Genomic DNA, 49204 nt, shown 5'->3' on the forward strand with positions numbered 1-49204 from the left:
GCTTATACCCGGCAGCCCAGAAAGCCTCATATTGATGTAACAGCACTGACAGAAGGTTTGCCTATGGCTTTCTGAGCATCGAACTCACGTTAAGGTACGAAGTCAGGCTCTTCACGAACAATGCCCCGGTACACCTTCACGGAATCCGCTGACAACTGATCCATTACCTCACGCCATTCCTGCTTTGGCACTGGCGGTGGCAACAGGGTTGCTTCCAGTGTGGCGCTGGCATACAGCATCAGACTCTGGACGGCTACTTGTGGGAAGCCAAACTTAAAGCGGATCATTTCCCCCTGCTCAGTCACCCTCAGGCGGTTATTGACCGACCCCGGAGGCTGGGAAAGAATCGCCGCATGGGCCGGGCCACCACCACGGCCAATGGTACCGCCACGGCCATGGAACAAGGTCAACCGGACATCGGCCTCAGCGCATACCGCCGACACCTCTTCCATGGCGCGGTACTGAGCCCAGCCAGCCGCCATCCAGCCCGCATCCTTGGCAGAATCAGAATAACCAATCATCACCATCTGACCACCGTGGCAATAACCGCGATACCAGGGTAATGACAGCAGGTGACGAATACACTCCGCCGCGTTGTCGAGGTCGTCCAGTGTCTCAAACAGTGGTGCAATGGGCATGTCGAAATCCACGCCACACTCTTTCAGCAGTAGAGCCACCGCCAATACATCCGATGGCTGCTTGGCCATGGAAATCACATAGCAGTTCAGTGCCCTGGAGCCCTCGGCGGCTATGACACGACAGGTGTTTAAAACCTCCTGCACGTCCGGTGATGGCGACCACTTCAGTGGTCCTTTGGTATTCGGCAAGAGAGGTCTTGGGTTTTGCAGCTCTTTCAGCAGGAAGCTCTGTCTTTCCAGTTCTTCCCAGTGCTCATAATCCCCCAGACCCAGGGCCTTGGTCAGCTCGCTGAGCACCTGAGTATGACGGCCAGACTCCTGACGAATATCCAGTTTAATCAGCGTCAGACCAAAGCAGTACGCTCTTCTCAGGGTGTCCCGCAGAGGACCATCGGCAATAACCCCCAGGCCACAGGCATGGAGAGAGTCGTAACACAATCTTAATGGCTTGATCAGATCTTCATTATCAAGCATAACGCCCGCCGTCGGTGTTGCCGGTGCATCCCCGGGTCTGGCCAGACCTCGCTCACACCACTGACGGGTATGTCTCAGTTTTTCCCGCAACTCTTTTAACACAGACCAGTAAGGTTCCCGAGAGTCCCCCACAAGCGCCCGCAGCTCATCACTGCAATCGCTCATGGAAAGCTCACTGATCAATGGTTTCAGATCCCTTAAAAACAGGTCTGCCGCCATCCAGCGACTGAGCAGCAATACTTCACGGGTCACTTCAGATGTTACAAACGGGTTACCATCCCGGTCGCCCCCCATCCAGGAGGAAAAGTGCACGGGTGCCGCCTCAATTGCCAAGCGGTGACCGGTGAACGCTTGCAGGCGGTCATCCATCTGACGGACAAACTGTGGCACCGCATGCCACAGGGAGTGCTCAATGGTGGCAAAGCCACCTTTTGCCTCATCAACCGGTGTTGGTCGTTTACTGCGAAACTCATAGGTATGCCAGGCCTGAGTAATCAGCTGGCGAATGCGCTGTTCAATGCGCTGCTGTTCGTTATCACTGAGCGACTGGTTTTCCAGGTCACTCAGGCACTGGAATATCTGCTCATATTTCTGAATTAATGTACGACGGGTTACTTCGGTCGGGTGTGCAGTCAGTACCACCTCAACATCCAGCTCTGATGCTTTCTCGGCAATCTGCTGATCGCTGAGACCTTTCTGCTTCAGCGCCTTGAGCAATTCACTGAAGTGATCAGGAACACAGTGGCTGGTTTCACAGTCTCTGGATACCAGGTGGAACTGCTCGGCAATATTGGTGAGATTCAGGAAATGGCTGAAAGATCGTACCACAGGTACCAGCTCATCATCAGGCAGGCTGTGCAGCAGGTCTAACAGGGCCTGCTGTTCATTCAGACCGTCATCACTCTCGGCATCACTGCGGGCCGCTTTGGACAACTGACGAATAGCCTCGATTTTATTGAAGAAGTCCTCTCCCTTGTGGTCGCGGATGACGTCACCCAGCAAGGTACCCAGCATATTGACATTTTGACGCAGCGACGATGGGTTCTCTGTTGGCTTTTCTGACATAGCTCTTTGCCTTTCGATGTTATTCCGGCCCACTTTGCCTCTGTAAGTCTTGGTAAGCCTGACTCGTATTAACCCACGACAATTTACTTGTTAAATGAGTACAACCAAGCGCAGCCTATACCAGATACACGTAAGAAAAAAGGGAAATCACCTACTCACAAAAAAAACCATACCCTCACAGTAAAACACCCTGTTCCCTTTCAATTTCTTCAATGTTCAACACAGTAAAACACCGTCGTTTTTATCAGCAAAGCGCAAGTCCACTGACATGGGAACACTGCCTCGTAAGAACCGAAACCAAAGTACGAAATACTGCGTCTAACCCTGATTCTATCTTCCACAGCAGACTTATAAGCTCTCAGGCAATGCAAGTTTTAACTCTGATTTCTACAACGCTTGTAAATATCCCAGGGGGAAACAATGAAAACTGATGACCAGGAGAAGGTCTCCATTGGAGCCTATATAACACTGGCATTTGCTGTCGTGTTCTTTTCCGGACTTCTGAAGTCAAATGAGTGGTACGGTGTCTTTGACTTCACCACCCTTAACGGCAGCTTTGGCAAGCTGATGAAAGACGCCACGGGTGGCATGGCCGCTTTCCGTGGTGTGGGTGGTAGCGGTGCGGCCGATGGTTTTTTGTTTGCCCTGGGTCTGGTACCAACGGCCATGTTCGCCCTGGGTATGATTGCAGTGCTTGAGCACTATGGCGCGCTGAAAGCTGCCCGTAAAATGCTGACACCCCTGCTTCGTCCTCTGATGGGTATTCCCGGTTCAACCGGTCTGGCCATTATCGGCAGTCTGCAGTCCACCGACGTGGGTGCGGGCCTGACCAAATCCCTGGCGGATGAAGGCGAACTGACTGACACAGAAAAAGATGTCTTTACTGCATTCCAGTTCTCCGGAGGTGCACTGATCGTCAACTTCTTCGGTTCCGGTGCGATACTGTTCACCCTGTCTGACACCACGGGCGCTGCCGTTCCCGGTTCTATTGGTCTGGCCCTGGCGGTAATGTTTATCTTTAAAATCGTCGGTGCCAACATTATGCGTTTCTACCTCAAGGCCATTGACAAGAAATCCGGCGAAAAAGCAATCACTGCGGAGGCTAACTGATCATGAGTGCTGCACCTGAAAGTAAAAAGATGATCACTGACGTCTTTGTTGAAGGCGCCCGTAAGGGTTGGGGCATTGGTATCGGGAGCATTATCCCAAATATCATGATGGCCTTCGTGATCATCAAGATTCTGTCTCTGACCGGTTTTCTGAAAGTTCTGGCCACCGTGTTTGGCCCGGTTATGGCGCTGTTTGGAGTACCCGGTGAAGGGGCTGCCGTACTGATGGCAGCGGTTATGTCCATGGGAGGTGCCGTTGGTGTTGCCGTAGGCCTGTTGAATGAAGGCGCCCTGCACGCCCGCGACATTGCCATTCTGGCACCTGCTATCTACCTGATGGGTTCCACCATTCAATACGCTGGACGTATTCTTGGTGTTATCGGGACGGAGGGTCGCCGTTACCCTGTCCTGTTTGGCATCTGTATCCTGAACTCCCTGATGGCCATGTTTGTCATGAATCTGCTGGTGTGAATCTTTATTCAACGCTATGATCCGGGTTCAACAATAAAAAAGCCGGGGACTTCCCCGGCTTTTTTTGTCTGGATGACTTTATATTTGTGAAGGTAGTTACCATGAATGAGAAAGATCCATTTGAAAGCCTTGCCTGTAACTGCGTAGAAGTTGGCACCATTATTAAAGAAGACGATACCGTATTGACGATCGATCTTTCTGGCGTCAATGCTGAATCACGATTTGATGCCCTGAAAGAAGAGGCGGCAAAAATCGGTTCCGGTAACTGCAAAATCTCTGCTGAAACCGTTGATCAACATGGCCAGACAGTGATTCACGCCATGTTTGAGTTTGACTGCACCGCTGAAAAGCTGATTTTTCAGATGAAGAACGCCTGATTCTCCAGCCAAAAAGACAGTCACCGGGCGAATGGTATAAACTGTTCGCTGGCTATCCACCTCGCACTCCTTGCCAGGCCTCCCGAAAATAAGCCAGACATTAACGCTCATGCCCAGACCCCTATGCCCTCGATGCCAACGCCCGGAAACGCAGTGTTACTGTTCAGCGCTGAAAGAAGAAATCGCCTGCATGGATATAATTATTTTGCAGCACCCCCGGGAGTCCAGGCACCCATTGAATACGGCTCGCATTCTGGAGCTGGGCATCGGTAATTGCGAGGTATGGGTGGGTGAAGATTTTAGATCAGCTATGTGTAGGCGAAACAGTTTTGCTGTCTTTAATGTACAGTATTGCTAACACCTCTGTCATGACGCTAATAAGAATGTTTGTATTATCCTAATTGCTTTAGCTATGGGATGGCGATATGCCAGTTGTTTTTGTTTAAAGATAAGTAAAGCTGAGACCCTGAACTGACTGAGGTTTATGATGCTTGAGGCTTGGCACAAGTTAACCCATACGACTATGCAGCATAATTGCAGACTTGGTTGCAGTGATTTCCTTCTACCACTCAAATAAAAAGGTTTTGATCATGGATCGTACATTAAACTTTACCAGCCCTGCGCGCTGGAGCAATCAGTTAGCAGCTGAAGAAAATGTGGAACCTGCGACTGAAACATGGAGTACCAACACCGATAGCCAACTCCATCAGGTCGGAGATGGACAAAATCCCCCTTACGGTACAGATTATGCGCAGCAGCCCCTGTCCAGTCGGCATGTTACAGAATTACCTCCGAACAATTCAGCAAATCAGACTGCATCAGATTTGGTTCCTGCAGCAACTCCCGGGCAAGCACCAGCTCGCTCTTCCGGATGGACTCTCGAATTATTCAATGATTATTTGAGTTTTCACAAATGCCCTTATGAAAAAGATATCTTCGGAGATGATTTTTACTGGCAGGCGTTCCATCCATACTTTGAAATGTTCGATATTTTTTTTGATTGGGTCGCCACCGCGTACACGAAAGATGAAAACTACAATGGTGCAGCGAGATTACGTCAATACTTGCTACCAGAAGAGAAGCGTTCTATTGAAACCTTAAATCTTATCGGTGACACGCTTGTTTACGATGATGGAATGATTGGTTATCTGGGTCGAGTTTTAGAAATGTATCCCATTGATTCTCACCATCTTCGTCAACTGGAAGAAAAGTTTGTCGGCAACGAACTGGAGCTCGATAAGTCAGCTAACTTTGCCAAGCTCTCGGATGAAAGAAGAGAGTTTTATGCAAGCCACACTGCGAAAAAGGAAAAAAGCTTTTTTGATCACATCTATAGCTACCTTAAAGATAATCCCTACCGTTTAGAAAGAAATGGTGCATTAAAAGAGCTAATCAGTGATTTTGACAGGAATGGTGTTGGCCAGCCATTTCATGAATATGTCTTAGAAGGCATTGCCCTCACAAGAAAGCAACAACCTGGTATTGACATATCTTCCTTATCAAACAGATCCATATATGAATGTCTGGGTCATTTGGCTGTTTTTTGCAAACGCTGCCATAGTGCACTCTACCGGGTCGGAGTAGCGGATCAGTTTTATGTAATTTCCAGGCGGCAAGAACAAGAAAGACGTGATCAATCCTTGATGGCTTGATGATACACTACACGTTTGTCATGAATCTGCTGGTGTGAATCTTTATTCAACGCTATGATCCAGATTCAACAATAAAAAAGCTGGGGACTTCCCGGCTTTTTTTGTCTGGACGACTGTATTTTTGTGAGTAGTAGCCATGAATGAGAAAGATCCATTTGAAAGCCTTGCCTGTAACTGCGTAGAAGTTGGCACCGTTATTAAAGAAGACGATACCGTATTGACGATCGATCTTTCTGGCGTCAATGCTGAATCACGATTTGATGCCCTGAAAGAAGAGGCGGCAAAAATCGGTTCCGGCAACTGCAAAATCTCTGCTGAAACCATTGATGAACATGGTCAGACCGTGATTCGCGCCATGTTTGAGTTTGACTGCACCGCTGAAAAACTGATTTTTCAGATGAAGAACGCCTGATTCTCCAGCCAAAAAGACAGTCACCGGGCGAATGGTATAAACTGTTCGCTGGCTATCCACCTCGCAGTCCTTGCCAGGCCTCCCGAACATAAGCCAGACATTAACACTCATGCCCAGACCCCTATGCCCTCGATGCCAACGCCCGGAAACGCAGTGTTACTGTTCAGCGCTAAAAGAAGAAACCGCCTGCATGGATATAATTATTCTGCAGCATCCCCGGGAGTCCAGGCACCCATTGAATACGGCTCGCATTCTGGAGCTGGGCATCGGTAATTGCCAGGTATGGGTGGGGGAAGATTTTTCCGATCATACACACCTCCAAACAACGCTGGCAGAAAAGGACTGCTATCTGCTATTTCCCGGGGCTAATGCCCACGCCAGCCAGGATATTCTGCGAACAGCGATGCCGGAAGCACTGATCATCCTGGATGGAACCTGGCGCAAGGCCAAAAAGATCTATTACCGCAACCCACAACTGCAACAACTCCCCAGTATTGAGCTCACCGAGCTTGCCATATCCGACTATCGCATTCGCAAAGCACCGGGAGAAGGTGCCTTATCAACGGTAGAAGCAGCGGTTACCCTGCTGCGTCAGGCCAGCCGGGATAGCCAGGCACATCAGCAGCTTCTGGACACATTCAGCCTGATGATTGACCAGCAAATCAACGCCATGGGGCAGGAGATTTTCAAGAAAAATTATCCGCAGAGAAATGGTTGAGTAACTATTTACGCCACTTGATGTTGCAACCGACACTGGGCTTTTGATCTTCACTGACTGGCAAGCCCTTTAGCAAAGCGGTCATGGCACTGCGAAGATCATCTCCTGTCACCGGTTTACCATTCCCCGGCCTTGAGCCATCAAACTGTCCGCGATAAACGCACTTCAAATCTCCATCAAAAAGAAAAAAGTCTGGCGTACATTCCGCTTGATAGGCTTTAGCCACCTGTTGAGTTTCATCATAAAGATACGGAAAGCCATAGGGCTTTTGGGCCATCAACTCAGGGCGATCCTGGGGGTAATCGGTCACGTCATTGGCGCTGATCGCGACAATGCCCAGATCCGTGCCATGAAACTCTTTACCCAATGCCACCAGCGCTTCTTCAATATGCACAACATAAGGGCAATGGTTACAGATAAACATCACCAGAAGCCCTTTACTTCGGGCCACCTCAGCCACAGTTTTTTCGGTCCCGGAAAAAACATCCGGCAAACTGAAATCCGGAGCCTGAAAACCAAGTTCAACCATAGAAGAGGGTGTGAGCGCCATGATGTATCACCTTTGTTATTTAACCTGTTTAACCATAGTGGATATGGTGGTCCGCGACGTTTCTGCAATTCAACGAAATCATGGCATAAGCCATGCCCTGGCACCACAAGGCTGTTTACAGAGGTCAAAACTCTGCTAACTTAGGGTGACAATAATCAATAGTAAGCCTATGGGAAGATCATCCTCGTTCAATCGACAACAGGTGTTAAGCGATGCCCTTGAGCTTTTCTGGTCCAGGGGGTTTTATGCCTGCTCATTGAAGCAACTGGAAGAGGTTACCGATATGCATCCGGGTAGCCTTTATTATCATTTCCAGAATAAAGAGCAATTATTTCTCTGCGCTCTTGATCACTACCTTGAATGGCAGCTGCAACCAAGAATCGATAAGTACCTGGCCTACAGTCCCACGCTATTGGATCTCCGACGCTTTTTTACCTCCGGTTATCGTCATGGTCAGGAGGCCAGCTACCGCAACTGTTGTTTCCTGGTGACCACCAGCAATGAGCTCCATCTACTGCCGTCCGATGCATCAGAACGGGTGCAGAAAGGCATCCAGATGCTGCGAACAGGCTTTATTGATTTTATTGAGAAATATACAGAACCGAAAAAAAACAGCAGCGCTACTATTAATCATGAAGTTATCGCCAGCGAGCTGCTGAACCTGTATCTGAGCATTCAGCTGATGGCCAAAGTGAACCCGAATCAGCATGCCCTGGACAAACAGGTCAGACAGAGCCTGAATAACCTCTTTACTTCCATCCCGCACCAGTAATGCCTGCCATAATGAACTTGATCCATTACCCACCTTCAGGCCGTGCCGGGAGTTTGTCGAGTAAAGCAAAACACGCAGAATCCCTGTACCATATTGAGCTATCAATTCGGACTTTCCAGCATCAAGTCATGACCATCAAACAGATTATTGTGCACAAACTGGACCTTGCCCATGGTTCAGAGCAGTTACAGCCCACTCCAGCTTCCCAGAGCCTGGTCTCCTCCCCCTCTCTGGAGCTGGTACTGGATGACTTGCTGCAAACCTATAATAAAAAACCCGACAAGTGTTATGGCCAGTTCTCCGATCTGGCAGAGGACAGTTTTCCCGAACGCCTGAAGCAATATATGGATCAAAGCTCCGATGAACAGGCCACCGGTTTTACCCAGTTCACCACAGAAACACTGACCAGCCTTGGGCAAAACCTCAGTGAGGCCGGAGCCATCAATGGTGGCTACGTAATGTTCGCAGACTATCAACAGGGCCTGACCCGTTATCTGCTGCTTTGCATGCTCAGCAGCCAGAACAGTGTCACCATTACTGATGAGCTGACCATTCAGGACACGTCCTATCTGGACACTGCTCGTATGTCCCTGGCCTGTCGCATCAACATTACCGACTGGCAGAAAAACCCGGAAGCGGGGCGCTATCTATCGTTTCTCCGGCCAAAAGGGGGCAAACGTCTCAGCACCGTATTCCAGGAGGTGATTGGCTGCAGTGAAACCAGCAGCAGCAAAGACGAAGCGGACACCCTTCTCAAGGCAGTGGAGGCGTATTGCCAGGAAGAACCGGTAGAAGAAAACCGCACGATTGTGAAACGGCAGGTTTATGATTACTGCCAGAACAAACTGGATGAAGGGGAAAGTCTGTCAATGCAGGAGCTGACAGGCCACCTCAGCGAAGCTGGCCCGGATGACTTTGCCCGCTTTGTCAACACCCGGGATTATGACATGAGTACCCCCATGTCCCCTGAACGCCGCAAGCTGACCCAGCTGGTACGCTATACCGGGCGAAGCAAGGGACTCAGCCTCTCTTTTGATGCCGAGCTGCTGGGCGGGCAGATTCGCTATGATGAAACCAACGACCAGCTGATCATCACCGGGGTTCCTGACAAACTGAAAGCACAGCTGAAGCAGAATTAAGCAGTATCCATACCAGAACAAATTTGCTACAAATAAACACAAGGGATTGATCTGACGCCCAGGGATGGGTGCCTGCATCACACTGCACACGCTTTTAAGCGCAGAGGGTCTTCAGGTCTGCTTCCTACAGCGAGCATCCCGCTTGCCGATAAACACCTGATGAAAAACAACCCGGAAGCCACTATGATTTTTCGTGCAGTTTTTCGTGCAACAACGGTCATCACCTTGTCCACAATCCTGCTGGCATTCGGTGTAAAAGCGAGCGAAAAAGAACCCCCTGCCCTATCTCCTGCCACCATTATCCAGCAGCAAATAATGCTCAACGACATACTGATCAGCATTCACCGACTGCAGCTGGATTTTCTCGATCAGGATGCCAGAAACGCGCTGCAGCTGGCACAGCAATCAGTCAACATCACCATCAATACGCTGCCAGAAAGCCTTGATGATCCTGAAGCCAATAAACTGCTGGTCACCGTCGTATCCCTTTGGCCGGTGGTCAACAAACACATTACCTGGCTGAGCACCATTCCAGCCAGTTCTGCCCCCCCCTCTGGAACCTCATTACTGCGGGTACTGGCCAAGATGGATCGCCAGCTGTTGCTGTTGAGGCAAAAGGTCACCAATATTCTGGCTGGAGACAAGGCCAATCTGCGCTTTCTGGAGCAAGCGCTATTGATGCAATACATGACCAGAGACTACCTGAACCTGCTGGTTTCAGAACAAAATACCGAGATCACCAATACCAACCAAATGCAACTGAAAGCACAGGCCAACCGGTTCCACCAGCGAATGACGGCTTTTAATGATGAGTTAGGTGATCATCCCCACGCCATGGTACCCGTCAAACAGGCAAACGCCGCCTGGTCGTTTATTCACAGCAGTTTTGAGCGGTTTCCGGAACGGAAGATACCTGATCTGATTGTGCGCTATGGCAAACGGATTGTTCGCAGGCTTTCTTCCGTCCAACGTATGCTCTAAATAAGCGCTTTTCAGCCACGGCTATCACGTACAAAAGCATCATTCTTCATTCTCTACCATACCGCTCTCCGGAACGATACAAGAATAGCTGTCTGACTCATGACTCCCCGGTGCCATAATCGTCAGCACTTCAGTTGCCGACATCCTTTCCTGCAGAAACACCTCCGCTTCACCCCACTCAAAAGGCACCGTAAACTGATCAGTCACCTTAAACGCCTGCTGATGCAGAAATGGCTGCAGCGCATAGCTGACGGTAATAATCCTGATGCCAGCGGGCAGTTCAGCCAGGCGCTCTGCCAGCCCGGTAATGACATGATCATCAAGATTTGAGCCATACAGATAGATAATTGATGCGCTTTCCAGTGGCGACGTCAGATAGTCTTCACAACGAACATCAATGCCATGCAACCGCATACGCTGGCTGGTACGCTGCAAACGCCAGCAGAACAGTGGAATCTGCTCAATAGCGGTAACCTGACACCCCTTAACCCCCTGCAACCAGATACTGGTAAAACCACTCCCGGCACCAAGCTCAAACACATGATCGTCCGAGCTCACGCCTGATCTTTCCGCAATTAACTCCAGACTGGTCAGGGGTGTTTCACCGTAGACATAAATGTTCTCTGCCTTGATACGGCGCTGGTAACGACGACTGACCGCGTACGGACTATCCAGCAGATAACTGAGCTTCAACCATAACCATGGAAAAACAAACCGTGGGTTTCTGCCATAGCGCTTCAGCTCCCTGAAACTCTGTCGCCACTGATAACGCCATTGTCGGAAAGCCAGTATTAACAACTCCCTGTTAAATGCCATGCCTTTGCCTCTGACCGAAAGTGATTTCGAAAGTGCCCTGCCCTTATATTAATACCAGCCATTGCCCGGAACGCAAAATACCCGATGCCGCCAGTCAGATTGATAAATCGGTCAAAAACCATCCCATCACCTTTCCGCCGATCTCAGAATGTACTATGTTTGGGCTGAAGAAAGGGAGTTATGACCATGAGCCAAAATACTTCAGCGCCTGTCGCCGATAAAAAGCACATTGCCAGTTCCGCCCAACAATCCAAACGGCTGTACCCCGAAGACCAGCAGCGGGTTGATCAGTATTTAAAAGAAGGGGTTAATGAGGTCGAGCGCTCGCCATTCAAGCCTCTGCGCCTGATGGCCTGGCTAACCATTGTTATTGTTGTGCTTGGTGTTTTAAGCCGGATCATCGGCTACCTGGTTTTACCTGACTGAGAGGATGACCTGCAACCAGAACGCAGGCAAAAAAATAGCCATGAACAATAAGTTCGGCTCTCCGGTGAAACAATAACAGCCCCTATAACAGCCATACATAATTAATAGAAAAAACTGGAATCAATGTGAAGAACAAACTCCATAGAATCGTGATCGTTGGTGGTGGAGCCGGGGGACTTGAACTGGCCACCGGCCTGGGCAGGAAACTCGGCAAAAAACAGCGCGCTGAAATCATCCTGATTGATGCCAATAATACCCATTTCTGGAAACCGCTCCTGCACGAAGTGGCCGCTGGCTCCCTTAATGCCTTCGAAGATGAATTAAGCTATCTGGCACAGGCCAAATGGAACCACTTCAAATTTATTCCCGGCAAGATGGCCAGCCTGAATCGCGCTGAAAAGTCCATCGGACTCAGCCCTGTTAAGGATGCCAATGGTCACGAGGTGGTGCCTGCCCGCACCCTGGCCTACGATCAGCTGGTTATTGCCGTCGGCAGTACCGCCAACGACTTCAATACACCCGGTGCCAGGGAGCACTGCCTGTTCCTGGATAACCGTCAACAGGCAGAGAAAATCCACACCACCCTGATAAACCACTACCTTCACGCCCAGGCAAGCAATAACGAAAGCACCAGGCTTCGCATTGCCATTATTGGCGCCGGTGCCACTGGCGTGGAGCTGGCCGCAGAACTCCATTTTGCCGCCATTGAACTGGCCCACTATGGACTGGATGCCATCAAGCCGGAGGATCTGGAAGTAACCATCATCGAGGGAGGCGAAAGAATACTGCCTGCACTGCCGGTTCGAATCAGCAACAGTGTTCAAAAGCAGTTAAGCAAAATGGGGATTCGGGTAATGACCCGACAGATGGTGAGCGAAATCAAGGCTGACGGGGTAACCACCCGTGATGGTGAGTTTATTGAATCTGACCTGAGAATCTGGGCAGCGGGGATCAAAGCACCTGAGTTTCTGTCCGATATAGATGGACTGGAAACCAACCGGATCAATCAACTGGTTGTCCGTTCAACCTTACAAACGACGCTGGACGATCAAATCTACGCTATGGGCGACTGTGCAAGCTGCACCCTGATCGATAGTAAAAATGAACATATTACCATCCCTCCCCGGGCACAGGCGGCCCATCAACAGGCATCCCTGCTGGCCAAAAGCCTGATAGCCCAGGCCAATGGCTCCACAGCGCTGGAATTCAATTACCAGGATTACGGCTCCCTGATCTCCCTGAGCCGTTTCAGTGCCGTGGGCAATCTGATGGGTGCCATTACCGGCGATATGATGATTGAGGGAACACTGGCCAAATGGTTTTACATCAGCCTGTACCGGATGCACCAGATGACACTCTTTGGCAAACTGAGAACCGGAACATTGATTCTGAAGGACCTGATCAGCAGGACAACCCGACCACAGCTTAAACTTCACTAACAAAAAAGCCGCTGGCAAAAAGTTCACCAACGGCTATAAAAACTGGAAAATGGTGGGTCGTGTAGGATTCGAACCTACGACCAATTGGTTAAAAGCCAACTGCTCTACCGACTGAGCTAACGACCCATTTCTGCACCAGCCACAGGCTGATAGACAGAACGCTCCTTGTTCACAACCGACTGCGAACCAGAGAGGCGACGATATTACCCATCCCCATAGAGCTTGTAAAGCCCGAGGACGAAAGTATCACTCAGTAATTCCCGCAACCCGTCCCATAATAAAGTGATCTGCCATAATTGTGGAGCAGTCCACTGCACGGTAGAAATCCTGAAATCATCCAGCGTTCTTTAACTCGCCATCAACCAGCGTCACCACATCATCAGCCTTTAAACCAACGGCACCTCGTACGACCACCCGATCACCGGGATACACATCCCCACGTATCGTTACATACAGCTCACTGCCAGACAGCACTTCAATAGCCACAGGCTGCGCTTGATAAACCTCGCTTTCCCGGATGACCTTAACAACCTTATGCCCACCACCGTCCATGACCACGGCATCCCTGGGAACCCTCAATGCTTTCAGCGGTTTTTTCAGTGGTATGGCAACCTTCACCGGAGCACCGGGAGCCCAGTTAACGTCAATCGGGCTGAGACGCACCTCCATTAACCTGGACTTTGAATCTGCCGCCCCCGCCCGGTTAATCAACTGTGACTGGTAAGTTTTTTCACCGTCGCGGATCTCCAGCAAGTTTTGCTCATCCAGATAGCCTGAAAGCTCAATGGGCACCTGAACCTTCACCTCAATCTGTCCGGTATTAATCAGTTGGACAAGGGGGTCACCAATAGAGACATATTCACCAGCAGCCGACATTCGATCATTAATCACTCCGGCGAACGGTGCTCGTATCTTGGTTCTTTGCAACTGATCAAGCGCCTTCTTATGATTCACAGTAGCCAGCTGCCAATCCAGTTTGGCAATCCGATAATCATGTTCCGCTGTATCCAACACACTTTTTGAAATACTTTTCTTCTTATGCAATGCCTGAAGACGATCAAGCTCTTTATTCAAATACTCAAACTTCTCACGGGCCCTGAGCATTGCCAGCTCTTGACTGTCCACTTCCAGTGTTAGCGCTGCATCATCCACTCTGGCCAGCAGATCACCTGCTTGCAATGGTTGTCCAAAATCCGCCAGCCAGACAATACGACCACTCACTTCTGCACTGATCCTGGCACTCTCCCGGCTGATTACAGAGCCGTTCAACCAATGAACAGGGGCTGAATAATGAGTTTCCACCACAGCCGTGGTCACGGCGGTAGAACCGAAGCTAACGGGAGCAACCAGCACCAGCAGGATCAACATACCGTTCAGACGTAATCGTTTCATGCGCTTGACTCCATTTTGGTATCAGCCACCTCTTTTTCCCCGACCCGTAACAGGCTCGGAAGCAGCACTAATGTAAAGACTGTACTGATGGTCATGCCGCCAATAATCACGGCTGCCAACCCACGATATATTTCACTGCCCGTTGCAGGACTTAATAACAGCGGCAACATGCCAAAGATACTGGTCAATGTGGTCATAAATATCGGGCGCATCCGGCTAACCAGTGCCTGCTGGACCGCCTGTTTTCTGTTCATTCCTGAACGTTCACCACTTCGAGCCTGATGAACCAATAGAATGGCATTATTCACCACCAGCCCCAGCAAAATAATAAAGCCGACCATGGTCAAAAGATCCATGGGCTGAGCGGTAATACCATTCAATAAAACCATCGCCAGCAAACCACCCACCGTGGCCAGTGGCAGCGTCAGGATGACCAGCAGCGTGTCTCTGAAGGACCTGAATAACCCCCAAAGCAGGATCATTAAAATCAACAGTGCAAAGATAAAAATATTCAGTAAGTTGTTAATCGCTTGCTTGAGGCTATCAGCATTACCGGAAATTTTTATCTGGCCACCGTCTTTAATCCCGTCTTTAATCAATTGAGACGCTTTCGGGACAATGGTCTGCTCGACAAAATCCAGTGTGTCTTCCAGGGTCATATCATCGGTTGGTGAAATTGACAGGGTCAGCGTCCGTCGCTGATCAACCCTGCGAATACTTTCCGGCCCCAGTCTGGGCTCGACCGACAACAGCTCACCAAGAGGAACAACAAACCCGGCAGGGGTCATCAACGGTGTCATTTCCAACACCTGGGGGGAGCGGATTTCATTGCTGCGCATAATAATGTCCAGGCTCTCCTGGCCATCAAAATATTCTCCCAGATGAATGCCTTCTCCCAGACTCTGTATGATCACTGGCAGACTGCCCCGGTACCAACCCACTTCAGAAAGGCGACGATCATCCGGCAAAAGCCTTAGTTCCGGTGCAGTAAAATCCAGCCCGGGAAAAGGCCGTACATCAGCACCGGGCAACTCCTCCTGTATTAGCCCAATCACCCGCTTTGCTACGGTATAAAGCCCGGGAAGGTTATCTGACTGAAGATCAAGATTGACGCCATTACCACTGCCATAATTGCCAAACAAGTTGCCCTGGCGGGCAAAAGCCGTTGCATCGGGAATATCGTTGACAATGTCCTGTCTGACCAACCTTTCCAGCACTTTCACCTGGCTCTGGTCTTTCGCTCGAATCCCCATGGTTGCGCCACCGGGCCACAGAATAAAGTAATAATTTTTCAATGCTGGCTCAGCAGTACCTTCCATATACGGTTTAAGCCGTTCAATCAGGAGTGGAACCACCTCTTCCTTAACCGATGAGACACTGGTTCCCGGAGAAAAATTAAACCAGACGTCAACAGCATCCCGTTTAACTTCCGGCAGATAATCCATTCGGGGCATAGCAACACGGGTTAATACGATTGGCAGCCCCATCAGAACAACAATAATCAGCCAGCGGCGACGGCTGGTTGAGGTCAGGCGAACAATCCAGTCACTTATTCCCTGCCAGATATGGCGGTAGTGGTCTTTAAATTCCTGTTGTGGTAACCACCGTGCGGCAGCGGTGGGCAGCACCGTCATGGCAATCAACAATGAAACAGCCACCGAAACCGCAATAGTCAGGGCAAGGTCAGCAAACAGCTGCCCCTCCACATCATTCAGAAGCATAACGGGAAGAAAGATGGCGATCGTCGTCAGCGTTGATGCCAGCAGTGCGCCCCATACCCTGGACGACGCCACTTCCACCGCTTTAACTGGTTCGATATTACTGTTCTCCCTCTGTCGTACGATGCTTTCCAGCATCACAATGGCGGCATCCAGTACCATGCCAACAGAAAATGCCAGCCCGGCCAGAGAAATAACATTTAAGGTACGGCCAGTGAAAAACAGAATACCCAACGTAATCATCAGGCACACAGGGATCGACATGGCAATAATCAACGTTGCCCGCCAGCGCCGCAAAAAACACCAGAGAACGGCGATGGCCAGCAAAATCCCAAAGAGCAGGTTGGTACTGACCATATCCAGGGCGCGCTGAATAAATACCGAAGCATCAAAGGACTGAACCATCTTCACCCCTTCAGGCTCCAACACATCGTCATTCAGTTTTTTAACTGCTGACTTGATGCCCAGTAATGCATCCAGGGCATTGGCACCAGACTCTTTGAAAATCTGCATGCCAATGGCCGGGTTGCCATTCTGAATGCGCAGCGTTCGCTCCTTACCCCGGCTTATTGAAATATCTGCCAGATCACGAAGGTACACTGGCAAACCGTCACGCCAGGACACCACCATGTCACCCAGCTGGTCAATCTCATATTTACCCGCCAGCCGTAGTTTATACTCACGACGCCCGATATTCAGGGTACCGCCGGAGACATCAAAACCGGTGGCTACACGAGCTGCCAGTTCAGGAATAGTGACCCCAAGCTCTGCGGCACGCCATGGGTCAAAAACAATATCCAGCTGCTGTTCCCCTTCGCCACGGACAGCGACACCAGCAACACCGGGAATACTTTCCAGCACCGGTTTCACCCGGGAATCAATCAGCCCCTGATAGCTTTTAATGGAACGATCATTGCCCGGTAACTGCTGAAGAAAAAACCAGGTCAGGCTGTCATTGGAGCCATTATTATTGACAAACGGTCCACGGATATTGTCTGGCAGGCCAGAAACCCGATTCAGGCGATTGATCACCTCAAGCAAGGTTTCCTGCATGTCCGTGCCCAGGGCAAATTCCATATCAATTTCAACACGTCCACTGCCGGAATCACTTTCCATCATCTTCAACCCTGGCAGACCTTTAAGCGCCTGTTCCAGTGGATCTGTGACTTCTGATTCTATCTCCTCCGGTGCCGCTGCCCTCCAGAACACCTCTACCGATAAGTGAGGACGGTCAATATCAGGAAACAACTGAATGGGCAGCTGACTTATACTCAACAGGCCAAACAGGAAAGTGAGCGCAACCGCAATAGCAATCACGGCCGGGTTGTGGATGGAGAAGCGGGTCAGGTTCATATTACTTTAGTTCTTGTTTTCATCTCAAAAAATCTACATATAAAGGTGATAGTTTTTCTGCTGTCTCCCCACATTGAGATCAACCAGCTACACGTTCAGTTCCTTCATTCGATTAACAATTCTCTAACCAGACGAGTCTCAACTAACTGCCCCGCCTCCATCTCCACACGATATGCTGCAGCACCCGGCCTTGAAGACACTACTCGACTCAATTCCCCATTGATGTAATGAAGACCAACCCCATCATCTGCTGCAATACCCGGGGAAAGGCGACCGTGTTTAATCAATTCCTGATAGGCAGGCCTTCTGTTTTTTTCACCATCATAGTGTGGACAATGGCTTCCTGGTAAAAAGCCCAGGCATGGGTATGGCTGCAAATCACCGCCAAAGGAATCAGTAACCCCTGTTTCAAACCAGCAGATTGAACCGGCACTTAACCCACACAGCACGGTTCCACTGTTCAATGCTTTTTTCAGCGCCTGATCAACACCATGAAGCTGCCAGATAGCCAGCATATTGACCGTGTTTCCGCCGCCAACATAAATCACATCCTGTGAGCAAAGAAAAGCCTCAATATCCCGGCCATCTCTTCGGAACAGCTCAAGATGACAAGGTTGACACTCCCGTTGAGCAAAACGCTGATAAAAACGAGTAATATAACTCTCACTGTCACCGGATGCTGTGCCTAGAAAACAAATCCTCGGATTATTTCCACCTTGCCGAAGGATATAATCATCCAGTACCGGTGAAGACTCCATGGAAAATCCACCGCCACCAAGAGCGATAATCTGCTGACTACTCATAAATTCACTGTCTTTTATTAATTCTTGTATTTCAGGGTAAGCATCTGATTTTGACCAATCCCGTTGGTGGCAACTTTTTATTATAATCGGGCACTTCCAGCCTCCTCAGGCTGAAAGTGCCCGATAACGTATCTGCCACTGGTTCCCTAACCTGCTCTTTGATTTCTGGCAAAAGTCATACAAGCTCAATTACCGTTTGTTAATCCTGCCCATATGGTAAACACCAACATACTCACCGTTTCGAAAAGCATAATCCGGTGACTCGCCTTCTATCTGAAAACCAAATTTTTTATAGAGCTTAATTGCAGGTTCATTATCCACAAACACCGTCAACTCCATTCTTCGCAGGTTCAGCCAGTTATCTGCCAGATCCACCATGGCTGCCATCAAGGCACTGCCAACCCCCTGCCCCTGGCTGTCATCATGAACGGCCATTCCGAGATAACCTACGTGGCGTCGTCGCGGATTGGGTGGGTTATCCAGAAACAGATAACCAACCACTTTCGAATCTATTTCTGCCACGTATTGATGGACACTTTCCCGATTGCTCTTCTCCAGGCGGTTTTCCCAGAACTGCAGAGATGGTCGTGGGAGCTGCAGTGTACCCGAATAAGCCCGCTCTCCCTCGTAGAGTTTTCTGAGATGATCCGCATCGTTCATTTCTACGGATCTGATAATAATTTCAGCCATTGAGCAAACTCCTTTTTAAATGGCCTCCTGTACCTGACAGGAGGCGAAAGCACGACTGATATTACCAGATCTTTACCCGGTCTTCTGGTTTACGGTACATACCATCACCTTCTTCCACCTCAAAGGCTTTATAGAATTCATCAATAACGTTATCAACCAACACTGACATTCTGGCTTTTGCTTCCGGTGGAAAGTACGTTTTCACGTACTTCTTACCCAACAGTTTGCCAAGTACATCATCCGCTGCGTCAACACCCCGCTTCCAGTGTGGTACAGGCTCTTCAATACCTCTTAACGTTCTGCCGTAAAAATCAAAACGTACCTGGGCAAAGGGTTCACTTAAAGACGACGCATAACTGTTTAACGTATGGAATGTCAGGTAGTTTTCCATGTCGAGATATCAGTACCGCTGATAATGGACGACAGTTTTTCAAAGTAGCCCGGCTGACGTACAATCACTTGGTCAATATCAACACCGGCCTGCCGGAGATACCGGGAAAAATCAAAATCCCCCATTAATTGATTGGCATCAGCTACTGTCATTTTGTTGTAGGCTTTTATCGGATCACGTCGCTCCACGCGAGACCACTGAACTTCAGCCAGCCTTGTTTCCAGCGCCATAATCCCCGTTGCCACTTGTTCCGGCTCTGGTTGACCCGCCAAGACCAAAAGCTCGGTCATGTAATCCTGGTATTGTTGCCGGATAGCCTTATATCGCTCCCCCTCTTCCAGGTACAGGTAGTAGTCCCGATCAGGAAGCCCCAACCCGGATTGGCTCACATAGATTGCATTCAGTTCAGATTGTCGTGCATCATAAAGTTTGCTGAAGGCACCATAGCGTGATTTGTCTTCCGGTATCTCTGTTTTATCAAGCCATTGACCATTCATAACGATAGAAATCATCCTGCGGACGCACGGATGAATCCATATTGTCGTACTCAATACCAGAAATCTCAGGGGCCTGAGCTACTTCCTCGTGCTTCTCAAGAGAATGATGGGAGCTAACTGCACAGCCTGTTATTAACACGGTACCGACAATAGCAACTGTCAGGAGTTTCAACTTCATAGGCTTAACTCTTCGTTTCCCGATCTATATGGTTTAAACAATCAGTGTATAATTTCGGTTTATTTTAAACGACGATATTTGTCTGTTTGCAAACATACGGTTGCAAAAGGCCTGGCAGACGTTAGCTGACCAGCGACAACCTGTCAGACTCCTGCACTACAACATCCTGCTGTGCCTTAAACATATCCCGATACAACCCCGGCTCTTTCAGCAGTGACTGATGAGTTCCACGCTGAACTATTTTGCCTCGCTCCATCACCAGAATCAGATCTGCGTCTTCAATAGTGTTCAATCGGTGGGCAATCGCTAACGTCGTTCTGCCCTGCCTCAGAGTAAACAACGACTGTTTGATCGCCAGCTCGGTTTCACTATCGATATTGGCAGTGGCTTCATCCATGATCAGTATCGCAGGGTCCTGGGCCAGGGTTCTGGCAAACGACAACAACTGTTTCTCACCACTTGACAGTGACTGCCCACGTTCACCCATTTTCTCTTCATAGCCATCATGAAGCTGTTCTATAAAGCCAGATGCCTGAACCCGGTTAGCCGCTTCTTTTACTCCTTGATCAGAGATGTCAGCCTTTCCCAGGTGGATGTTCTCAGCAATACTGCCCTGAAAAACAAAAGGCTCCTGAAACACCAGCCCAAGGCTGTCTCTCAAGGTCTGTTCGGAAAATAAAGCCAGGGGCTGGTCATCTATCAGCACTGAACCTTTCTGGTATTCATAAAACCGCATTAACAGGTTAACAATGGAACTTTTCCCACTGCCGGTATGGCCAACCAGTGCGACAAATTGCCCGGGCTCAACGGTAAAACTGATACCATCCAATGCCTTGTTAACCCCATCATAAGACAGCTCAACATCACGAAACGCTATACGACCACGCTGAATAACCACACCATTCTTACGCTCCGGTCTATCCTCAACCGGTTCATCCATCAACTGGAAAACCCGCTCAGCAGAAACTACTGACTGCCGCCAAACCTGCATCTGCATGGTGATATGGGTCAATGGCTCAAACATACGATCAAGATAGTTTATAAACGCATAAAGCAACCCGATCTCTACCGGCCCGCTCAATGCCTGACCAGTAAAGCCACCGACCATTAATGCAAGCGCCAACATGGCAGCAAAATGGACCATTGGCCTCAAGAGCACGCCATTAATGATCACCAGACGATTCTGAATCCGCTGATACTCTTGACACGTATCTTCAAACTGCTGACTGACCCGCTTCTGCTGACGCAATACCTGAATAACCGACATCCCCTGTATGGATTCATTAATCCGGGTGTTGATATCACTGAGCACAGCGCGGGATGCATGAAACACCGGATGGCTGTATTTCTGATAAAGATAAATACAGCCAACAATAATGGGCAGAATGCCCAGACAGAACAGTGCCAACCGAACATCCAGCAAAAACATGGCAATGATGACGCCAATAATGGTGACAACACCTTTGATGGTATCAGGCAGTGCCTGAACGAACAGGTCCCGAACAGTTTCTGTATCGTTAGTCACCCTTGACACCAGCTTGCCCACCGGCTCCCGGTCAAAAAAAGCCATCGGTAACCGGAACAGGTGATTAAACACTTGACGACGAATATCGTGTACTACCGACAGCGCCACCTTTTGAAACAGCATGGCTTCAAACCAGCTCATCACAGCGGCCATCAGGTACATTGCCATAAAACCAACCGCTAGCAGGATCAGGGCATTCTGATCCCAGTCACGGGGAACCACATGGTCATCAATAAACGTTTTCATTAATACCGGCGCATAGAGCGTGGCACCGGTACCCAGTAACATAAGCAACAGACTGAGCACCAGCTGCCGCCGGTAGGGTCTTCCATAATTCAACAGCCGTATAAACTGCTGCTTATTGTTCTTATTCCTTTCCAACACGTTTCCACCCAGTTCCCAAGGCCCGGAAGACAGAGTTAAGTAGCTAACCATATGGCCAGCTACTTAGTCACCCTGATGTTTTTATTTCCAGAGACTGACGTTTAAATATTCTGGCGTACCAGCCATTCCCGGTGATCAGCTCCCTGTGTGCCCCTGATTCGCTGACTCTGCCTTGATCAAGCACCACAATCTGATCCGCCTTGTTCAAGTTAGTCAGTCGTTGGGTAATCAGAACAATGGTTTTCTGTTGACCTGAGGTTATCAAGTTGTCGAGAATTCTCGCCTCAGTCTGCATGTCCAGAGAGCAAAAAGCATCATCAAACAACAGAACATCCGCATCCAGCAGTAATGCCCGGGCAATGGTCAGCCTTTGCTTCTGGCCACCGGACAGGTTGACTCCTTTCTCACCAAGCATGGTTTCATAACCATCTTTAAACTGGACGATGTCGTCATGGACACAGGCCAGCCTGGCAACCCGTTCAATCTCTGCACGGCTGGCCAACGGTTTTCCAAAAGCAATGTTTTGTGCAATGGTCGCAGAAAACAAAAACGGCTCCTGAGCCACCAGGGCGAAGCGGCTTCTGAGCTGATCCAGCGAGAACTGTTGATGATCAACACCATTTAACTGAACACTCACGGCAGCATCGTCGTACTGTCGTAACAGCAGCCTCAGCAAGGTGGACTTCCCACTGCCAGTTCTGCCACAAATACCGACAAACTGCCCTTTCTTCAGTTTCAGCGACAACCGCCCCAAAGCCGCCTTATCGGCACCCGGGTAGGTGAAGTTTTTAATGTCAAAGTGGATATCACCATCCAGGCTTTTAACTGTCTCGAATTCACTATCAAACACACCGGGCTTTTCACCCATCAATGACTGAAGGCGGTTGAGCGAGGCATTCCCCCTTTCCACAATATTGAACAGCCAGCCAAAGGCAAACATTGGCCAGACCAGTAACCCCAGATAGATGGTAAATGTCGTCAGTTCACCGAGCGTCATCAGGCCGCTGTCAATGCGCCATGCACCGAAACCCAGACTTCCCAGGATAGAAACACCCACACAAATGGAAATCGTCGGATCAAACATCGCATCAATCCGGGCCACTTGCATATTGGCAGCGACGGTAGTTTCTGATTGAGCTGCGAACTTCTGCATCTGTGAACGGTTCAAATCATGGGCCCTGATCGCCCGCACTCCGGAAACCGCTTCCTGAACCCGGTTATTGAGATCGGAAAACGCCTCCTGGGCCAGCTTGAATCGGGAATGCAGTAAGCCCGCATATTTGAACATCAGCCAGGCCATGACCGGGAAAGGCAGCAGCGCTGCCACGGTCATCTCCCAACCGCACACCAGAATCATGGCAATAATCACCGCAGAACCGGCAATCATGGAGTCCACCAGAGTAAGCACGCCCTCCGCCGCTGTCATTTCAATGGCTCTTACGTCATTGGTCCCGTGAGCCATCAAATCACCGGTATTGTGTCGCTGATAGAACTCCGGCGACATCCGGGTAAGGTGATGAAATAAACGCAGACGCATGACTCTGCCCAGCTCAATCGCTCCACCAAACAGCATAATCCGCCAGCCATTTCGCAGGGCGTATATGGCAAGACCGATAAAGGCAATAAGCAGCGATGACTGCATAACACTGGCAAAAGTAACGCTGCCCTGCTGCACCTCATCGACGAGATCACCAATAATCCAGGGCGGCAACAAATCTGCCAGCGACACCAGAATCAGAAAAAGTACACAACAGCTGTAACGCAGCCACTGTTGCTTAAAGAACCATCCCAGGTTCCAGAAAATAGACATATATCCCCCAATGCCTTTTAAAATTCTGCCGATAACAGGCTAAGAAATGAATACGTCAGGGTCATGTATTCACCAACCAGTCAAAACCGATGGGAACAGCAATACTGTTCGAGACAAGACAGCTGACAACAACACTTGGTTTGATTGAAAGAAAACAGCGTTAATAAGATGTGCAGCTATCCTAAGTAGTTGGCCAAATGGAATCGTATTTTCTGGCTAAGTGGGCAGTTACTATGCAAGGCACAACGTAGGGAGCATAGCCGTAGCTATGTGACCGTAGTTGTAACGCCGCAGAGTGACTGCCCACTTAGTCAGAAAATACGATTTCATTTGGTTAACTACTTATGGCAGGGGGTTCAGCAGACCACCCATACTGTCCACAGCGACAAGTCCATGGATGCACACAATGGCAAACGTCGTCATAGTGAGTTTCTGGGCGGTATTAATCATGGAATACTCCTTGACCTTTTTTATTATCAGCTTTTGGCCGTTTATTTGATTCCCTGTCGCAAAGGTTGAGGCATCAGGAATAAGTATTATTCCTGATGCCTATTTTGCTTTCAACCTGTCTCAGGCAATGTTGTCCAGTAATTCCTCAAAACGGACCACCTGTTTTTCTACAATGTCGAGGCTCGCATGCCAGAACTCCGGTTGACGGATATCCTGATCAAAATGTTTCTTTATCAAGTCCTCTGAGGTCATACGGCCTGTGTCCATCAATACGGCCCGATAAACATCGCTGAATTGATCACCATATTGGTCTTTCTTGGCATAAATACCGAGGCTAAATAAATAACCAAACAAGTATGGATAGTTGTAGAAGCTCATTCCCGATATTGAGAAGTGCATTTTTGCAGCCCAAAACATAGAGTCACAGCCTGACACACTGTTTTGATACCATTTACCCCAACTCTCACTCATCATTGCTGACAATTCACTGGCTGGCACATAGCCCTGCATTCTTGACTCCACCAGTTTTGACTCAAAATCAAACCGGGCTGGAATATTGATCAGAAACGAACCGGCACTTTTTGCATCTTCCCACGACGTTGCCAGTTTTTCCTGATCATTACTCGCCTCTCTGGCCAAAGCATCACGCACAAGCGTTTCAGCAAAGATACTTGCCGTCTCGGCCAGGGTTGATGGATAGATCGTTTCTACAAACGACAAATCTCTCATAACCCAGTTATGCCAGGCATGGCCAAGTTCATGGGCCAGAGTAATAACGTTGGTAATGGCCCCATCCCAGGTCATAAATACTCGAGGTTCCCTGGCGCCGGGAAACTTTGAACAATACGCACCATTGGCCCTGTTATTGGAAGGTCTGGCATCAATCCACCCCTTCTGATACATCATTTTGGCAAAATCACCCATTTCCGGGTCAAATTGGCTGAAGGCATCTGAAATAAGATCAATGGAATCTGAGAAAGCGTGATAACTCCCGGACAGATCATGATTTAATTTGGGACATGGCGCTAAAATATCCTGTGGCTCCAGTTGACCAATACCCAGCCCTTTTGCCATTCCCTTCAAAGCACGATGACCAATGCTCATCCGGGATTCCGTGGTATCCATCAAGGCACTTAACGTTGATCTTTCAATCTTTTGGCGATGACAACTCACATCCAGATAATGAACTGGCTCAATGTTTGACCGCAGTTGATTCTCTTCATTCCGCCAGCCATTGACCGCATTGAGAATCGCGGCAGCTGTTTCCTCACGGCTACGCCAGGCGTTCTGGATACCCTCCCATGCCTGTTTACGTTTTACCGGGTCATGTTGCAATGTCAGGTTAAATGCACCGGCAAGGCCCATTTCCTGGTCGCCGACCTGACATCGCAATGAACCTCTCAGGTCATTATAAAGACGCCACCAGCTATGCAGGCCGTCCACTGACAGGGCTGAGATCGCCACTTCCTCATCGGTAGACAACAAATGCGCGTTACGTTTTCTTTCATGCTGAAAATAAAACTGATAGCTCGCTGCAGCGCGATCAGCAAACACTTGCTGCAATACTTCATCTGACGCTTTTAGCAAATACTGTTTAAAGGGTTTAAATGCCTGGTCAATCCTGGCGCTCAGTGTGTTGGTTCTGGCATCCAGCCTGGATGCATCTTCATTTTTAGCATCGACACTATTGGCTGAACTGGCGAAGGTGGAAGCGGTCCAACACAGAATACTGGCTTTTTCATCAAGCTTAATAGCCTCAACCAGTATTTTAACCACCGTATTTTCATTGCCGGTATCGAGTGCTAAAGCTTTGTCGCTCAATGCATCGCATATTTCGGTGATAGTTTTAAGGTCTTGTTTGAGAGCCGGATCGTTAAAATCCTGATAAATGTGAGTGTTATCCCATACCGGGATTGAGTTATCCATTTTGATATTCATGATTTCCTTCACATAAAAAATCCCTCCCTCCCCGTGGATTTAACCACGATGGCAGTTAGGGAGGGAGGAATTTATTTGCCTGTCACTGGTTATTCAAGTCCTGTTGCAAAAAGCCAATCCAGGAGTTGGCCTGCCCTCTACTGCTCTGAATAGACGCCGCTTTCTCCATATAACCCAGTGATTTTCGACTATCTCCCAGCTGATAATGCGCCATTCCTGTCAGAAAAAGCATCTCTCCCTGCTGCTTCTCGGTAATCCCGCCAAAAGGATTGGCAACCAGCGTCAGTAACTCCTGATAACGCTCGGATCGAGCCAACATTCTGGCCAATTTAACCTGCAGATCAGGATCTTGCTCAAGTTCCAGCGCTCGATTAAAAGCATCAATAGCCTTGCTATTCTCCCGGGCATGGGACCAGAAATTGGCAAGTTTCTTGAGGTTTTCAAAATTACTGTCAACCAGCCCTGCTTCCATTCCCTGTGAATAAACAACACCAGCCTGATAAGGCACTTGTTGATAAGTCAGGAAGTTTGCCAGCTGTGTGTAGTCACTTTCTTTATCAAACAGGCCATTGCGATAGGCAGCACGCAGTGCGGCCAATGCCGCTGCATCCCGCTTGATGGACATATTCATGCCTGAAAGCTGCAGCCAGTACTGTTTTTTCTGCGGGGCCAGAGTGACCAGTATTTCCAGAACATCGATGGCTTTGGGAATGTCTTTCAACTCATAATGGGCGGCCAGCAACAGGGTATACCAGGACTCCGGAGGTGCTTCCGACGCTGCAATTGCCTTCTTCGCCGGATCTACCACATTTTTCCATTCCTGCATTCTGGAATAGCCGTTGGCCAGCATAATCCAGGCACTGGCCGGTATCGCAACTTTCTCATCCAGATTAGCCATCCAGACTTTCAGCTGCTCTATCCCTTCCCGGTACTGACCTTTCATCATCAACAGCTGTGCAAGGTTATAGCGAACTTGCTGAGCTGCGGGTAAATGCAGTGCATCATCAGCCAGGGCTGATCGAAAATAGCCGATGGCTTTGTCGTATTGCTCCTGGTTGGCAAATACGACGCCCAGCATCTGGTTAACCGCCGCCTTATCGAATTTGCTGTTTTTTACTTTGCCAAGCACATGCTCAAGGCTTTGACGAGCCGAGGCATAATCATCTTCAGCCATTTGTTCCTGGGCTTTGAGAATGTACTTATAGGTAATCTGCCGCAGCTCTGGCGCTTTTTTGGGAGCGGCCATGGCCAGCGGAGCACTTATGCCCGCCAGCAGCACAGAAACCATAGCCGTCTTTTTTAGACTTAACCTTATACTGTCCATGGTTTACTCCACTCGTTATTCCAAGACGAACTCATATTCCTGCTGCTGTGTACGTGCCACCGCAACACCGTCTTCCATTGCCGGTTTAAATTTCCATTTCAGAGCAGCCTTTTTAATCGCCTTGCCGAATCCTTTACCACGGGGCTTTTCTTTGACAATTTTTACGTCCGATACCCGGCCATCGGCATTAACCGTGTACTGAAAGACCACTGAACCGCCCACACCACTTTGCAGTGCTTTACGGGGATACATGGGGCTGAACTTATTCAGAGGAACCGGACCACCACCAGCAGAAACACCACCTGAGGCATACAGGCCAGCACCGTCGCCTACGGCCAGGTCCAGATCCACATCCACCTGGGGCACTTCCATCTTCACCTGCTCGATCACCGGCTTATCCACCTGCTGGGAGATTTTCATCTCTGGCGGTGGCGGTGGCCGTTTAGGCTGGGGCTTTGGGATTTCCCGCTTTTTCTCTTTGATGGTTTCCGGACGCTGCAAGCGAATAAACTCGCTGATCCGGTTATCATCGGCCTCGACCAGTTCATGGCGGTTGTTGTTGACCAGGGCATTCATCACCGCAAACAACCCCAGTGCCACCACAAAACCGAGACCGAGTGCTGCTAAATAACGCATACGCACCTCTCACTACACCGATCCAACAGCTTTATGGTTCCCGTGCAGACACGGAGATGCTGTAAACACCCGCCAGTCTCACCTGGTCCATGACTTCTACGACAATGCCAGATTCGGATTTCTTATCCGCCTGGATTACCACCGCACCTTCCGGGTTTTCTGCCTTCAGGCGTTCAACGTTGGCACGAACCGCACCCACTTCTACCCGGCGTTTGTCAATCCACACCGCACCGGTGTCGCTCACGGCGATCATGATATTGCCTTTTTTCACCACCTGGGCGGAATTGGCCGTAGGCCGGTTAACATCAATACCGGCTTCTTTAATAAACGACGTTGTTACAATGAAAAAGATGAGCATGATAAACACGATGTCCAGCATCGGTGTCATATCAATCCCCGCATCTTCCTGTGCGCCGTTGCTATAGCGTCTTCTCATTATTCTTTCCTCTCACCCGTTGCACTGCTGGGGCAGTGCAATGGCAATTCAATCAATGCTGCATGGAATCGGCGACTTTATGGCTCACCCGGTCGGCACGCTTCTCAAGCAGTGCGCTGAAATAAAGACCGGACAGTGCGGCCACCATTCCTGCCATGGTAGGAATCGTGGCCTTGGAAATACCCGAGGCCATGGCCCTTGGGCTGCCGGTACCGGTGACGGCCAGTACATCAAATACCTGAACCATGCCCACTACTGTTCCCAGCAGTCCTAATAATGGACAAAGGGCGATCAGGGTTTTGATCATGGGCAGCCCCTGCTTTGCACTCAGGGAGACCTCGGAGATCATGGCGGTACGAATATGCCGGGCCTGCCAGGACAACTTGTCCGACCGGTTCTGCCACTTCTCAATGGTTCCCTTAACCAGCTTCGGGCTTTCGAGAAAAAAGAACAGATAACGCTCAATTACCAGCACCCAGAGCATCAGGGTCAGCACAAAGAGCATCATCAGTACATCACCGCCCATGCCTAAAAAGCGGCGAATGGAGTCAATTTCTTCCAGTAACCAGAGCATGGATTACTCCTTACGCCGGTTCAGCAGCGTTGACGGACACCGTAGTACGAGCATTACGTGCGCCAGTATTCAGGTCCTGCTCCTGATGACGGGCAATAAAACCGGCGCTCTGCTCTTCAAGTACCTGAATCAGACGACGACTCTTGCTATTCACCAGGCTGTGGGTAAACAGGGTCGGAATGGCGACAACCAGGCCCAGCATGGTGGTTACCAGTGCTTCGGAAATACCGTTTGCCATCAGCTTCGGATCACCCGTACCAAACAGGGTAATGGCCTGGAAGGTAGCGATCATACCAACCACGGTTCCCAGCAGTCCCAACAGTGGTGCTACTGAAGCGATCAGTTTGATACCACCCACACCGCGTTCAATAGAAGGCGCTGCACGCATGATGATTTCATCAAGTTTCAACTCGAGGGTTTCAAGGTCGGCATCACGGTTATCCTGATAAGCCTGCATGATGTCACCCAGAGGATTACCTTTGATGACCTGATCGGTTTTCTGCTGTTTGCGAACACCCTGACCAATTCGCGTCAGGTTAATAAAGCAGGCAACAGCCAGCAGCAGACCAAAGGCACCCAGACCAAGGATGACATAGCCGACAACTCCACCCTGATCGATTCGCTCCCCAATACTTGGGCTTTGCACCAGCAGTGAGAGAATCTGGCCACGAGATGGATCTACATAGAACGGTGTATAACCGGTGGCAGAGGCTTCCAGCTCAGAAACGGCAGAGAGAATGCCGGACTGCGGCTGGCGGGACAGCTCCTGGAACTTGCCAACGGCTGGAGAGTAAGTCAGGTATTTACCATCGGCGATGGCATTAAAGCTACCGACACGAATGATGTCTTTCTGAGCCTCATCGCCTTCTCCGTAAACAACCGTGGCCGGCATGTTAACCACACGACCGGATTCCACCATTTCACGGAGTACTTCGTGCCAGAACTGCTCCAGTTTGGCGGTTGTTGGCAGTTTTTTACTTTCGGCCATTTCCGCCATAAAAGTGGTTCTTTCAGGATATTGTGCGGTGATCATGGAGGCTTCAAAGATACCTTTGTTATCACCGGCAAACTGACGCACAACACCGAACAGTTCTTTCAGCTCTCCAGAGCGAATATCCAGCGTATTCTGAGTTTCCTTAAGAACTTTCTCATTGTCGTCTGACTGTTTGAGCAACTGGTCACTCAGGTTTTCCTGGGCCTTAAGCTCCGCTTTAGCTTCTGCCAGCAAACGCTGTTGTGAGTTTTTATCACTTAAGAAGCGTGCTTCACGGGCTTTGTTTTCACGGCTTTCGGTAACGCTGTCTGCCTTGATTTTATTCAAAAGATCCTGCAGCGCAGCAGCACCTTCGCTGGCACCGGCCGAGAATGTCAGGCCAAGCCCCAGGGATACCACCAGTGGTTTTACCACTGCTTTTGTAATAGCGGTAATGTACTTCATTATGCATCCTCCGCAGCGCGTACCGGCAGTTTGATCAGGTTATGAGGTGCCTGTTTGCGGGCAATTTTAAGGCCCTGGTTAACACCGGCACGGTAGTTATCCGGAAGTACTTCCCAACTGCGGGTGTCGCTGTTCCACTGACCGGTTTCTTCGCCGTCCAGAGATTGGTAAAGCAGCGCCAGGCGACCAATACGGAGGAAGTTGTAGGTGCGGGTATCGTCACCTTCACCGAGGCTGGCTTCATAGGCCTCGATGGTACGACCGAAGTCGTTTTCAATCTGATAGGCTTCAAGAATTTTGCGGTATTTTTCCGAGGCAGTGACGTTCGGGCTATCCATGGTTTCCCGGAGACGGGCGACACGGTCAGTGCGTTCTTCCAGCTGGAAGGGCACATCCAGGGCAATAAAGTCTTCCAGACCATCCACCATTTTCAACATCAGTGGTGTGATTTCGATATTGGTCTGATCCAGTGTTTCGATCTGGGCCAGCATGGATTCAATTTCTGCTTGCTGAGCATTGACGACTTTTTGCAGCTGGCGGTTATAAACGGTTAACGCCTCAACCTGACGAATGGTGCTTTTGTACTCTGCCAGCAGCTCCTGGGTCTGGTCAGAAAGGGTATTCACCTTCGCCTGGGAGCGCTGGGATGCTTTATCGGTTTTCTGTTGTGTCGTGAGTGCACTGCTCAAAGGGTCCTGGGCAAATGCGGCTGGAATTACTATTGAAGCGGACAACGCAGTGCTGAGTACCAGCGTGCTGCACAGGCCTTTTACCTTGTGGGTGGTTTTTTTCTTATCCATGGACTGCCATTTCCCATGTGTGTTTTTGTGGTTTATCTGGAGCTGGTTCCCATGCTCTGCGTGGGAATCCATATCGGGTTTGGGTATTGATTCCCACGGGGGGCCGTGGGAACGAGGTCACAACAGGTAGGTGCTAGAAGTTATAAGCAACCTTACCATACACAAACCGCCCCCGATTGTCGTGAACAGTAATGTCATAACCATCACTGTTATAGTTGGAGAATGGAGCTTCCTCATCAGTTAAGTTATCAACACCAAAAGTCAGCTTAGTTTTATCAAAGCCGTCATACACATACTGAATATCAAATGTGTAATGACTATCTATTGAAGTGTCGGTACCACCGACTTTAGAAGGATCTCTTGGCTGCTGATAGGAGCTAGTATAATTTGTAGTAAATGTTACTCCGTGATCTTCTCTATCCCAGGTGGCAAGATACTTACTTTTCAGATGAGGCCCCGAGCCACTAAGAACGCCTGATACGCTCCTGACATCCTCCAGCTCCCCATCGCTATCAGCTCGTTCAAAAGTATGTAAATAGCTTGTTTTGTACTTAAGGCCAAATTCATTGGCACCAAAATCAAAGCTGTAAGCAATCTCGGCATCTACACCTTCTACAACTTGTTTAGCAACATTGAGATATAGGTTATTAATATAATCTATTGTCCCGTCATCCTTACGTTCTACCAGCGCTGGATTATTCGTGTCAACGATATCTTGAGATGACAGCTGATCTATAACGTTCGTATTACGAATCTTGTAGATATCCAACTTCAACTCAAGGTTATCAACAGGCTCATAAACAACGCCAAAATTGAAGCTTTCGGCTTCTTCAGCCTCAAGATCTGCATTACCTGATGAACGCTGTTTGTATTGATTAGCATTACAGAATTCAGGGTTACCAGGATTGGCATCACAGCCTGCCTCATCTATGACACGAACATAGCTTATGCTTTCTCCTAAGTACAATTCTGGCAAAGTAGGAGCTTTAAATGCCGTACTATAAGACGTTCTGAACATTAAGTTATCAAGTGGCTGCCAACGGAAAGCAATTTTTGGGTCTAATGTTGAACCAAAATCACTATATTTCTCAAAGCGTCCGGCCAATTGCATTTCTAAAGTGTCATGCAATGGAACAGAAAACTCAGAATATAAAGCTCGTGAGTTCCGATCACCTTTAGAAGATGTCCCTCCTGCCCCCATAATATTTCCTGCAGCTCCATTTGGGTCTGGTTTGTCATCAATTGACTCTTCTCTCCACTCAACACCTGCAGCCATATATACATCACCGGCAGGCAAAGAAAAAACTGGCATTGAGAAACTACCAGAAACAAAGGTCATTTCAGATAGAGCCTCTCGTTTTGTGGAAAGACGGAAAGTATCGATAACTTCCTGAGAATTCTGGGTTGGAGTCAAGGGATTGTATGAACCATTATCTACAGCTGCATAAAACCGGTCCGTATGAATATAGTTCTTACCCTGCGTTACTGTTTCATTGCGGCTATAACCAGCAGCACCTTCCCAGTCTATAAACTTATCCGCAAACTCAAGCCCACCCTTGAATCCACCAACAACACGATACGCATCATTTGTAATCTCATTCAACCGTGGACCCACATCAGCGTATCGAGCCTTTACACGAATAGCTTCACCAGTAGGATTATTTGGATTACTAGCATCCATAACTCTGTTAATAAAATCCGGTGTAGGGGCAGATCTCGTATCTGTCAGAACATGATTATATGAAAGCTCAGCAAAACCAGAAACGGAGTCATTAAAGTCATGACTAAAGATGCTAAGAAGGCCATATCTCTCTGTTGCAGGAACCAAATCCAGATAACCTGCGTAATCGTATGCACATTGATTCCCGGTTGGATCATTACATACATTCTGCTTAGGGTCTTTAGACGAGCCATCTGCATTGACAATTTCATATGATGGATAGATTGAAAGTGAACTTCTAAAGTCATACCCACCATTTTTATCTGAATGATCAGCAGAATCATTCAAGTCCCGATCAGTCATATTTATATTATTTCGATTAAAATAATCGAAGGAAACCAACACATTACTGTCGCCAAACTCTTTACCAGTTACAAGATTAATCTTTCCCTCTTGCCCATCATGCTTTGTTGTTGAGCCTGTTGTGAAGGTTACGGCTGTGCCATCATAACTATCCTTAAGAATAATATTTATAACACCAGCAATAGCATCAGAACCGTAGATTGCTGAAGCACCATCTTTAAGAACCTCAATACGTTCTACAGCTCCCAGGGGAATAGAGTTTAAATCCACCCCAGTATCATTCACATTCTGCGCAAAGCCATAGTTTGCGACACGCCGACCGTTGAGGAGTGTTAACGTTCTGCTTGAACCAAGCCCTCTCAAGGATGTGAATGCTGATCCTGGTGCAAAGCTATTCGTATAAGTTTCGTTATAACTTCCACCACCATTTTCAGTAAGAGAGCGCAAAACATCAGCTACAGAAGTTGCACCTGACCTATCCAAATCTTCTCTTGAAATAATCGTGACCGGAGCAACACCCTCAACATCCACCCGAGAAATTCGCGACCCGGTCACCTGGATTTTCTCCAGCTTTTCAACCGAATCCTCATTAGAATATGCTGCCGACGAGACAAACGAAGACCCTAAAGCAACAGCAACCGCTGTACTCAACACCGTCCTTCTAAACATTCTTTTTCCTTGCTCACTTGTTGTGTTTATTATGGCCAGCCTGAGCTTTTGGCTCCCTGCCTGTACACCGCCGTGGCGGGCTACGCTCTTACTACTTCCATCTCCGATGGAGACATCCCCTTGTAGCTCCCCTGTGCTGATCCGGTTATTAACCTTCACCACACTATTGGCTTATCACCAACTTATACTGCAATTGTCGGTTAGACATTGATGCAGTCATACCTGTCATGCTTTCACATCCATAAACGCGACCACGCAATCATCATTCCAATTTTACATCACCCGCAAACACAAGGATTAAAACAGAAACAAATTATACTTACATAGCCGTACGTATATTTCATTTTTGTGACAGGTAAGCGCACTGTAAGTTTTTTTAAAGAGAAAAATCAACCAAACAACGCAAAAAAATAGGTATTTTCACTTACAAGCCTCACAGAAAGGATATTTTACTAGACAATTGCAGATAACAAAGGCTTTTACTCTGCAATTTTTTTCAACCATCCCCTGTCAGTAATCTTTTCTATCTTGCGCCATATTGGTGCATTTTGCTTTATGGCTGCACCACTAAACGTCATAAGACGTATTATTAATTGAAAGGTGACGAGATAGGGATAAATACGTAGAATTCGTTAGCAGCTGATCAGCCAACACCCTGGCTATCTCTGGAAAATGTATGCGTTTCTGGCTCAACATCAGCCCAACGCATGGCGAACAGCAGCCCACTGGCTCTGACCACCGATAACAATAAAGAGAACAATCATGCCGCAAAGTCCCACTTCAAAGTGGGCCGCTATTCTGACTGCAACTCTAGTGCTTTCGGGATGCTCAGGCCCCTGGAATGACCCGAATCCACCAGTGGATTCAAAAGACGTTACCTACTTTGGCAGTTTCATTACCCGCCCCAAACATCTGGACCCGGTGCGTTCCTACAGTTCGGAGGAAAAGCTGTTTATTGACCAGATTTATGAGCCACCACTGCAATACCACTTCCTCAAGCGTCCTTATGAGTTGGAGCCCGCTACTGCTGCATCAATGCCGACGCTGGAGTTGCTTGACGAGAATTTAAATCCGGTATCTGAAGACAGTCAGGATGATGTTGCATTCAGCCTAATTACCATACGACTCAAGCCAGGTACCATGTATCAGCCCCACCCTGCACTTGCAGAAGACGATCAGGGCAAACCGGTTTACCTGTTTAATTCTGCGGAAGAAAGTGAACAGTACAAGCAGCTGAGCGACTTTCCCGCCACCGGTACCCGGGAACTGAAAGCAGACGATTACATCTATCAGATCAAACGGATGGCTGACCCGGTCAACAAATCACCGCTGCTTGGTTTGATGACCGATTACATTGTCGGCATGAAAGATTTTGGTGCATGGGCCAAAGAGAACCGACAGGAAGAAGCGTGGCTGGACCTTCGCGCTCACCCCATGGAAGGACTGACCAGGGTGGATGACTATACGTTCTCCATTCGCATTGAAGGCATTTATCCGCAGTTTCAATACTGGCTTGCCATGCCTTTCTTTGCGCCTGTCCCCTGGGAAGCCGACCGCTTTTACCACAACCCCGGATTTCCAGATCGTAACCTGACGCTGGACTGGAACCCTATTGGTACCGGTGCCTTTATGATGACGGTGAACTCACCCAATCGTGAAATCGTTCTGGAGAGAAACCCGAATTTCCGACAAGAACTCTACCCTTCTGATGGTTCGGTCGATGATCAGAAAAAAGGCTACCTGGCCGATGCTGGGAAGCCACTGCCGTTTATTGACAAAGCCATTTTCCGCTATGAAAAAGCGGCCACCTCCATGTGGAGTAAGTTCACTCAAGGTTACTACGACCGTTCCGGTGATGGTGACCCCAACATCAATACGGCCACTTTTGACCAGGCGTTTACTGTCGGCCCGGGTGGACTCGAGCTGACCCCGGAACTGGAAACACGCAATATTATTGTTGATGAAGAAATCCGCCCCTCGCTCTTCTACACCGGCTTTAATATGGTCGATCCTGTCGTTGGCGGATATACAGAAGATAAGCGCAAGCTTCGTCAGGCCATCAGCATCGTGTATAACGATCAGGAGTACATCGATATTTTCCGCAATGGTATAGGACAGGTAGCCCAGGGCCCCATCCCACCGGGCTTATATGGTTATGCCGAAGGAGAAGCGGCAACGAACGCCTATATCTTTGACTGGGACCCGGCAACCAAAACACCCAAAAGAAAATCCATTGAGTACGCCAGGCAATTACTGGCTGAGGCGGGATACCCCAATGGACGACACCACGAAACCGGCAAGCCGTTGATCCTCTATATGGATACCACCTCTGCGGACAGCAGCCCAAGAGCGGACTGGATCAAAAAACAGCTGGACAGGATTGGCGTACAACTTGAGTTCCGCACCACCGACTACCCGCGCTTCAAAGAAAAAATGCGCCAGGGTAATACCCAGATGTTCGGCTGGGGATGGCTGGCTGACTACCCGGACCCTGAAAACTTCCTGTTTCTTCTGGACAGTCGTCAGGGCCTGGTGAAATGTCAGTGTGCCGGCAGTAATTCTACCAACTATGACAACCCTGATTTTGATCGCTTATACGACAAAGTAAAAACACTGGCCAATGGACCGGAACGACTGGCTGCTATTAACCAGATGGTGGCCATTGTTCAGAAAGATAGCCCATGGATCTGGGGTTTTAATAACAAGGAGTATTACCTCTCTAACCAGTGGGTATACAACACCAAGCGCCATGGTATTAGCCAGGGTACGCTGAAATACGTTCGAGTCGATCCTGCGCTCAGGGAACAAAAACAGAAAGAGTGGAACCAACCCATTGTCTGGCCACTGATGGCCAGTATCGGCTTGTTATTCCTTTTGGTTGTTCCTGGTATCAGGGCTTATCGCCGCAGGCAGAAACTGACGATTGATGCTTCGTAGAGATAAAAATATGTTTTCCTACATAATTAGAAGACTGTGCTACGCCATTCCAATTTTGATTGGCGTAAATCTGCTGACGTTTGTTTTATTTTTTATCGTCAACACGCCTGAAGATATGGCAACGGCTCATCTTGGGGATAAGTACGTAACCGAAGACGCGGTGCAGGCATGGATCGCTGAAAAAGGGTATGACCAACCCCTTTTCTTAAACGGTGATGCCGATGGACTGGGAATACTCACAGACACCATCTTTTTTAACAAGTCGTTAAAACTGTTTGCTTTCGATTTTGGCACTTCCGATGCCGGCAGAAGTATTCAGTCCGACGTTCTGGATCGCATGGGACCAAGCCTGGCACTGGCTCTTCCTACCTTCTTTATTGGGATTTTTGTCAACATCTCGGTGGCTCTGATGGTATTGATGTTCCGTGGCAGCAGCCTGGACCGTTTTGCGGTGGTGGTCTTTGTTACCCTGATGTCCATCTCCTATCTGTTCTATATCATTTTCGGCCAGTACTACATGGCGAAAATGTCCCGTCTGTTCCCGGTATCCGGATTCAATGACGGTATAGACGGCTGGCGTTTCCTGATACTGCCCATTGTGATTGGTGTCATTTCCGGTATTGGTGCCAGCGCCCGGTGGTACCGCTCGCTGTTTATCGAAGTAGCCGGACAGGATTTTTCCAGAACAGCCCGAGCCAAAGGCGTCAGCGAGGCGGGCGTGCTGTTCCGGCATATTTTGCCCAATACCATGCTGCCAATTCTCACCGGGGTGGTGGTTGTGATTCCAGTGTTGTTTATGGGCAGCCTGGTGATGGAGTCATTTTTCAGTATTCCGGGCCTTGGCAGCTACCTGCTGGACGCTATTCGTGCGCAGGATTTTGCCATTGTCAGAGCGATGGTCTTTCTCGGCTCTGTTCTTTACATCATTGGTTTGATTCTGACCGATATTTCGTACACCTGGGCAGATCCCCGGGTCCGATTGAGCTAAACAGCGAGGGACGTAATTATGGATTTCGAAATCGGACCCGGCCTGTTTGGTGAAGGCTTTATGTGGACCATTTTATGGAGTGATGCGCTGATCTTTTTGCTGGTCGGTGCAATCTCCCTGTTTGTCGCCTCCTTTCGGCGCAACCCCCAAAACATGGAACGCTGGCGACAGGTGTTCGCCACCAGACTGGGCATGGCAACCTTTGTTATCATCATGTCCTATGTGATGATTGCCTTGGTGGACTCAGTCCATTTCCGTAAAGCACTGCCTGCTGCGGAGGGTCAAAGCAGCGAACAGGTGTTTTACAGCAATGATGTGCATAGCCTGCTGGATCTTGCCCTCGGTGAGATGGGTGAACGACCTGAGCGTACCTACTCCGCACCTTTTGCCCTGAAATCATGGAATAAGGAAAACCTGTTACTGCCGGATGGAGAGCGGGTTCGGGATTACCCGGAGCTGGCCTATGGCGGTGCGCATTTGGCAAGCCCGGAATCATTTGTTAAAGATATTGCTATTAAGTCACTGGTCGGAATTGGCAAAGGCCTGGCCGTTGCCCTGGCACTGATCGGCCTTCATGCCCTCTGGTTGCGTAGAAGCCAGTCTGCCGGTGTTGGTGATATAAGCCCTCTGCCCTGGAAGTCAGCCTGGATTACCTTTGCCATTATCATGGCAGTGCTTGGCTGGTTGATCACCCTGGGCAATCTATATCATGTTCTGGGTACTGATCAGGCCGGAAACGACACGCTCTTTGAAAGCCTGAAAGGCATTCGGACCGGCGTATTGATTGGCACACTGGCTACCCTGATCACCATGCCTGTGGCTATCAGCCTGGGGCTGGCAGCCGGTTACTTCAGGGGCTGGATTGATGATGTCGTGCAATATATTTACACGACGCTTATCTCTATTCCCGGTTTGCTATTGATCGCAGCCTCCGTTCTGCTGTTCCAGGTCTGGATCAATAATAATCCACAGTTCTTTGAGATTGGCCTGGAAAAAGCCGATGCCAGGTTCCTGGCTCTGTGCTTTATTCTGGGCATCACCAGCTGGACAACCCTCTGTCGTCTGCTGCGGGCAGAAACTCTGAAGATCAGTCAGCTTGACTACGTTCAGGCTGCACATGCTTTTGGTGTAAGCCATTTCCAGATTATCAAACGGCATATCCTGCCCAACCTCAGCCATATCATTATGATCTCCTTCGTACTGGACTTCAGCGGTCTTGTACTGGCGGAAGCGGTTCTTGCCTACATTGGTGTCGGTATCGATCCTGCCATGGCCAGCTGGGGCAATATGATCAATATGGCCAGTACGGAACTGTCCCGTGAACCATCTATCTGGTGGAATCTGTGCGGAGCTTTCTTCCTGATGTTTACCCTGGTGCTGTCCGTCAACCTGTTCTCTGACCTGGTGCGCGACGCGTTTGACCCAAAAACCAAACTGGAGACGGCATGATGACGGTAACAATGACTGAAGCACGATCCACTGCCTACGTTCAAACGGCCACCAGTGAACTCACTATAAAAAAGCAAACAGTCGATAAATCGCTGGCGCTTTCCGTCAGCAACCTGAACGTTCGCTTGCGTCATAAGCCATATACGACCATTTTGAAGGATGTCAGCTTTGACCTGAAAAAAGGTGAAGTGTATGCACTGGTTGGCGAATCCGGCAGTGGCAAATCCATAACGTCCCTGTCCATTCTGCGACTACTGCCGGATGCACTGACCATTACCAGGGGTAAAATCGCCTTGCCTGAAACCAGCCTGTTCGCTTTAACGGAACAGGAAATGGGCGGTATACGCGGCAAAAAGATCGCCATGATTTTTCAGGATGCACTGACTGCCTTGAACCCGGTACAGACCGTTGGGGCTCAGATTGCAGAGACCTTGAAGATTCATACCTCGCTGAATTCTTCAGAAATCCGTGAGCGGACGGTTGAACTGTTTCGGGAAGTAGGCTTGCCTGACCCGGAGAAGCGGGTTGACTGGTATCCCCACCAAATGTCCGGTGGTCAGCAACAGCGTGTGATGATTGCCATGGCTTTGGCCTGTGAACCCGATATTCTCCTGGCGGACGAGCCAACCACCGCTCTTGATGTGACGATTCAGAAACAGATTCTGGAACTGATTAAAACGCTGACCGTAAAGCGAAAACTGGCCGTTCTGCTGATCACCCACGATATGGGGGTTGTTCGCCAGACTGCTGATCGGGTCGGCGTTATGTACCAGGGAGAGATCATTGAACAGAATGTTTGTGAAGCCTTTTTTGCCGATCCAAAAGAAGCCTATAGCCGACAGCTGATTGATAGTCTTCCGGATATGGACGAGTACCGTTCACTGGAAAAAGAAGCGTCCCTGTTAACCGTGGAAGACCTGACAATCCACTTCCCGGTGCGCAAAGGATTATTTCAGCGGGTACACAGCTACACCAAAGCCGTTGATGGCATCAGTTTTGCCATTGGCAAAGGGGAGACTCTGGCCCTGGTTGGTGAATCCGGGTGTGGTAAGTCCACAACGGGGCGTGCCATTCTTAACCTTGAGAAAGCCACTGCCGGCAACATCTGGTACAACAGCCTTTGTGTCAATCAGCTAACCCGCCGGGAAATGCTGCCGCTGCGCAAGAAGATTCAGGTTATTTTCCAGAACCCGTTCTCTTCCATGAACCCACGCATGACCGTTGGGGATATTATTGAAGAGGGAATGGTCAGCCTTGGTCTTGAACTTTCTAAAGAGGAGCGGATTCAGCGCATTGAATCCCTGCTTGCCCGAGTAAGGCTTGAGCCTGAGCATCGTCACCGCTACCCACATGAGTTTTCAGGGGGTCAACGACAGCGTATTGCCATTGCCCGGGCCCTGGCCGTAGAGCCGGATCTGATTATCTGTGACGAACCCACCAGCGCCCTGGATGTTTCCATTCGGGCTGAAGTACTGGACTTGCTGTTAGAGCTTCAGAGGGAGTTACAGGTATCCTATCTGTTCATCACCCACGATCTTTCCATTATCCCTCACATCGCCCATCGCGTTGCGGTCATGCAGGGTGGCAAGATTGTTGAACAGGGTCTGACTGAACAGGTTTTGACTCAGCCACAACATGAATACACAAAAATGTTGCTGGATGCGGTTCCTTCGGCCCATTGAATTGAGAGTGAAGTTGGTGTGCGTTCCCACCGCTCCGAGTGGGAACCAGAACACCTCAGACAATTATTTCTTGCTCTCTTACCCGCGCCTTCCCGTATTTTTTTATTAATGACCTGAATTGGTCATAACTTAAACCCAACATTTCTGCTGCCGCTTTTTGATGTCGTCTTCTATCTCTCCCAACTCGTGAGAAATTCGCACTGCAAAATGATTGGCAAGTAACAGAACATCTTCCTGTCTGGCTCGCAGAGGAGGGATAGCCACCACATCAAACGCCAGTCGATCCAGAAGGTCTTCCCTGAAGCGTCCTTTTCTTGCAAGCTCAGGTAAGTTTTCATTGGTTGCGGCGCAGTTAAGCTTAACAAGATTCTGTTGCCATCGTGGTGACAGATAATGCAAACGACTTGCGACCTCTTCCTTACCAGTTCCCCGCTCTCCCATCACTAATACCGGACGCTCATGGCGAGCATAGCGGGAAATTGACTCAAGCATCTCAAGAAATGCAGGCGATGAGCCGATCAAAGTCTTCTTCCTGGAGGAAATGATGTCGGGCATTGTTTTTGTTATTCTAAAGCTTTTGCGATTTAAACCATTGTCTGGTCTATCAAACCACATAGTGGCCAAAAAAACCAAGATCAAAAATTGTCAGCTCTAAACAGAATTTAATAATTCTTTAATAAACAACAGGTTATTTTAATTTGTCAGATTGGTACAGTTTCTGAGCTGTTAAATGGAAAGTAAATAGTTGATGAAAGGAATTCTAAACATGAAAGCACTGCTTCAATCTGTTATTGTCTCACTTGGTTTGATTAGCACAGTTGCTCTTGCAGATGAGCTGCCACCGTGGGCAGAAATGATTTCTGACACTGAAATCAAAGCACTACAAACGGAAGCCATGGAGCAAATAGAACAAGAACTGATGAAAGAGCTGCCAGCAGATCTCGCCAGACATCGCCAGTTGATTAATGAGTACCTCTTTGACCAGCAACCATTAAATGAGAACGTTCAGCAAAATGACAACAACAGCCATTTAAACAAGAAAAAAGACGAAAATCGCATTATAAATTTTTGAAAATCAACCCGAATCAGGGAGCGCAGTCATGAGTATTTTTTCCCGTCTCAGTGACATCCTGAATGCAAATATCACCGCTCTGCTGGATAAGGCAGAAGATCCTGAAAAAGCCGTTTGAGAATGGTTAAAACAACAATACTGAATTGATCCAAAAAGGGAGTCACAATACCTATGGAATATGTCATCGACGGCATTGTCCCTATCAGTGCCATTCTGATTTTATTCCTGTTCCTGCCCTGGCTTGTCTTCCACTACCTGACACAATAATGATAAGGAAGCAGCACCTTGACTGTCTAAAACCTCTGTCAGTCAACTGGCCCGTAAAGTAACAAGACTGGAAAGTCGCCTGTCCCGAGTCGAAGACAGCGTAACGTCCAATCACGTGAAATTCGCTCGTGAGTTTCGAGAACTGCAATCTTCAGAAAAACCTGCCAGGCAAGAATCATAACCTCCCCCCCCCCTGCTGATCAAGACAGATTGCAATACATATTCATATCTGTTCTTATTGGCAAGTTGTTTGCTAACACAATAAAAACGACTTCGTACTTCTATATATCGCTACGTTGTTGAGCATGGATACCCTCCGGGCTTAAGTAGACTGTCGATACTTACTACATAAGAAGACCATGAAAAGAGGAAGTAGCACCCGTGAAAATCAAACAATTCAAGCAACTTAAAGCTGGCTTGCTGGCTGTTTCTATTGCGCTTTCCGGCACATTGCTAACCACTCCCGACAACGAGGCCCTTGCTGTCGGCACACTCCGTATCGGCAATATGGGAGAGCCCGCCTCTCTTGATCCACACTTCATTTCAGGCACCTGGGAAAGCGGCATTGTTGGCAATATGTTTCTTGGCCTGACCACAGAAGCAGCCGATGGCACCATCATTCCCGGAGCTGCCAAAAGCTGGACAGTGTCAGACGATGGTCTTGTATATACGTTCACACTCAGAGACCACACCTGGTCTGATGGCAAGCCAGTGACCGCACAGGATTTCAAAATGGCACTGGAACGTATCCTGAAGCCTGAAACTGCTGCTGGTTATGCCTCCCTTCTTTATACCATCAAAGGTGCTGAAGATTACAACACCGGCAAGGCAGGTCCTGAAGCGCTTGCAGTAAAAGCCATTGATGATAGTACTCTCGAAATTACACTTTCCGGCCCGGCCCCTTACTTTATTGCACAGCTGGCCCATTACACCGCCTACCCTGTTCCGAGTCACAAAATCGAAGAGCTGGGTAAAAACTGGGCAAAAGATAGCAACATGGTCAGCAATGGCGCGTTCACTCTGAGTGAGTGGACACCTAACGCTCAGATTCGCCTGGAAAAAAACCCGCAGTTTTACGACGCTGCGAATGTATCGCTGGATGAACTGGTTTACTACCCACAGGAAGACCGTTCAGCTGTACTGAAGCGAGTTCGGGCTGGCGAGGTCGACATTCAAACAGACTTTGCTTCTTCAGACCTGAAATGGCTGGAGAAAAACATGCCGGACTACGTGCGCATCGCACCGTATCTCGGCGTTTATTACTACCCTCTTAACCTTGATGATGGTGTGCTAAAAGACCTGCGTGTCCGGAGAGCGCTGGCGATGACCATTGATCGCAAAATTCTCACTGAAAAAGTGTTGAGAACGGGTGAAGTAGCGGCATACAGCTTTGTACCACCCGGTACTGGCGACTACGGCTCATCTCCTGAAGTCAGCTGGAAAGGAATGAATCAGGCCGAGCGTGTCGCCGAAGCGCAAAAACTGATGAAACAAGCGGGTTATGATAAATCTAATGCACCTACCATCCGGCTGAGTTACAACACGTCAGAGAACCATAAGAAGGTTGCGATCGCTGTTGCTGCCATGTGGAAAAAAGCACTGGGTGTGAAAACTGAACTGTTCAACACTGAAGTCAAGGTTCACTACGACAACCTGAAAACCCGGGATTTTCAGGCTGCCCGCGCTGGCTGGATCGCTGACTATAACGATCCGCAGAACTTCCTGAATCTGATGGAAAGCCGTAACACTTCTCAGAACTACGCTAACTTTAATGACGGCACCTACAACGATCTGATGAGAAAAGCGGAGCTGGAAGCTGACCCTGTCAAGCGTAATGACTATATGCGACAGGCTGAAGTTATTGCGCTGAACGAACTGCCAAATATACCTATTTACCACTATGTATCCAAAAACCTGGTAAGTCCGAAGGTTGATGGCTGGATTGATAACGCCTCCGATATCCATCGGGCCCGATACCTTTCTATTAAGTAACTGGACAGCCTCCTGCTGTTGTACAGCAGGAGTGCGCTCAAAAGTTGTCGTGCGCCACGGATGGCCATGAATAACAAAACGAAGAGGGAACTCCAGAGGAAAGAGCGAATTGTTCCATGTTCTCCTATATTCTCAAGCGGTTGCTGACGGCGATTCCGACGCTGCTCATCATCATTACCATCGCATTTTTTATGATGCGTATTGCCCCCGGTGGGCCGTTCGATCAAGAACGACAGTTACCCCCGGAAATTGAAGCCAACATTCTCAAAGCCTACGATCTGGACAAACCAGTCTATGAACAGTATTTCATTTACCTTGGTAAGCTGCTTCAGTTTGATTTTGGCCCTTCTTATAAATTCAGAGACTTTTCCGTTACTGAGCTGATTTTGTCCGGCTTACCAGCCAGCTTCCAGATTGGCGGACTTGCTATATTGCTGGCGACGTTTATTGGCATTGGTTTAGGAACACTTGCAGCACTTTATCAGAACCAGAAAACCGATTACGCCATTATGGGCGTTGCGATGACCGGTATAGCGGTTCCTAACTTTGTTGCGGCCCCAATTCTTTCCCTGGTATTTGGTGTCTACCTGGCCTGGTTACCGGTTGCAGGCTGGGGCGATGGCGCTGCCAGAAACCTGGTTTTACCCGTAATCTCTCTGGCCCTGCCCCAGATCGCTTATATTGCCCGACTGACCCGGGGTTCAATGATTGAGGTTCTGCACTCTAACTACATCAGAACGGCAAGAGCTAAAGGAATTCGTGAACGCCTGGTGGTCATTCGCCATGCCATCAAAGGTGCTTTGTTGCCTGTGGTTTCCTATTTGGGGCCAGCGGTTGCCGCTGTGACTACCGGCTCGGTAGTGATTGAGTCTATTTATGATATTCCCGGCGTTGGCCGTTACTTTGTCAATGCCGCACTGAACCGTGACTATCCATTGGTAATGGGTGTGGTGATTTTCTACGCAACCCTGATTCTCATTATGAACCTGATCGTGGATGTGGTGTACAGCTTTCTGGATCCAAAACTGAGGGTTAGCGGATGAGCAACATCATGAATGTGAACGATAAACTGGCCACGTTTAACGACAACTTTTCAGATTCAGCCGATTTAACTGAAGTTGCTGGCCGCTCTCTCTGGCAGGATGCCCGTATTCGCCTGATGCGAAACAAGGCGGCCGTGGTTTCAATGATCATTCTATCCATCATTACATTGATGGCTATTTTTGCTCCCTGGCTGTCATCTCACCCTTTTGATGAGGTCTATTGGGACTTTATTCAAGTGCCTCCCAACGCTGCTGAAGGCTTCTGGTTTGGTACCGATGAAAATGGTCGAGATCTGTTTGTCCGCACGCTCTATGGAGCAAGAGTTTCGCTCATGGTTGGGCTGGTAGCCACAACCGTGTCACTGGTCATCGGTGTCGTTTATGGCGCTGTAGCTGGCTATATGGGTGGACGTATCGATAACATCATGATGCGTTTTGTGGATATTCTTTACTCCCTGCCTTTCATGTTCTTTGTGATTATTCTGATGGTGATCTTTGGTCGCAACATTTATCTGATCTTTGTCGCATTAGGTGCTGTTGAATGGCTTACCATGGCCCGTATTGTGCGAGGCCAGACCCTGGCGGTTAAAAAGAAAGAGTTTGTTGAAGCAGCCCATGCCAGTGGCGTGTCAACGACAAAAATTATCTTCCGCCATATCATTCCCAATATTCTTGGGCCGGTGATCGTCTATATGACACTGACAATTCCCCAGGTCATTCTGACGGAAAGTTTTCTCTCATTCCTGGGCCTCGGGGTTCAGGAGCCTTTGACCAGCTGGGGCGTTTTGATTTCCGAGGGGGCAAAAGTCATGGAATCTGCACCCTGGATGCTGGCATTCCCGGCCACTTTCCTGGCCATCACACTTTTCTGTTTCAACTTCATTGGTGATGGTCTGCGCGACGCACTGGACCCAAAGGATCGATAACTATGAACGAGAACAGCATCATTCTTGAGGTCAAAAACCTCAATACCCGCTTCGATACACCGGATGGTGAAGTAGCCGCCGCCAATGAAATCAGTTTCACCCTGAAGAAAGGTGAAAGCCTGGGTGTCGTGGGCGAATCCGGTTCCGGAAAAACCCAGATATTTATGGCTTTGATGGGTTTGCTGGCAAAGAATGGCAAAACCACGGGTGAAGCTATCTTTAAAGGCCAAAACATTCTTGGACTGCCCGTTAAAGAACTGAACAAGGTGCGTGGCGTTTCTCTGTCCATGATTTTTCAGGACCCAATGACATCCCTGAACCCCTATCTGAAAGTCTCACGACAGATGACTGAAGTCCTGATTGAACATCAGGGCATGAGCCAAAAGAAAGCCCTGGAGCGATCCATTGAAATGCTGGAACTGGTAGGCATACCAGAGGCCCGTAAGCGGGTTCATATGTACCCCCATGAGTTCTCTGGTGGCATGCGTCAGCGAGTTATGATTGCTATTGCGCTGCTCTGTGAGCCGGACCTGTTAATTGCTGATGAGCCAACCACTGCGCTCGATGTTACCATTCAGGCTCAGATTCTGGACCTGCTCCATGACCTGAAAGACAAGCTGGGTATGTCCATTGTGATGATTACCCATGACCTGGGTGTCATTGCCAGTATGTGCGATCATGTGATGGTGATGTATGGTGGTCGTGTGGTTGAAACCGGATCCGTACAAGCACTCTTCAGTGATGCAAAACACCCATACACCCGGGGTCTTTTGCAATCCATGCCGAGAATTGATGGTGATCATAATGAAGACCTCTACGCAATTCCCGGACAGCCTCCCAACCTTCAAGCATTGCCACAAGGTTGTGCATTTCAGCCCCGATGCCAATATGCGACCAATCTCTGTCAACAGGAGCGCCCTCAAACCACTGAGTTTGATGCTGGTCGAACGGCCTCTTGTCATCAACTGAGTTCAGCTTTTCACACCAGCAACCCTGTTAAAAATAATCCTGTTAATGTCGTGGAAGGTGTTTTATGACGGTTACTGAGCAAGCGCCAATCCTTACAGTAGAAAACCTTAAGGTGCACTTCCCCGTCGATACAGGCACATTCTTCACGAAAAAAAAGACTTTGAAAGCCGTCGATGGTGTCAGTTTCCAACTTCATGAAGGTGAAACCCTTTCTGTCGTTGGTGAGTCTGGCTGCGGGAAATCCACGCTCGGTAGAGCAGTTCTGCAATTACTTCACAATACTGATGGACAGGTTGTCTGGATGGGGCAGAGCATCACCGGGCATTCCGTAAAAGAGATGCGCCCTTTGCGCAAACAGATGCAGATCATTTTTCAGGATCCGCTGGCCAGCCTTGATCCGCGCATGACCATCGGCGAGATTATTGCTGAACCACTGATCACCCATCATCCAGAGCTTGCTGGTGAGGCGGTCAGGGACCGTGTTCGTGAGATGATGAATATTGTTGGCCTGTTGCCACACATGATCAACCGTTACCCCCATGAGTTCTCAGGTGGACAGTGTCAGCGAATCGGTATTGCCCGGGCAATGATTCTTCAACCCAGGGTGATCGTCTGTGATGAACCTGTGTCCGCACTGGATGTCTCTATTCAGGCGCAGATCATTAATCTGCTGGGAGAGTTGCAACAGAAGTTTGGTCTGTCACTGCTGTTTATCAGTCATGATCTTTCCATTGTCCGTCACATCAGTCATCGGGTAATGGTTTTGTATTTGGGTAATGTTATGGAGATTGCCGATAAAGATGATCTCTATAACTCGCCAAAACATCCTTATACACAGGCTTTGATTTCCGCAGTTCCGGCTCCGGACCCTGCAGTGAGAAAGAAGCGGGTAGTATTGAAAGGCGATTTACCTTCACCGATTGATCCACCATCAGGCTGTGTCTTCAGGACTCGCTGCCTCTATGCGGACGAACAGTGCTCACAGAAAAAACCAGACCTTGTTGATTGCTCCACGTCCGGATTGAATCAGCATCACCAGGTTGCCTGTTATAAAACTGATATAATCGACGGTTGACCAATATGCGGGGTGATTTACTCCGCTCTTCAGTGCTGCTGATTAAAACCGAAAAGCCGCCTAATAAAGTATGGCCTGCTCTATGCCTGCCTTGAAGTTCCCGATGGCGGCTAACCCCGGAGAATTAATACCATGTCTATGGGGGAACAATCAGAGGGGGAAGGGGCTTGAAAACAAACTGGGAACTGTCTCAAGAAAAGACGGCAGGATTTGAAAACACCAACAATAGCACTTCATAGTTAAGAAAAATGGCTCCCCGAGCTGGACTCGAACCAGCGACCCAATGATTAACAGTCATTTGCTCTACCAACTGAGCTATCAGGGAACTAATCGACAGTTTTGCTGTACTGACAACAGTCTCTTCAACAAGGGACTTTTTATGAGTCTCAATGCTGTATGGTGGGTCGTGTAGGATTCGAACCTACGACCAATTGGTTAAAAGCCAACTGCTCTACCGACTGAGCTAACGACCCATTCTTACATCAGCCACAGGCTGACAGATAGAATAAGTGGCTCCCCGAGCTGGACTCGAACCAGCGACCCAATGATTAACAGTCATTTGCTCTACCAACTGAGCTATCAGGGAACTAATCGACAGTTTTGCTGTACTGACAACAGTCTCTTCAACAAGGGACTTTTTATGAGTCTCAATGCTGTATGGTGGGTCGTGTAGGATTCGAACCTACGACCAATTGGTTAAAAGCCAACTGCTCTACCGACTGAGCTAACGACCCAT

Annotated in this window: 41 protein-coding genes, 5 tRNA genes and 1 pseudogene; 22 read left to right on the forward strand and 25 right to left on the reverse strand. The window is 48.9% G+C overall.

Annotation, left to right across the window (positions count from 1 at the left end; translation table 11 throughout):
• Positions 1-89: 89 nt before the first annotated feature.
• Positions 90-2177, reverse strand: coding sequence for a phosphoenolpyruvate carboxylase (gene ppc, locus ACO6VE_RS16420; RefSeq protein WP_422462369.1), 2088 nt, complete (start codon positions 2175-2177; stop codon positions 90-92).
• Between the two features lie 420 nt (positions 2178-2597).
• Between ppc and ACO6VE_RS16425 the strand changes: the two genes are divergently transcribed.
• From ACO6VE_RS16425 to ACO6VE_RS16455, 7 genes are all read left to right on the forward strand, one after another.
• Positions 2598-3287 carry a nucleoside recognition domain-containing protein gene (locus ACO6VE_RS16425; protein WP_422462371.1) on the forward strand — a complete coding sequence of 230 codons (690 nt, stop codon included), beginning with the start codon at positions 2598-2600 and terminating at the stop codon, positions 3285-3287.
• Between the two features lie 2 nt (positions 3288-3289).
• Complete coding sequence (locus ACO6VE_RS16430; RefSeq protein WP_422462373.1) at positions 3290-3757, forward strand: YjiG family protein; 468 nt, start codon at positions 3290-3292, stop codon at positions 3755-3757.
• Between the two features lie 101 nt (positions 3758-3858).
• The gene (locus ACO6VE_RS16435) at positions 3859-4134 is read left to right on the forward strand and encodes a DUF406 family protein (protein ID WP_422450169.1); all 276 of its coding nucleotides are present in this window, start codon (positions 3859-3861) and stop codon (positions 4132-4134) included.
• 109 nt (positions 4135-4243) lie between these two features.
• Positions 4244-4492 (forward strand): DTW domain-containing protein, encoded by a 249-nt coding sequence (locus ACO6VE_RS16440; RefSeq protein WP_422450168.1) that lies wholly within the window; start codon positions 4244-4246, stop codon positions 4490-4492.
• A gap of 232 nt (positions 4493-4724) precedes the next feature.
• Complete coding sequence (locus ACO6VE_RS16445) at positions 4725-5786, forward strand: hypothetical protein (protein ID WP_422450167.1); 1062 nt, start codon at positions 4725-4727, stop codon at positions 5784-5786.
• A 136-nt stretch (positions 5787-5922) separates the two neighbouring features.
• Positions 5923-6198, forward strand: a complete 276-nt coding sequence (locus tag ACO6VE_RS16450; RefSeq protein ID WP_422462375.1) for a DUF406 family protein — start codon at positions 5923-5925, stop codon at positions 6196-6198.
• Positions 6199-6307: 109 nt separating this feature from the next.
• Complete coding sequence (locus ACO6VE_RS16455; RefSeq protein ID WP_422450165.1) at positions 6308-6916, forward strand: tRNA-uridine aminocarboxypropyltransferase; 609 nt, start codon at positions 6308-6310, stop codon at positions 6914-6916.
• Positions 6917-6920: 4 nt separating this feature from the next.
• On the opposite strand, the gene ACO6VE_RS16460 is transcribed toward ACO6VE_RS16455, so the two are convergent.
• Entirely contained in the window at positions 6921-7466 is a 546-nt protein-coding gene (locus tag ACO6VE_RS16460) for a thioredoxin family protein (RefSeq protein WP_101747754.1), read from the reverse strand.
• A gap of 169 nt (positions 7467-7635) precedes the next feature.
• On the opposite strand from ACO6VE_RS16460, the gene ACO6VE_RS16465 reads away from it, so the two are divergent.
• The 3 genes from ACO6VE_RS16465 (at position 7636) to ACO6VE_RS16475 (ending at position 10358) form a co-directional block, all read left to right on the forward strand.
• On the forward strand, positions 7636-8238 hold the full coding sequence (locus ACO6VE_RS16465; protein WP_422450164.1) for a TetR/AcrR family transcriptional regulator: 603 nt from the start codon (positions 7636-7638) through the stop codon (positions 8236-8238).
• Between the two features lie 128 nt (positions 8239-8366).
• A complete protein-coding gene (locus ACO6VE_RS16470) occupies positions 8367-9377 on the forward strand; it encodes a nucleoid-associated protein (protein ID WP_422462376.1) in 1011 nt (336 codons plus the stop codon).
• A 183-nt stretch (positions 9378-9560) separates the two neighbouring features.
• Entirely contained in the window at positions 9561-10358 is a 798-nt protein-coding gene (locus ACO6VE_RS16475; protein WP_422462378.1) for a hypothetical protein, read from the forward strand.
• A gap of 39 nt (positions 10359-10397) precedes the next feature.
• On the opposite strand, the gene ACO6VE_RS16480 is transcribed toward ACO6VE_RS16475, so the two are convergent.
• Positions 10398-11174 carry an SAM-dependent methyltransferase gene (locus ACO6VE_RS16480; protein ID WP_422450161.1) on the reverse strand — a complete coding sequence of 259 codons (777 nt, stop codon included), beginning with the start codon at positions 11172-11174 and terminating at the stop codon, positions 10398-10400.
• Positions 11175-11360: 186 nt separating this feature from the next.
• Here ACO6VE_RS16480 and ACO6VE_RS16485 point away from each other — a divergent pair, with 186 nt between their 5' ends.
• Positions 11361-11600, forward strand: coding sequence for a DUF3094 family protein (locus ACO6VE_RS16485; protein WP_422462380.1), 240 nt, complete (start codon positions 11361-11363; stop codon positions 11598-11600).
• Between the two features lie 125 nt (positions 11601-11725).
• Positions 11726-13039: an NAD(P)/FAD-dependent oxidoreductase gene (locus ACO6VE_RS16490; RefSeq protein WP_422462382.1), complete on the forward strand. Its 1314-nt coding sequence runs from the start codon at positions 11726-11728 to the stop codon at positions 13037-13039.
• Between the two features lie 50 nt (positions 13040-13089).
• Here ACO6VE_RS16490 and ACO6VE_RS16495 read toward each other — a convergent pair.
• The 17 genes and pseudogenes from ACO6VE_RS16495 to ACO6VE_RS16575 form a co-directional block, all read right to left on the reverse strand.
• Positions 13090-13165: transfer RNA gene (locus ACO6VE_RS16495), tRNA-Lys, on the reverse strand.
• Positions 13166-13372: 207 nt separating this feature from the next.
• Positions 13373-14431, reverse strand: a complete 1059-nt coding sequence (locus ACO6VE_RS16500) for an efflux RND transporter periplasmic adaptor subunit (RefSeq protein WP_422462383.1) — start codon at positions 14429-14431, stop codon at positions 13373-13375.
• Positions 14428-17502 carry an efflux RND transporter permease subunit gene (locus tag ACO6VE_RS16505; RefSeq protein WP_422462384.1) on the reverse strand — a complete coding sequence of 1025 codons (3075 nt, stop codon included), beginning with the start codon at positions 17500-17502 and terminating at the stop codon, positions 14428-14430. The genes ACO6VE_RS16500 and ACO6VE_RS16505 overlap by 4 nt, the downstream gene beginning before the upstream one ends.
• 104 nt (positions 17503-17606) lie before the next feature.
• Positions 17607-18305: a Type 1 glutamine amidotransferase-like domain-containing protein gene (locus ACO6VE_RS16510; protein WP_422462385.1), complete on the reverse strand. Its 699-nt coding sequence runs from the start codon at positions 18303-18305 to the stop codon at positions 17607-17609.
• Between the two features lie 189 nt (positions 18306-18494).
• Positions 18495-18995, reverse strand: a complete 501-nt coding sequence (locus ACO6VE_RS16515; protein ID WP_422462387.1) for a GNAT family N-acetyltransferase — start codon at positions 18993-18995, stop codon at positions 18495-18497.
• Positions 18996-19056: 61 nt separating this feature from the next.
• Positions 19057-19898: pseudogene (locus tag ACO6VE_RS16520) on the reverse strand (hypothetical protein).
• Complete coding sequence (locus ACO6VE_RS16525; RefSeq protein WP_422462389.1) at positions 19864-20061, reverse strand: hypothetical protein; 198 nt, start codon at positions 20059-20061, stop codon at positions 19864-19866. Before ACO6VE_RS16525 ends, ACO6VE_RS16520 begins: the two are co-directional and overlap by 35 nt.
• A gap of 121 nt (positions 20062-20182) precedes the next feature.
• Positions 20183-22021, reverse strand: coding sequence for an ABC transporter ATP-binding protein (locus ACO6VE_RS16530; protein WP_422462390.1), 1839 nt, complete (start codon positions 22019-22021; stop codon positions 20183-20185).
• A gap of 16 nt (positions 22022-22037) precedes the next feature.
• Positions 22038-23780 (reverse strand): ABC transporter transmembrane domain-containing protein, encoded by a 1743-nt coding sequence (locus ACO6VE_RS16535; RefSeq protein WP_422462391.1) that lies wholly within the window; start codon positions 23778-23780, stop codon positions 22038-22040.
• Positions 23781-24350: 570 nt separating this feature from the next.
• On the reverse strand, positions 24351-26156 hold the full coding sequence (locus tag ACO6VE_RS16540) for a M3 family oligoendopeptidase (protein WP_422462392.1): 1806 nt from the start codon (positions 26154-26156) through the stop codon (positions 24351-24353).
• A 94-nt stretch (positions 26157-26250) separates the two neighbouring features.
• Complete coding sequence (locus ACO6VE_RS16545) at positions 26251-27492, reverse strand: tetratricopeptide repeat protein (RefSeq protein ID WP_422462393.1); 1242 nt, start codon at positions 27490-27492, stop codon at positions 26251-26253.
• Between the two features lie 15 nt (positions 27493-27507).
• Positions 27508-28128 carry an energy transducer TonB gene (locus tag ACO6VE_RS16550; protein ID WP_163369531.1) on the reverse strand — a complete coding sequence of 207 codons (621 nt, stop codon included), beginning with the start codon at positions 28126-28128 and terminating at the stop codon, positions 27508-27510.
• Positions 28129-28159: 31 nt separating this feature from the next.
• Complete coding sequence (locus tag ACO6VE_RS16555; protein ID WP_101746723.1) at positions 28160-28564, reverse strand: ExbD/TolR family protein; 405 nt, start codon at positions 28562-28564, stop codon at positions 28160-28162.
• Positions 28565-28616: 52 nt separating this feature from the next.
• Positions 28617-29138 (reverse strand): MotA/TolQ/ExbB proton channel family protein, encoded by a 522-nt coding sequence (locus ACO6VE_RS16560; protein WP_101746722.1) that lies wholly within the window; start codon positions 29136-29138, stop codon positions 28617-28619.
• Between the two features lie 10 nt (positions 29139-29148).
• Positions 29149-30576 carry a MotA/TolQ/ExbB proton channel family protein gene (locus ACO6VE_RS16565; protein ID WP_422462394.1) on the reverse strand — a complete coding sequence of 476 codons (1428 nt, stop codon included), beginning with the start codon at positions 30574-30576 and terminating at the stop codon, positions 29149-29151.
• On the reverse strand, positions 30576-31376 hold the full coding sequence (locus ACO6VE_RS16570; RefSeq protein WP_422462395.1) for a DUF3450 domain-containing protein: 801 nt from the start codon (positions 31374-31376) through the stop codon (positions 30576-30578). Before ACO6VE_RS16570 ends, ACO6VE_RS16565 begins: the two co-directional genes overlap by 1 nt.
• A 133-nt stretch (positions 31377-31509) precedes the next feature.
• Positions 31510-34227, reverse strand: coding sequence for a TonB-dependent receptor (locus tag ACO6VE_RS16575; protein WP_422462397.1), 2718 nt, complete (start codon positions 34225-34227; stop codon positions 31510-31512).
• 603 nt (positions 34228-34830) lie between these two features.
• Between ACO6VE_RS16575 and ACO6VE_RS16580 the strand changes: the two genes are divergently transcribed.
• Genes ACO6VE_RS16580 through ACO6VE_RS16595 form a run of 4 tightly spaced genes read left to right on the forward strand, consistent with a single transcriptional unit; the run spans position 34831 to position 41124 of the window.
• Positions 34831-37005, forward strand: coding sequence for an ABC transporter substrate-binding protein (locus tag ACO6VE_RS16580; protein ID WP_422462398.1), 2175 nt, complete (start codon positions 34831-34833; stop codon positions 37003-37005).
• Between the two features lie 10 nt (positions 37006-37015).
• Entirely contained in the window at positions 37016-37993 is a 978-nt protein-coding gene (locus tag ACO6VE_RS16585) for an ABC transporter permease (protein ID WP_422462399.1), read from the forward strand.
• An 18-nt stretch (positions 37994-38011) separates the two neighbouring features.
• Positions 38012-39442 (forward strand): ABC transporter permease, encoded by a 1431-nt coding sequence (locus ACO6VE_RS16590; protein WP_422462401.1) that lies wholly within the window; start codon positions 38012-38014, stop codon positions 39440-39442.
• Entirely contained in the window at positions 39439-41124 is a 1686-nt protein-coding gene (locus ACO6VE_RS16595; RefSeq protein WP_422462403.1) for an ABC transporter ATP-binding protein, read from the forward strand. Before ACO6VE_RS16590 ends, ACO6VE_RS16595 begins: the two co-directional genes overlap by 4 nt.
• A 129-nt stretch (positions 41125-41253) precedes the next feature.
• On the opposite strand, the gene ACO6VE_RS16600 is transcribed toward ACO6VE_RS16595, so the two are convergent.
• Entirely contained in the window at positions 41254-41646 is a 393-nt protein-coding gene (locus tag ACO6VE_RS16600; protein WP_422462405.1) for a sigma 54-interacting transcriptional regulator, read from the reverse strand.
• 244 nt (positions 41647-41890) lie between these two features.
• Between ACO6VE_RS16600 and ACO6VE_RS16605 the strand changes: the two genes are divergently transcribed.
• From ACO6VE_RS16605 to ACO6VE_RS16630, 6 genes are all read left to right on the forward strand, one after another.
• A complete protein-coding gene (locus ACO6VE_RS16605; protein ID WP_422462407.1) occupies positions 41891-42196 on the forward strand; it encodes a hypothetical protein in 306 nt (101 codons plus the stop codon).
• 648 nt (positions 42197-42844) lie between these two features.
• Complete coding sequence (locus ACO6VE_RS16610; protein ID WP_422462409.1) at positions 42845-44455, forward strand: peptide ABC transporter substrate-binding protein; 1611 nt, start codon at positions 42845-42847, stop codon at positions 44453-44455.
• A gap of 116 nt (positions 44456-44571) precedes the next feature.
• Positions 44572-45498: an oligopeptide ABC transporter permease OppB gene (gene oppB / locus ACO6VE_RS16615; RefSeq protein WP_422462411.1), complete on the forward strand. Its 927-nt coding sequence runs from the start codon at positions 44572-44574 to the stop codon at positions 45496-45498.
• Entirely contained in the window at positions 45495-46424 is a 930-nt protein-coding gene (locus tag ACO6VE_RS16620; protein ID WP_422462413.1) for an ABC transporter permease subunit, read from the forward strand. The genes oppB and ACO6VE_RS16620 overlap by 4 nt, the downstream gene beginning before the upstream one ends.
• Positions 46425-46426: 2 nt before the next feature.
• Positions 46427-47461 carry an ABC transporter ATP-binding protein gene (locus ACO6VE_RS16625; RefSeq protein WP_422462415.1) on the forward strand — a complete coding sequence of 345 codons (1035 nt, stop codon included), beginning with the start codon at positions 46427-46429 and terminating at the stop codon, positions 47459-47461.
• Positions 47458-48468 carry an ABC transporter ATP-binding protein gene (locus ACO6VE_RS16630; RefSeq protein WP_422462416.1) on the forward strand — a complete coding sequence of 337 codons (1011 nt, stop codon included), beginning with the start codon at positions 47458-47460 and terminating at the stop codon, positions 48466-48468. The genes ACO6VE_RS16625 and ACO6VE_RS16630 overlap by 4 nt, the downstream gene beginning before the upstream one ends.
• Positions 48469-48717: 249 nt before the next feature.
• On the opposite strand, the gene ACO6VE_RS16635 is transcribed toward ACO6VE_RS16630, so the two are convergent.
• The 4 genes from ACO6VE_RS16635 to ACO6VE_RS16650 form a co-directional block, all read right to left on the reverse strand.
• Positions 48718-48793 (reverse strand) — tRNA-Asn (locus tag ACO6VE_RS16635).
• Positions 48794-48865: 72 nt separating this feature from the next.
• Positions 48866-48941: transfer RNA gene (locus tag ACO6VE_RS16640), tRNA-Lys, on the reverse strand.
• A gap of 37 nt (positions 48942-48978) precedes the next feature.
• A tRNA-Asn gene (locus ACO6VE_RS16645) sits at positions 48979-49054 on the reverse strand.
• Between the two features lie 72 nt (positions 49055-49126).
• Positions 49127-49202: transfer RNA gene (locus ACO6VE_RS16650), tRNA-Lys, on the reverse strand.
• Between the last annotated feature and the right edge of the window lie 2 nt (positions 49203-49204).

The organism is Endozoicomonas sp. ALB115, assembly GCF_049310245.1.
GTDB lineage: Bacteria > Pseudomonadota > Gammaproteobacteria > Pseudomonadales > Endozoicomonadaceae > Endozoicomonas.

Bases quoted from the DNA above. Each gene is read 5' to 3' on its own strand.
- ppc (WP_422462369.1), bottom strand. From the start codon at position 2,177: ATGTCAGAAAAGCCAACAGAGAACCCATCGTCGCTGCGTCAAAATGTC.
- ACO6VE_RS16425 (WP_422462371.1), top strand. From the start codon at position 2,598: ATGAAAACTGATGACCAGGAGAAGGTCTCCATTGGAGCCTATATAACA.
- ACO6VE_RS16430 (WP_422462373.1), top strand. From the start codon at position 3,290: ATGAGTGCTGCACCTGAAAGTAAAAAGATGATCACTGACGTCTTTGTT.
- ACO6VE_RS16435 (WP_422450169.1), top strand. From the start codon at position 3,859: ATGAATGAGAAAGATCCATTTGAAAGCCTTGCCTGTAACTGCGTAGAA.
- ACO6VE_RS16440 (WP_422450168.1), top strand. From the start codon at position 4,244: ATGCCCAGACCCCTATGCCCTCGATGCCAACGCCCGGAAACGCAGTGT.
- ACO6VE_RS16445 (WP_422450167.1), top strand. From the start codon at position 4,725: ATGGATCGTACATTAAACTTTACCAGCCCTGCGCGCTGGAGCAATCAG.
- ACO6VE_RS16450 (WP_422462375.1), top strand. From the start codon at position 5,923: ATGAATGAGAAAGATCCATTTGAAAGCCTTGCCTGTAACTGCGTAGAA.
- ACO6VE_RS16455 (WP_422450165.1), top strand. From the start codon at position 6,308: ATGCCCAGACCCCTATGCCCTCGATGCCAACGCCCGGAAACGCAGTGT.
- ACO6VE_RS16460 (WP_101747754.1), bottom strand. From the start codon at position 7,466: ATGGCGCTCACACCCTCTTCTATGGTTGAACTTGGTTTTCAGGCTCCG.
- ACO6VE_RS16465 (WP_422450164.1), top strand. From the start codon at position 7,636: ATGGGAAGATCATCCTCGTTCAATCGACAACAGGTGTTAAGCGATGCC.
- ACO6VE_RS16470 (WP_422462376.1), top strand. From the start codon at position 8,367: ATGACCATCAAACAGATTATTGTGCACAAACTGGACCTTGCCCATGGT.
- ACO6VE_RS16475 (WP_422462378.1), top strand. From the start codon at position 9,561: ATGATTTTTCGTGCAGTTTTTCGTGCAACAACGGTCATCACCTTGTCC.
- ACO6VE_RS16480 (WP_422450161.1), bottom strand. From the start codon at position 11,174: ATGGCATTTAACAGGGAGTTGTTAATACTGGCTTTCCGACAATGGCGT.
- ACO6VE_RS16485 (WP_422462380.1), top strand. From the start codon at position 11,361: ATGAGCCAAAATACTTCAGCGCCTGTCGCCGATAAAAAGCACATTGCC.
- ACO6VE_RS16500 (WP_422462383.1), bottom strand. From the start codon at position 14,431: ATGAAACGATTACGTCTGAACGGTATGTTGATCCTGCTGGTGCTGGTT.
- ACO6VE_RS16505 (WP_422462384.1), bottom strand. From the start codon at position 17,502: ATGAACCTGACCCGCTTCTCCATCCACAACCCGGCCGTGATTGCTATT.
- ACO6VE_RS16510 (WP_422462385.1), bottom strand. From the start codon at position 18,305: ATGAGTAGTCAGCAGATTATCGCTCTTGGTGGCGGTGGATTTTCCATG.
- ACO6VE_RS16515 (WP_422462387.1), bottom strand. From the start codon at position 18,995: ATGGCTGAAATTATTATCAGATCCGTAGAAATGAACGATGCGGATCAT.
- ACO6VE_RS16525 (WP_422462389.1), bottom strand. From the start codon at position 20,061: ATGAAGTTGAAACTCCTGACAGTTGCTATTGTCGGTACCGTGTTAATA.
- ACO6VE_RS16530 (WP_422462390.1), bottom strand. From the start codon at position 22,021: ATGGTTAGCTACTTAACTCTGTCTTCCGGGCCTTGGGAACTGGGTGGA.
- ACO6VE_RS16535 (WP_422462391.1), bottom strand. From the start codon at position 23,780: ATGTCTATTTTCTGGAACCTGGGATGGTTCTTTAAGCAACAGTGGCTG.
- ACO6VE_RS16540 (WP_422462392.1), bottom strand. From the start codon at position 26,156: ATGGATAACTCAATCCCGGTATGGGATAACACTCACATTTATCAGGAT.
- ACO6VE_RS16545 (WP_422462393.1), bottom strand. From the start codon at position 27,492: ATGGACAGTATAAGGTTAAGTCTAAAAAAGACGGCTATGGTTTCTGTG.
- ACO6VE_RS16550 (WP_163369531.1), bottom strand. From the start codon at position 28,128: ATGCGTTATTTAGCAGCACTCGGTCTCGGTTTTGTGGTGGCACTGGGG.
- ACO6VE_RS16555 (WP_101746723.1), bottom strand. From the start codon at position 28,564: ATGAGAAGACGCTATAGCAACGGCGCACAGGAAGATGCGGGGATTGAT.
- ACO6VE_RS16560 (WP_101746722.1), bottom strand. From the start codon at position 29,138: ATGCTCTGGTTACTGGAAGAAATTGACTCCATTCGCCGCTTTTTAGGC.
- ACO6VE_RS16565 (WP_422462394.1), bottom strand. From the start codon at position 30,576: ATGAAGTACATTACCGCTATTACAAAAGCAGTGGTAAAACCACTGGTG.
- ACO6VE_RS16570 (WP_422462395.1), bottom strand. From the start codon at position 31,376: ATGGATAAGAAAAAAACCACCCACAAGGTAAAAGGCCTGTGCAGCACG.
- ACO6VE_RS16580 (WP_422462398.1), top strand. From the start codon at position 34,831: ATGCCGCAAAGTCCCACTTCAAAGTGGGCCGCTATTCTGACTGCAACT.
- ACO6VE_RS16585 (WP_422462399.1), top strand. From the start codon at position 37,016: ATGTTTTCCTACATAATTAGAAGACTGTGCTACGCCATTCCAATTTTG.
- ACO6VE_RS16590 (WP_422462401.1), top strand. From the start codon at position 38,012: ATGGATTTCGAAATCGGACCCGGCCTGTTTGGTGAAGGCTTTATGTGG.
- ACO6VE_RS16595 (WP_422462403.1), top strand. From the start codon at position 39,439: ATGATGACGGTAACAATGACTGAAGCACGATCCACTGCCTACGTTCAA.
- ACO6VE_RS16605 (WP_422462407.1), top strand. From the start codon at position 41,891: ATGAAAGCACTGCTTCAATCTGTTATTGTCTCACTTGGTTTGATTAGC.
- oppB (WP_422462411.1), top strand. From the start codon at position 44,572: ATGTTCTCCTATATTCTCAAGCGGTTGCTGACGGCGATTCCGACGCTG.
- ACO6VE_RS16620 (WP_422462413.1), top strand. From the start codon at position 45,495: ATGAGCAACATCATGAATGTGAACGATAAACTGGCCACGTTTAACGAC.
- ACO6VE_RS16625 (WP_422462415.1), top strand. From the start codon at position 46,427: ATGAACGAGAACAGCATCATTCTTGAGGTCAAAAACCTCAATACCCGC.
- ACO6VE_RS16630 (WP_422462416.1), top strand. From the start codon at position 47,458: ATGACGGTTACTGAGCAAGCGCCAATCCTTACAGTAGAAAACCTTAAG.